The sequence below is a fragment of the Paraburkholderia gardini genome (assembly GCF_907164575.1).
Classification (GTDB): domain Bacteria; phylum Pseudomonadota; class Gammaproteobacteria; order Burkholderiales; family Burkholderiaceae; genus Paraburkholderia; species Paraburkholderia gardini.
On sequence record NZ_CAJQYY010000010.1, the window covers coordinates 114,726 to 172,396 of the forward strand.

A 57,671-nucleotide genomic window follows, 5' to 3' on the forward strand; every position below is an offset into this window, starting at 1 on the left:
CTGCTGAGCCGGCTTCGGGCGCAAGCCAGTAAGCTGTAGCAAAGGGTTCGCCTCTGGGTGAATGCCGTATCAGGAGGCCCACCCGGCTTCCCGGTGCGGTAAAGCAAAACGCCACGGATTCACATCCGTGGCGTTTTGCTTTGGGGACCTGCTTTTGCAGTCCGATGTTGTGTACACGTTAAAAAGCAAAAGCCGCATTACCTGAACGCGCGCTTTCTCTCATGCGTCAAGCATCAGTCAGAAGGCGAAACCGCTTCCGAGAAAAACTCACGCACCACTTCGATTTCCCGTGTGCGTTTGAACGGCGGCAGGCTTTGCCAGATACGCCGGCCATACGGTTTGTCGACGAGACGCGTGTCGCAGATCATCAGCACGCCGCGATCCGTTTCCGCGCGGATCAGACGCCCCGCACCCTGCTTCAGCGTGATGACCGCCTGTGGCAACTGGTGGACCGCAAACGGGCTCAATCCTTTCTTCGTCAGCGCATCGAGCCGCGCCGACAGCACCGGATCGTCCGGCGGCGCGAACGGCAGCTTGTCGATCACCACGAGCGACAGCGCGTCGCCCCGCACGTCCACCCCTTCCCAGAAGCTCTGGCTGCCGACGAGAATCGCATTGCCATACGTGCGAAAACGCTCCAGCAATTCAGTGCGGCTCGCGTCGCCCTGCACGAGCAACGGATAATTCCAGCCACGCGATTCGATCGTGTCACGCAGCTTCGTCGCGATGCGATCGACCGCACGTAACGTCGTGCAGAGCATGAACACACCACCGCCCGACGCCTCGATGGCCGGCAACGCCGCGTCGAAAACCGCATCGGTGAAAGCCGGAGAAGAAGGCTGCGGCAGATTGCGCGGCACGTACAGCAAACCTTGCGTGGCGTAGTCGAACGGGCTCGACAGCGTCATCGAACGACGCGCGTTCAGCCCCATCTGCGCGGCGTAGTGCGTGAAGTCGCCGCGAACCGATAACGTCGCCGACGTGAAGATCCACGCGCGCGGCACACCAGCGCGCTGCTTCGCGAAAATCGGCGCGACCGACAACGGCGTTTCGTGCAGCTGAACCGTGTGCGAGAACACTTCGATCCAGCGTACTTTCTCGTCCGGATCGGTTGCGTCTTTCGGCCTGGCTTCGCTGGCCGGCTCGCGCCCGGCATCGGCCGTCGGCGTCGTCCAGCCGGCGAGAATGCCTTGCAGTTCGCGCGCGCGACGCAGACAGGCGCCGATCGATTCGGCCCGTTCCGCATGACCCGCGAGCGCGGTCGCGAGCGCGTCGAGTTCGGTCTCCAGCGTTTCGAGCGCGGCAAAAAGCGGATGATCGTCAGGCAACTGGCCGATCGACATGCGTACCGAGTCTTCCCTGAACGCGAGGCGCACGTCGCGCGCCGCGCGTTCGAGCGCGCCGCCGAGCTTCACCCATTCGACGGCGTCGCGCGCATGTCCGAGGCCTTCGGCAACCGAGTCGCGGGCGAGCTCGAGGAACTGCGCGGTCGACAACGTCTCACCGAAGAACAGCGTCGCGGTTTCAGGCAACTGATGCGCTTCGTCGAAGACGATCGTGTTTGCTGTCGGCAGCAGTTCGGCCATGCCAGTATCGCGCAACATGATGTCGGCGAAAAACAGATGATGGTTCACGACGACGATATCGGCCTGCTGCGCCTCGCGACGCGCCTGCATCACGAAACAGTCCTTGTAGTGCGGACACTCCTGACCGAGACAGTTTTCGCGCGTCGAGGTCACCATCGACCACACCTGCGCCGTTTCCGGCACGCTCGCGAGCTCGGCCTTGTCGCCGGTACGCGTGATCTTCGCGAACCGGATGATGTCCTGCAGATACGACGTTTCCTGACGCGACGGCAGACGGCCGCTGTCGGCGGTTCGCTGCAGATAGTAGTGGCAGAGATAGTTCACGCGGCCCTTCAGCATCGCGACCGACACCGGCACCGCGAGCGCGTCGCGCACGGTCGGAATGTCGCGCTGGAACAGCTGGTCCTGCAAATGCTTCGTGCCGGTCGATACGATGACCTTGCCGCCCCACAGCATCGCCGGCACGAGGTACGCATAGGTCTTGCCGGTACCCGTGCCCGCCTCGACGATCAGCGTGTTCTCGCCGCTGTCGGACGCGCTCGCGGCATCCTGCGATTGCGCGCCGTCCGCGCCCGCCGCTGCGCCAGCCGTACCGCCTGTCGACGCCGCACCCTGCAGACGCCGCGCGGGACGCTGCTGCGCCTCGAACATCGCCGGCTCGGGGAGCGCCTTGCCGGAGGCTTCCATCACGGCCGCGACGGCGCGCGCCATTTCGATCTGCGAAGTGCGCGAACGATAGCCATCGATCTGCCGCGCGAGCAGCCCGTCGGCGGCGAAAATGTCGTCGAGCTGGGTGACGCGCTTCGGGTTCAGCGTGACCGCGAGCGCACCCGTTGCGGTGCGTTTATCGCCCGGCGCGACGGCGTCGTCGCCTGACGGCTGACGGGAAGATGGAACAGACGGTGAATTCAAGGCAAGCGATTCCTGCAAAGTCCGGTGCGCGCGGGGCGACCCGGCGCCTGCCAGGTCACGCACTCAGGCGCGCGCGTCCGGTTCGAGCTGCAACTGCAGCAAGATGATGGTGTCCTTGACCTTGAGCTTGCGCTTTTTCAGGCGCTGTATCTCGAGGTCGTCGATGCCGGGGTCGTCTGACACCTTGTCGATCAGGCGATCAAGACCACTGTGTTCCGATTCCAGTTGCAGAATGCGGTCGCGAAGCGTATTCGCGTTAATGACGTGCTGATGATCGCGCATGCTCGCCTTCTCCTCCAAAGTGGCGAGGGCTGCCTCGTGCAGCCGTTCTCGCCTGAGGTTGCTGTCCGGCCCAAAAAAGCGTTACTGATTCTGTTGCTGCTGTTGTTGTTGCAACTGCTGCTGCTTCAACTCGTCCTGCTGTTGCTGCTGGGCTTTTTGCTGCGCTTTCTCGGCGGCCTGCTTCTGGCGTGCCTCGACATCGGCCTTGTGCTGCGCGGCGTCGATCTGCTTCTGGTCGTAGCGCTGCGTCTTTTCAACCCGCTCCTGCGCCTTCTGGGCGCCCTGCTGTCGCGCCTCGTCGAGCTTGCGCTGATAGTCGGACTGCTTCGAATCGTAAGCCTTCTGGTTCGCCGCCGCATCCGAAGCGCTAACGCTGCGTTGCGCCTGATCGATTGCGTGCTGTTGCTGCTTCGCCTGGAACGCCTTCTCGTTCGCGGCACGTTGCGGCGCCTCGGCGTTACGCTGCGCCTGATCCAGTTCGTGCTGGCGCTGCTTGTCCTCGAACGCCTGGGCGTTACGGGCGTCGTCCGCGGCGCGCTGCGGGGCTTCCGCTTCGTCGCGGGCGCGGTTGATCGCGGCCTCTTCGTCACGCTTGCGTGCGCGCTCGACGCGCTGTTCATCGTCAAGCGCGAGCTGCTGCTTGCGGATGTCCGCCGCGACTTCGCGCATCGCGTCGCGCGCCTTGCCGATACAGTGATTCACGAAGAACGTGCTATAGCAGTTGTGCTGCGCGACTGCATACTTGTAGTTGTTCTCTTCGGTGCGCGTGTTGAGCGCTTTCTGGCGCACGTCGAAATCGTTGCTGCTGGCGTCTGGCGATCCAGCCTGCGTGCCCGGGACAGCAGACGCGGCATCCATGGCAGCAGGCGATGCAGGCGCGTTCTGTGCCTGCGCCGGCACGGCGAAAGCCAGCAACACTGCTGCGACGCACATACCGAGTGCTCCCGCCGACAGGGCCGTTAAACGAGCGGCCAGCATTGAACCCGGACGCGCCTTCACGGACAAACCGGAAAACGGACCGACCGGCGCGAAAACGCGCGGGTCACGAGGCACAGCGAACGGGAAACAGGAGATCGGCAACGTCGTAGATAGGCAACGGAACATGCCCGAAATTCTAACATCCCGCGCCTGAGCGCTCCGGCATTTATGGCAAAATGCCCCGCGTCAGCAACCGGTCGCCGTGGGTTCGCCCGACGCGGCATCTCAGGCGGCCCTGATCGAAACCCGCAGGAACACGCATACCTTATGACGGAAACCGTAGCACTCAAGATCGTACAGCGCATCGCCACCGAACTCGCCGTCCAGCCGCGCCAGGTCGCGGCCGCGGTGCAACTCCTCGATGAAGGATCGACTGTTCCGTTTATCGCTCGTTACCGGAAGGAAGTGACCGGCAATCTCGACGATACGCAGCTGCGTAACCTCGAAGAGCGACTCCTGTACCTGCGCGAGCTCGAAGAGCGACGCGCGACCATCATCGCCAGCATCGACGAACAGGGCAAGCTCACCGACGAGCTGCGCACCGCGCTCGAAGCCGCCGACAGCAAGCAGGTTCTTGAAGACCTGTACCTCCCCTACAAGCCGAAACGCCGCACGCGCGCGCAGATCGCCCGCGAAGCCGGCCTCCAGCCGCTCGCCGACGCGCTCCTCGCCGACCCCACGCTCGATCCGCAAACCGAAGCAGCGGCTTATGTCGATGCCGAAAAGGGCGTCGCGGACGTAAAGGCCGCGCTCGACGGCGCGCGCGACATTCTCTCCGAACAATTCGGCGAAACCGCGGAAGTGCTCGGCAAGCTGCGCGATTACCTGTTCAACCAGGGCGTGGTGTCGTCGAAGGTCGCCGAGGGCAAGGAGAGCGCGGAAGAAGAAAAATTCCGCGACTACTACGACTATTCTGAAACGATCCGCACGGTGCCGTCGCATCGCGCGCTCGCGCTCTTCCGCGGCCGCAACGCGGGCGTGCTGATGATCAAGCTCGGTCTCGGCGAGGAACTCGACGCGCAGGTGCCGCATCCGGGCGAAGCGATGATCGCGCGCCATTTCGGCATCGCGAACCAGAACCGCGGCGCCGACAAGTGGCTTTCCGACGTGTGCCGCTGGTGCTGGCGCGTCAAGGTGCAGCCGCACATCGAAAACGAGCTGCTGACGAACCTGCGCGACGAAGCCGAGCACGAAGCCATTCGCGTATTCGCCCGCAACCTGAAGGATCTGCTGCTGGCCGCACCGGCGGGACCGAAGGCTGTGATCGGCCTCGATCCGGGTCTGCGCACCGGCGTGAAGGTCGCGGTGGTCGATCGTACCGGCAAGGTGCTCGCCACCGACACGATCTACCCGCACGAACCGCGTCGCGACTGGGACGGCTCGCTCGCGAAACTCGCGCGCATCTGCGCGCAGACGCAGGCCGAGCTGATCAGCATTGGCAACGGCACGGCGTCGCGTGAAACGGACAAGCTCGCGAGCGAACTGATCTCCCGTCATCCGGAATTCAATCTGCAGAAGATCGTCGTATCCGAAGCCGGCGCATCCGTGTATTCGGCGTCCGAACTCGCGGCGAAGGAATTCCCCGGGATGGACGTGTCGCTGCGTGGCGCGGTATCGATCGCGCGACGTCTGCAGGACCCGCTCGCCGAACTCGTGAAGATCGAGCCGAAGGCGATCGGCGTCGGCCAGTATCAGCACGACGTGAACCAGCGCGAACTCGCGCGCTCGCTCGACGCCGTGGTCGAGGATTGCGTGAACGCGGTGGGCGTCGATGCGAATACGGCATCGGTTGCGCTGCTCGCGCGCGTGTCGGGATTGAACGCGACGCTTGCGCGCAATATCGTCGACTATCGCGATGCGAACGGTCCGTTCCCGTCGCGCGAACATCTGCGCCGCGTGCCGCGCCTCGGCGACAAGACGTTCGAGCAGGCCGCCGGCTTCCTGCGCATCAACGGTGGCGAGAATCCGCTCGACCGCTCTTCCGTTCACCCGGAAGCGTATCCGCTCGTCGAACGCATGCTCGCGAAAATCAGCAAGCACGTCGGCGACGTGCTGGGCAACCGCGAGGCGCTCTCGGGCCTGTCGCCGACGGAATTCGTCGACGACCGTTTTGGTCTGCCGACCGTGCGCGATATTCTCTCCGAACTCGAAAAGCCGGGCCGTGATCCGCGCCCCGAGTTCAAAACGGCCACGTTCCGCGAAGGCGTCGAGAAGGTTTCCGATCTCGTGCCGGGCATGGTGCTCGAAGGTGTCGTGACGAACGTCGCGGCATTTGGCGCGTTCATCGATATCGGTGTGCATCAGGACGGCCTCGTGCACGTGTCGGCGATGTCGACGAAGTTCATCAAGGACCCGCACGAGGTCGTCAAGGCCGGTCAGGTCGTGAAGGTGAAGGTGCAGGAAGTCGACGTGAAGCGTCAGCGCATCTCGCTCACGATGCGTCTCGACGACGACTTCGCGGCCAGCTCCGTGCCACGAAGCGGCGCCCAGCAGGACCGCGGCACAGGCCGTCCGGGCGGCGGTGGAGCGGGCGGTGGGCGCGGGCAGCAGCAACGCTCGCGCGACGCGGAGCCCGCTGGCGCCATGGCTGCTGCGTTCGCCAGGCTGAAGCGTTAAGCCCGACGGGCAGGTGTGCGGCGCTGACGCGGGTCACTCGTGGCTCGCGTCATTTCAACCGCACCTGCATCAGACACAAAAAAGCCCACATCCGCGTGGGCTTTTTCTCGTTCACCGTGCGGCCAACGCCGCGCGACGTTCAGATCTCGATCTTCGTTCCCAGTTCGACAACGCGATTCGCCGGAATGCTGAAGAAGTCGGTCGGTTTCGCGGCGTTCTGATGCATCCACGCGAACACGCGTTCGCGCCATACCGACATGCCAGGCAACTGCGTCGGCACAACCGTTTCACGGGCGAGGAAGAACGACGTGTCCATCAATTCAAACGTCATGTCATGCGTCCGGCCGACATCGAGCAGCACGGTCTTCACGTCCGGCGTTTCGTTGAAGCCGTAGGCTGCCTTGACAAGATACAGCCCGCCTTCAAGATCCTTCACGGTCACACGCTCTTCGTCGTTCACATACGGAATGTCACGCGTGACGAACGTCAGGAAAATCGTGCGTTCGTGCAGCACCTTGTTGTGCTTCAGGTTGTGTAGCAGGCTCACCGGCACGAGCGTATCGCTGCCCGTCAGGTAGATCGCGGTACCCGATACGCGATGCGGCGGATGCGCAAGCAGCCCCTGCAGGAACGGCATCAGCGGAATACCGTCGGCGGCCGTGCGTTCCTTGACGATCATGCGGCCCTTGAACCACGTCATCAACAGGAAGAACAGCAGCGCGCCGATGCCGAGCGGCAGCCAGCCGCCCTCCTCGACCTTCAGCAGATTCGCGCCGAAGAACCCGAGATCGACCGTCATGAAGGCCGCGATGATGAGCGCGACCAGCAACTTGTTCCAGTTCCACACCTTCACCATCACGACGCACGCGAGCACGGTCGTGATCACCATCGTCGCGGTCACGGCAATACCGTATGCCGCCGCGAGGTTGTCCGAACTCTTGAAGCTGATCACGATGCACAGGATGATGAAGAGCAGCATCCAGTTCACGACCGGCACGTAGATCTGCCCGATCGCCAGTTCCGACGTGTGCAGGATCTTCATGCGCGGCACGTAACCGAGCTGGATCGCCTGGCTCGTCAGCGAGTAGGCGCCCGAAATCACCGCCTGCGATGCGATCACCGTCGCGACCGTCGACAGGATCACGAGCGGCAGAAGCGCCCAGTCGGGTGCGAGCAGGAAGAACGGATTCTCGATTGCTTTCGGGTCGTGCATCAGCAGCGCACCCTGCCCGAAGTAGTTCAGCACGAGCGAAGGCATCACGAGCGCATACCAGGCCACCCGGATCGGCTTCGCGCCGAAGTGGCCCATGTCGGCATAGAGCGCTTCGGCACCGGTCAGCACCAGCACGACCGAGCCGAGCACGACATACGCCTGCAGCACGTGCGCCGACATGAACGAAAACGCGTAGTACGGATTGAGCGCGGCAATGACGCCCGGCGACTGTACGATGTGCGTCAGGCCGAGCGCGGCGATCGTCAGGAACCACAGCACCATGATCGGGCCGAACAGGCGCCCGACGAGCGCGGTGCCGTGCCGCTGGATCCAGAACAGCAGAATCAGGATGACGATGGTGAGCGGCATCACAAGATGCGACAGTTTCGGCGCCGCGATCTGCAACCCTTCGACCGCGGACATCACCGAAATGGCCGGCGTGATCACCGCGTCGCCGTAGAACATGCACGCGCCGAAAATGCCGAGCATCATCAGCATGCCGGCCGCCTTGCCCGATTGATCGAAGGATCTTAACGAGAGCGCCATCAGGGCCAGCACACCGCCCTCGCCGTTATTGTCGGCGCGCATCACGAACAGCACGTATTTGACGCCGACGACGATCACGATCGCCCAGAACAGCAGTGAGATGACGCCAAGAATGGATGCGTCGGTGAGCGGAATCCCGTGCGACGGGGAGAACGCCTCCTTAAGCGAATACAACGGGCTCGTGCCGATGTCGCCGAAGACCACACCGATCGCAGCGATAGCGAGAGAAGGCAGAGGCTGCCTGCGCCCGTGGTTGGTATTTGTCATAAACGCGGAAAATCCGTTCCTGATCGGAAAAGCGAGCGCTATTCTAAACTGGCCGTCGTAACCGACCGGCCGGCATGTTGCGGATACACCACGAGGACCGTCCGCGCAGTGTAGCATCGCCCTAAAGGCGCGTCTGTCCTCGCTGAAACACTTTCCGGCGCGTGCCGTGAACGACCGGCTGCGCCATCGGAGCGCCCCGAGCAACCGCAGCCCCTGGCCGCTCGTTCAGTGGGCGCGTCAAAAAAAACGGAGCCCTCGCAGGCTCCGTTTCTATGCGACACACCATGTCGTGATCGCCTGCACTGTCATCACGCCTTCAACACGGTGTCCTGTGCGGTTCCGCGCTTGATCCACGCGCCGAGATTATGCGGACGAACCGTGTCCCATTCCTCAAACGGCTGATGGATCCACGGATTCGTAGGCAGATACTGCACGTGATAATCGGGTGTCACCTTCGAACAGCCCTTGTACCACAGCACGGCCGAACGCACCGCCGTGATGGCCGGATAACGCTCCTTCAGATGCTGCTGCACGCGCGCCAGCGTCACACCGGAATCGACCAGATCGTCGACGAGCAGCACATTGCCCGACAGTTCGCCGCGCGTCATCGTGATGTACTGCGCGATGTCGAGTTCGCCCTGCTCGGTACCGGCTGCCTCGCGATACGAACTCGTGGCGAGAATGGCCAGCGGCAGGTCGTAAATACGCGACAGCTGGTCGCCGACGCGCAGACCGCCGCGCGCGAGGCACAGGATCTTGTCGAACTTCCAGCCGGACTCATGTACGGCGAGCGCCAGCAATTCGATCAGACGGTGATACTCGTCCCAGCCGACCCAAAGATTCTTTTCATCGTTGCGAGGATCTTTCATCGCAATCATGGGCACACCCTGCGTCATGACTTAAGCCTTGAACGGATGACGAAGAAGAATGGTTTCGTCGCGATCCGGACCGGTGGAAACCATGTCGATCGGCACGCCGGCCACTTCCTGCACACGCGTGAGGTACGCGCGTGCCTTTGCGGGCAGCCTGTTCCAGTCGGTGATGCCGATGGTGCTTTCCTTCCAGCCGTCAAACGTCTCGTACACCGGTTCACAACGGGCGACTTCCGACGCACCGCGCGGCAGGATATCGGCGTCCTTGCCGTCGAGCTTGTAGCCGACGCACAGCTTGACTTCGTCGACACCGTCGAGGACATCGAGCTTCGTGATGCACAGGCCCGACACGCCGTTGATCTGGATCGAGCGACGCAGTGCGGCGGCATCGAGCCAGCCCGTACGGCGCGGACGACCCGTGACCGAACCGAATTCCTTGCCGACCGTGGCGAGCGTGAGGCCGATCTGCTCCTGACGGTTCGCGTTATCGGCGTCGTACAGTTCGCTCGGGAACGGGCCCGAACCGACGCGCGTGCAATACGCCTTCGTGATGCCGAGGATGTAGTTCAGCTTTTGCGGACCGACGCCCGCGCCCGACGTGGCCGCACCGGCCACGCAGTTGCTCGACGTGACAAACGGATAGGTACCGTGATCGATGTCGAGCAGCGTGCCTTGCGCACCTTCGAACAGCAGGTTGTGGCCGGCGTGATTTTCGTCGTAGAGACGCCGGGACACGTCGGTGACCATCGGCTTCAGACGGTCTGCATAGCCCAGCATCATGTCGAGCGTCTGCTGGAAGTCGACTGCCGGCGCGCCGAGGTACTGCGTCAGCACGAAGTTGTGGAAGTCGAGGTTTTCGCGCAGGCGTTCAGCGAACGCTTCCGGCTCGAACAGATCCTGCACGCGCAAGCCCCGGCGTGCGACCTTGTCTTCGTAGGCCGGGCCGATACCGCGCCCCGTTGTACCGATCTTGCCCGCGCCGCGATGCGCTTCGCGCGCCTGGTCGATGGCGATGTGATACGGGAGGATCAGGGTGGTGGCTTCGGAAATGAACAGACGCTTTTGAACATCCACGCCTGCGGCTTCGAGTTCGCCGATTTCCTTGAACAGCGCTTCCGGCGACAACACGACGCCATTACCGATGTAGCACGCAACGCCGGGATGCATGATGCCCGACGGAATCAGACGCAAGATGGTTTTCTTGCCGCCGATGATGAGCGTGTGGCCGGCATTGTGACCGCCCTGGAAGCGCACGACGCCCTGGGCGTGGTCCGTCAGCCAGTCGACGATCTTGCCCTTGCCCTCATCACCCCACTGGGTTCCCACGACGACGACGTTGCGCCCGGGGTTCACATTCACTGCGCTGGCAGACATGTTGTTTCGTAAGCTGGTTAAAAACGTATTCTACCGATATTCGCGGAAGGTTCCGGATTTTTTCCGTTTCCACTCAACGGCATGGCCGTTATTCCGGGTATTTTGAAGTAGACGCGGCGGCTCGCCGCGCCCGGCTTTTCCGGCGCTCAGGAGCGTACTTCCACGACCCACGCGCCGTTGCGTTCGACCAGTACGCGGTCACATGCGAATTCATCGAGATCGTGATCGTGGCCCGGCAATGCCTGGATCACCACTTCACCGGCGTCGCGCAGTGCGGCGACACTCGCACGCAGCGCGTCGTCGTGTTGCCACGGCGCGAGGATCGCGCTGCTGCGCGCCTCGACCGGCGAAATCCGCGCCACTTCACGCAGATCGAGCGAGAAGCCGGTTGCGGGCCGCGCCCGACCGTACGCTTCGCCGACCTTGTCGTAACGTCCGCCGCGCGCCACCGCGTTCGGTACGCCGTCGACGTACGCCGAGAACATCACGCCGCTGTGGTACGCATAGCCGCGCAGGTCGGCCAGATCGATCATCACTTCGGCGCCGTCCACCTGCGCCGCGAGGAACGCGAGGTCATCGAGCGCACGCGCGATTTCCGGTGTGGCCGGCAGGCACGCGCGGGCTTCGGTGAGCACCGAGGCGTCGCCGTAGAGCGTCGGCAGGACGCGTAGCGCATCGCGTGTCGCGGGCGTCAGGTCCGCGCTCAGTTCGTCCAGACGCGGCACGTCCTTGCCGGCGAGCGCGTCGTAGAGCGCTTCGCCCAGCGCGACGGCTTTCGGTTCATTCGCGATCAGCGCGGAGAGCACACCCGCATGGCACAGGTCGAGCCGCACTTTGGCGAGACCCGCAAGGCGCAGCGCGTCGAGCATCAGTTGCTGGATTTCGAGGTCGGCTTCGAGGCCTGCATGCCCGTAGATTTCGGCGCCGATCTGGATCTGTTCACGCGTTGCGTGGAGGCCGCGCGGACGCGTATGTAGCACATTGCCCGCATAACACAGGCGCGTCACGCCCTGACGGTTCAGCAGGTGGGCATCGATACGCGCGACCTGCGGCGTGATGTCCGCGCGCAGGCCGAGCGTGCGGCCCGACATCTGGTCGACGAGCTTGAACGTGCGCAGGTTCAGGTCGCCGCCGCCGCTCGTCAGCAGCGACTCGAGATATTCGAGCATCGGCGGCATGACCATTTCGTAGCCATAGGCGCGGAAACGGTCCAGCAAACGGCGACGCAACTCTTCGATCTTGCGGGCCTCCGACGGCAGCACGTCGGCAATATTCTCGGGAAGTAACCAGGTCGACATCGATACAGTCCTACGACGTTGAACACGGACGCGCGGGCGCGCCGGTATATGACGGGTGAATGGCGAAAAATACGTCCGGTCCGGCGTGAGCGCCGCGGCGGGCGGGTCATGGCGCGGGGTTTCGTTCCCTGCTCGCGTTCGCGCCGCGCCCGGCAGGCGAACCGGCTTCGCTCACGATGCGCTCATGTCGCGATCAGCAGCAAAACCAGCCCGAGCACCATCACGATCAGGCCACCGATGCGCACCTGATGCACGGGCCGCTCCGCAATTCTACGAAACGTGTCACGCCAGGCGCTCGGGAACACAAAGGGGAACATCCCCTCGATGATCAGCATCAGGGCGATCGCGAGCAATAACGAGCCGGCTATATCCATTCGAATGACGGCGCCGCGCTGCACAAGGCGCGCAACGCTCCGATAATCAATGTTTGCGGGCGGGCGCAGCAGCGGCGGCGTCCGGCGACGTGCCGCCTGTCGGGCTGCGCATGAAGCGGAAGAACTCGCTGCCTGAATCGACCACGATCACGTCGTTCGGCTTGAAGCTGTTCCGGTACGCCTGCATGCTCTGGTAAAACTCATAGAACTGCGGGTCGCGGCCAAAGGCTTCAGCAGCGATCGACGCCGCGTTGCCATCACCCTCGCCCTTGATCTTCTGCGCATCCCGGTAAGCGTCCGCGACGATGCTCTGTTGCTGCAAGCCCGCATCCGCCCGGATCTTGTCGGCTTCGGTCGCACCCTGCGCGCGCACATCGCTCGCGGCCTGCTCGCGCGCCGCAGCCATGCGCTTGTAGACGGAGTCGGTCATGGCTGCCGGGAAATCGATACGCGTCAGTTGCACGTCGATCACCTCGATGCCAAGCGGCGCCGTGGCCTTCTGCATCGCCACACGCGCCTCGCTTGCGATGTCCTGCTGTTTTGCCAGCGCATCGGCGAGCGTAATCTTTGCGAAGACGTCGCCGAGCGCGTCGCGCGACATCGTCGCGAGACGTTCAGGCAACGCCTGCGCATCACCCTTCGTATCCGCGAAGAGCTTCAGCGGATCGGTCACGCGATAGTGGATCACGGGGTTCACGAGGATATCGATCCTGTCGGACGTGACGTAGCGATCAGCGTCCGGCGCATCGACGGACTGGATGCGCGTATCGACGAGCGTCGCGGTCTGCAGCGGCGGCGGCAATTTCACATGCAGGCCCGGGCCGACGAGCGTGGGCGTCGTGTCGCCTCGGCCCGACACGACAGCCATATGACGCTGGTCGACCACATAGACCATCGACGACGCGGCAAACAGCACGATCACAACAGCAATGACGAGCGCAATGATTCGGTTCATGTTCGCGCTCCTTATTGCAGTTCTTCGTCGCGACCGCGACTACGGAACGAATCGCGCGAACGGAATGCGTCGCTGGCAGCGGCCGCCTGGCTTGCGCCACTGGCCGGTACAGCCGCCGCGCCCGAGGCAGGCTGCGACGCGGTTGTAGCCGCGGCGGTGCTCGCACCCTGCGGCGTTGCCGCGGGCACACCCGAACCCGCCTGCGCGCCGCTCGCGGTGTCGACAGCCCGTTGACGGGTCTGTTCGACGAGCTTGTCGAGCGGCAGGTACAGCACGTTGTTCGAAGACTTGCTGTCGACAAACACCTTCGTCGTATTCGAATAGATGTGCTGCATGGTTTCCAGGTACATGCGCTCGCGGATCACGGCGGGCGCCTTCGAGTATTGGGCATAGACCTGGCTGAAGCGTTCGGCATCGCCTTGCGCCTGAGCCACGACGCGGTCGCTGTACGCATGTGCATCGTCGATCATGCGGGCGGCATCGGCCTGCGCACGCGGCAACAGTCCGTTCGCATAAGCCTGTGCGTCGGCCCTCGCACGCTCGCTATCCTGCCGTGCCTTCGCGGCATCGTCGAAGGCGGACTGGACCTGCTCGGGCGGCGTCACACCCTGAATCGTCACACCGGTGACGGCAAGACCCGTGTGGAATTCGTCGAGCGAACGCTGGATCGAATCGACGAGTTGCAGACGGATTGCTTCGCGGTCCTGATCGAGGACGCTGTCCGTACCGCGGGCACCCACGATTTCACGTATCGCGGCCTGCGCGGTCTGCGTCACGGTCTGATCGGGATCCACGCTGCGGAACAGGTAATCGGTCGGTTTGCGGATCTGGTATTGCACCGAGAAATGCACGTCGACGATATCGCCGTCGTGCGTCAGCATCGATGCGTCTTTCACATTGGGCGTGCGCACGACGTTATTACGGCCGATTTCGACCGAGCGCACCTGCCCGACATTGACCATCTGGTGCGATTCGAACGGATACGGCAGACGCCAGTGGATGCCCTGACCTGCCGTCAAACGGTATTGACCGAACTGCGACACAACGGCGACCTGGCCATCCTGCACGACGAACACGCCGCTACCCAGCCAGATCGCGATGAACACGCCGATGACAATGCCCACGCCAATGCGCGTGCCGCGGCCATTGTCGGGCCGGCGCTCGCCATTGCCTGAGCCGTTGCCCTTGCGGCCGAACACGCGCGACAGGCGCCGGTTGAAATCACGCCACATCTCGTCGAGATCAGGCGGGCTTTCGCCATTCTTGCCGTTTTGCGGACGCTTGGGATCGTTCGGACGCTGCTTGTCGCCATTGCCTTCGCCCCGGCCCCAGCGCGGATCGTTCATCGAGAAAATGGCGCGCACGCGCAACCATGTACTCCGCTCGTTGTAATCGTTCACCTGTGTTCGTTCACCAGAGTAGACAGCCGGTCAATGCAATTGGAACGGGTCAGTGCCCGAGTTCTGGGACCTTGCGGTCGTCGGTTGGTGCCGCCGGCCGGTCTTCTTCCGGCAATGGAGGCACTCGGTCGGAAAGATACTCGGCGGTCGCGATTTCGGCGATAGCGGCGCGCAGTGTGTCCAGCCCCTGCCCCGTGCGCGCGCTCAAAAAGACGCGCGAAATATTACCATACTCATCCCGCTCAACCGTGTCGCCGCGGGCCGCCAGCTCAGGCACGGCGTCGATCTTGTTGAAGACCAGCACCTGCCGGATCGCGTCCGCGCCGATTTCGTGCAGCACGATGTTCACCTGGTCGATCTGGTCGAGCCGCACGGCGCTCGATGCATCGACGACATGCAGCAGCAGATCGGCGTGAACGGTTTCCTCGAGCGTTGCGCGGAAAGCGGCCACCAGCTGGTGAGGCAGCTCGCGGATAAAACCCACCGTATCGGACACCACCACCTGGCCGACTTCGTCACCGAGATACACCCGGCGCGACGTGGTATCGAGTGTGGCGAACAGCTGGTCGGCCGCGTAGGCCTGCGCCTTGGTCAGTGCGTTGAAGAGCGTGGACTTGCCCGCGTTCGTATAGCCCACGAGCGACACCGACATCGTGCGATTGCGCTCGCGCTGCCGACGCTGCGTGCCATGCTGGCGGCGCAGTTTCTCGAGCCGCGACTTGAGCGCCTTGATGCGCTCGCCGATCAGGCGACGGTCGGTTTCGAGCTGCGTTTCACCCGGACCGCGCAGGCCGATACCGCCCTTCTGGCGTTCGAGATGGGTCCATGCGCGGATCAGCCGCGTGGCGAGATACTGCAGCTGCGCGAGCTCGACCTGCAGCTTGCCTTCGTGGCTGCGGGCGCGTTGCGCGAAGATGTCGAGAATCAGGCTCGTCCGGTCGATCACGCGTCTGTTAAGCGCCTGCTCCAGATTGCGCTGCTGCGCGGGGGCCAGTGCGTGATTGAAGATGACGATTTCGATGTCGTTCGCCTCACACGCAAGACGCAGTTCCTCGGCCTTGCCGCTGCCGACGAACATCTTCGCGTCAGGAGCGGACCGGCGTCCGGTGAGGGTGACTACAGGATTCGCACCCGCGCTTTGCGCGAGCAGACTGAGTTCTTCGAGACTGGCTTCGAAATCGATCTTTCCGAAGTCGATACCGACAAGCGCTGCGTTGGTCAAATTGGAGGGTATCAAAATGAAGCGGCCGGGAGAGATCGCCGACAGGCGATGCCATGCCGGCCGCGACGAGGGATTAGGACTGTTCAGAATCCGGGTGGAAATTCACCGGACGGGCCGGCACGACTGTCGAGATTGCGTGCTTGTAGACCATCTGGGTAACCGTATTTCGGAGCAACACGACGTACTGGTCGAACGATTCGATGTTCCCTTGAAGCTTGATGCCGTTGACCAGATAGATCGAGACCGGCACGTGCTCTTTGCGCAGTGCGTTCAAAAACGGGTCTTGTAACAATTGCCCTTTGTTGCTCATAGCAAACTCCGTATTTTTTTGCAGGTTGACTAAATTGACGGTGAAGAAAAAGAAATTCGCCGTCAACCGCTACACTATAGCCGATTTTTGTTTTTGCGCGAGTAGCCTGACCATCCGGCCAAACCCAGCACACACGCGGGTTTCAGCGTTTCAGCCTTTGTCCGCGTAAGGGTTCGTCGACGAACGGAACTCTATGCGCAATGGAGTCCCGGTCAGCCCAAAAGTTTCCCGGAAGCGGTTTTCGAGGTAGCGCTTATAGGTTTCGGTAATCGCGTCGAGCGCGTTGCCATGAATCACGATGATCGGCGGGTTTTGTCCACCCTGGTGCGCGTAGCGCAACTTCGGACGCACCGGTCCACGACGTCGCGGCTGCTGGAACTCGACCGCATCGATCAGCGCGCGGGTCAGCTTCGGCGTCGGCAGCTTTGCCATGGCGGCGGCGTACGCATCGTCGACCGATCGCATCAGCTGGCCGATACCCGTTTTTTCCGCCGCCGAAATAAAGTGAAATTTGGCGAAGTCGAGAAATTTTAGCTTGCGCTCCAGATCCGCTTTCGTGCGCTCGCGCACGTGCGAATCGAGACCATCCCATTTGTTCACGCCGACCACCAGCGCGCGCCCCTGCTCGACGACGAAACCGGCGATGTGCGCGTCCTGCTCCGAAATATCCTGGCGCGCGTCGAGCAGCAGGATCACGACGTTCGCGTCCGAGATCGACTGCAACGTCTTCACCACCGAGAATTTCTCGATCGCCTCGAACACCTTGCCGCGCCGACGCAGACCTGCCGTGTCGATCAGCGTGTAGTTTTTGCCCTGGCGCTCGAAGTCGACGTAGATCGAATCGCGTGTGGTGCCGGGCATGTCGAACGCGATCACGCGATCTTCGCCGACCAGCGTATTGATGAGCGTCGACTTGCCCACATTCGGGCGTCCGACGATCGCGATCTTGATGCCGCGCGCGTCCTTGTCTTCGTCTTCCTCTTCCGGATGGCCCGCGTACGCGACGCCGAGCGCCTCGTTGATCATTTCCGTCACGCCGTCGCCGTGCGCCGCGGAAATCGCGCGCGGGTCGCCGAGACCGAGTTCGTAGAAGTCGGCGGCCACCGCGCTGTACTTCATGCCTTCAGCCTTGTTGACGACGAGGAAAACCGGCCGGCCGGTCTTGCGCAGGTAGTCGGAGATCGATTTGTCCTGCGGCGCGAGGCCATTGCGGCCGTCGACGATAAACACGACGACGTCCGACTCCTCCACCGCCTGGCGCGTCTGGCGCGCCATTTCGTGCAGGATGCCGTCTTTCGCGACCGGCTCGAAACCGCCCGTATCGACGACCAGATAGGGCCGTTCGCCCGTCCGTCCTTCGCCATAGTGACGGTCACGCGTCAACCCCGGCAAATCGGCGACGAGCGCATCACGCGAACGCGTGAGACGGTTGAACAGCGTGGATTTCCCCACATTGGGGCGCCCAACGAGGGCAATAACGGGTTTCATCAGATGTTGTTCACAGTGAAACGCAAGGTCGAGAGACTCGACGGGCCGTGCGGCGATGCCACATGACTGCCTGTTGGCTGCGTTTGACAAAAATTATCACGAAATCGGTCACACCCGGGATGCGAACCATCGCTGCATCTCCCGGCCGACGAGGAACTGGCTGGCTGGCGCGACCTTCATACGATGCGCAGAAACTGCGTGCGACATGCGTGAGGCGTTGAGCGTCTGCAGATCCAGCGTTGCGGACGGCGCTTGAACCGGGCGTCGCATTTCGCGACCGGCGCGCACCCACCACGCCACCCAGGTACCACTTTTTACCGGGCCGCCGGACCAGCCGGGCTGGCAGCCTGTATCTCCATTTCCCACATGGGCGCGGCGCAGCTGATGCTACGCCAGAAATACGTGCGGCCGGCAAAGCCGGCCAGCACGTCGATCGGATCGAACGAAGCTGTGCGCGCGATCAGCGCGGACGGAAACCGTACAGGTCGCCGTCATGCGTCTGCACGACGAGCGTGTCGCCAGCGAGGACCGGGGCAGCGGTAATTGCGCTGCCATCGGTCTTCATGCGGGCAACGAACGAACCGTCGTCACGCGACAGGAAATGAACGTAGCCTTCGAAATCGCCCACCACGGCTGCGTGCCCCAGCAGGAACGGCACGCCGACGTCGCGGCTCTTCAGCTTGTCGTTGGTCCACAGCGGACGGCCCGTCGCGGCGTCGAATGCATGCATGACCGCCCAGTCGTCACCGGCGACCACAACCGTGTCATCTTCCGCGAGACCGCTCGTGCTCGAGAATTTACGCTCCCACACGGCGCGGCCCGAATTCGCATCGAAACAGCCAATCTGCCCCTGGAACGTCACCGCGCAGGTTTGCGCGCCCACGAGCGCCGGCGCACCGGTCACGTCGTTAATACGCTCGACTTCCGTCACACCCTTCGGATACGAGACCGGCGTCTGCCAGAACGCGTCGCCCGTGTGCAGGTTGATCGCAGCGAACGCACCACCCGGGAAGCCGGCCAGCACGGCCTGATCGCCCGCGAACGTCATACCCGACGACACACGCAGGTTGAGCGGCACCGCGCGATTGCGGTAATTCCATTTCTGCTCGCCTGTCTGCGCGTTGAAGGCCGTGATCTGGCCATCTACCGTGCGAACCACAACGAGACCATTGCCAACGAGCGGCGGCGAAATGATTTCGCCGGGTGCCGTGCCCTTCCACAACAGCTTGCCGTCCGGGCCGAGCACGAAGACGCCGCCCTTCAGCGCACCGACGGCGGTCAGGTTGCCATCACTGCCCACACCCGCGGAAAGATCGTCGTCGACCTTCGTACGCCAGATGTCCTTGCCGGTTTGCGCGTCGATCTTCGCGACCGAGCCGTTTTCACCCGCCGCATACACCGCATTGCCGACGGCAACCGGCGCGAACAGGTAGCGACCGGCCTTGCCGACGCTCGACTTCCACGTCTGCTGCACGTCGAGCACGGGTTTGAACTCAGTGAGCGGCGTCGGCACGCGGCGCTCGTCTTTCGTGGATGAGCAAGCCGCCATCGTAAGAACGGTCATCGCACAGGCAACGGGCACAGCGTAACGTTTCAGCAGATTCATCGGTGGACGAAGCATTAATTGAGAATTTATCAAATGGAGCCAGTTGATCACGCGGCGCGCCGGTCAGCCGCCGAGTGCATCCAGCTTGAACTGGATCAACTGACGCGTCGACGTGTCGTTCTTCGACAGCGTGTCGAGCGCGAGCTTGTAGGCTGCGCGCGCATCGTCGCGCTTGCCCTGGGCCGCGAGCAGATCGCCGCGACCGTCCGCCACGACGCCCTTGAATGCGTCGGACTGCGGCTCGGCCAGCAACGCGAGCCCTGCATCATAGGCCTTCTCGTCGAGCAGCAGCGAAGCGAGGCGCAATTTCGCGATCTGCTTGAACTCGTCGTCCTTCGCGTGATCGACGGCCCACTGCAACTGGGCCTTCGCTGCCGGCTCGTCGCCAGCGGTATAGAACGCCTTCGCCGCGCCGAGTGCGGTCATCTGCGCGTAGGCGGTGCCGCTGAACTTGTCTTCCATGTCGGCCGTGACACGGGTGATCTTCGCCTTGTCGCCCGAAGCGAGCGACTGCTGGACCTGGTCGTACAGTACAGCCGCTTCAGCCGCCTGACGACGCTGCCAGAAATTCCAGCCGTTCCACGCCGCCGCGGCGACGAGTACGACCAGCACGATCCACGTGGTTGCATTACCCCACTGCGCCCACCATGCCTTTACGCTTTCAATCGATTCTTGTTCGTCGTGGTAACTCATCGCGAGGCGATTCCTTCTTCCTTGATACTTTGTCTTTGTCGTACTTCACGCTGTGTTCAGCGCACCGCGCGATCAGTCGTCGCCGTCATCGCCTTCGTCGGCGGATGCAACCATCGCATTGATTAGAAATTCGGTCAAGTCTTCAGCCGGCACGTTCTGCTGTTCGCTTTTTGCGCCTTCCGGGCCGGTATTGCGCAGCGGTTTCACGCCGACCGTGCCGTTCGCGATCTCGTCTTCACCCAGGATCACCGCGAAGGCCGCGCCGCTTGCATCAGCACGTTTCATCTGCGACTTGAAGCTGGCCGACTGGCCATCCGGGCTGCAATGCAGGATCACGTCGAGACCCGTATCGCGCAACCGCTCGCCGATGATAAACGCCTGCTCGCGCGCCGCGTCGCCCTGATGCACGAGGTACACGTCGCAGCCTTCGTCTTCGGGTACGAGCTTCTCTTCCTTCAGCAATTCGAGAATGCGCTCGATGCCCATTGCCCAGCCGCACGCAGCCGTCGGCTTGCCGCCCAGCTGCTCGATCAGCGGGTCGTAGCGACCGCCGGCAGCCACGGTGCCCTGTGCGCCAAGCTTGTCGGTCACCCACTCGAACACGGTCAGATTGTAGTAATCGAGACCGCGCACAAGACGCGGATTGATCTTGAACGGGATGTTGTTCGCTTTCAGGATGCGCTGAAGCCCTTCGAAATGCGCACGCGATTCATCGCCGAGAAAATCGATCAGCTTCGGCGCGTTCTGCGCGATGTCCTGCAGCGCCGGATTTTTCGTGTCGAGCACACGCAGCGGGTTCGTGTAGAGACGACGCTTCGCCTCTTCGTCGAGCACGTCCATGTGCTTCTCGAGATACGCGATGAGTTCGACGCGATGTGCGGCACGCTCTTCGGCGAGACCCAGCGAGTTGATTTCGAGCTTGATGCCTATCAACCCGAGATCGTCCCAGAGACGCTGGCACATCATGATGATTTCCGCGTCCGTATCCGGACCGGCGAAACCGAGTGCCTCGACGCCGACCTGATGGAACTGGCGATAACGCCCGCGCTGGGGACGCTCGTGACGGAACATCGGGCCGATGTACCACAGGCGCTTCGGGCCGTCGTACAACATGTTGTGCTCGATCGACGCACGCACGACTGCTGCCGTGTTTTCCGGACGCATCGTCAGGTTTTCGCCGTTCAACGCGTCGGTGAAACTGTACATCTCTTTTTCAACGATGTCGGTGACTTCACCGATACCGCGCGTGAACAGCTGCGTGTGCTCGATGATCGGCGTACGGATATTCTGGTATCCGTACGAACGCAACATCGACTTCACGGTCGATTCAAAAAATTCCCACAGCCCGGCATCCTGCGGAAGGATGTCGTTCATGCCCTTCACGCCTGCGAGTTTCTCGAGCTTTTTCTTCTGTTCAGTCATCTGTGTTCTATCTGACGATCCTGGTTGAGCGGTCTAGTTGGCGACTTCGGCACGGCCGTAAGTACGCTCGACGTAGTCGCTCACGATTTGCTGGAATTCTTCCGCGATGCGCTCGCCGCGCAGCGTCTTGACCTTTTCGCCGTCGATGAACACCGGTGCCGCGGGGTTCTCGCCCGAACCCGGCAGGCTGATGCCAATGTTCGCCTGCTTTGACTCGCCCGGACCGTTCACGATGCAGCCCATCACGGCAACGTGCATCTTCTCGACACCCGGATACGTATCGCGCCACACGGGCATCTGCGTGCGCAAATATGTCTGGATCTGCGATGCGAGTTCCTGGAACAGCGTGCTGGTGGTACGGCCGCAACCCGGGCACGCGATCACCATCGGCGTGAACGAACGCAAGCCCATCGTCTGCAGGATTTCCTGGCCGACGATCACTTCACCTGTACGCGACGCACCCGGTTCCGGCGTCAATGAAATGCGGATCGTGTCGCCGATGCCCTGCTGGAGCAGCACGGACAGTGCGGCCGTCGAAGCGACGATGCCCTTCGAGCCCATGCCGGCTTCCGTCAGACCGAGGTGCAGCGCGAATTCGCAACGTCGCGCGAGCTCGCGATACACGGCGACCAGATCCTGCACGCCGCTGACCTTGCACGACAGAATGATCTTGTTACGGCTCAGACCGAGCTCGACCGCGCGTTCCGCCGAGCCGATCGCGGACTGGATCAGCGCTTCGTACATGACGCTCTGTGCTTCCCACGGCGTGGAACGCGCCGCGTTTTCGTCCATCATCTTCGCGAGCAGGTCCTGATCGAGGCTGCCCCAGTTGACGCCGATACGCACCGGCTTGTCGTACTGGATCGCGGCTTCGATCATCTGCGCGAACTGCGTGTCACGCTTCGCGCCATGACCGACGTTGCCCGGATTGATCCGGTACTTGGACAGCGCCTCGGCGCATGCCGGATAGTCACGCAACAGCAGGTGGCCGTTGTAGTGAAAATCGCCGATGAGCGGCACTGTCACGCCCATCCGGTCGAGCTGCTCACGCACTGCCGGGACGGCTGCGGCCGCTTCCGGCGTGTTCACCGTGATACGCACGAGTTCGGAACCCGCCTGCGCGAGCTCCTTGATCTGGATGGCTGTGCCGATCGCATCCGCGGTGTCGGTGTTGGTCATCGACTGCACGCGCACCGGCGAATCGCCGCCGATCGTGACGATCTGGCCGCCCCAGCGCACGTCTACAGCATGCGAGGAACGGCGCGGCGCGTGACCACCAAAAACCGGATCGGTTGAAACAATCTTGCTGCTGGAAGGGGATTGAGCTTCGGAGTGCATCGAAAGACCCATTTACACCGCAGGCGCCGCGCGCAAAACGCGCCGCCAGAATTGAAAAAGCGTCGCGACGAACCTGCCCCGACGCGTACCCTGTTTCAAGGCAACGCGAAGCGAGCCACGTTGCCTTTTGCTGACGCGTACTTGCCCGGATCGACCGCCTGGCCATCGAGCGACATCGAATCCAGCCCTGCCTTGTTGCCGACCGTAACCTTGAACGGCGGCTCGCCCGCAATTTCCTTCGACTCACCGGCGCGGACGAGGCCCGAGAAGACTTCCTTGCCGTCCTTCTGCCGCACGCTGAACCAGCTGTCCTGTGTCACCTTGATACCGACCGTCGCCTGGCCTTCCGCTGGCACTGCCGCTTCCGCCGCGGACGCCTGCTGCGGCGCACTCGCAGCCGGCTTCAGCGCCTGGGCTACTACCGCCGGAGCGCCCGGGGCCGCCGGCGAAACACCTGTTGCAAGCGGCGCCGGCATCGGCGTCGCCTGAGATGCGCTATCGTCGGTTGCAACCTGGGCGCCGGATGCGGGCGCCGCTTCTTCATCCGCCATCGTTGCCGAAGCAGCAGCCTGATCCTGCGCGACGGCGCCAGACGCGCCGGTCGCACTGCCCGCAGCATCATTCGCGCCAGCCTTCAGCCGCGCGAGCCACGCCGACGAGTCGCCGCCATTCGTGTGCCACATCGCGAGCGCAATGACTGCAACGATCACCGCGGCCACGCCCCACAGCCACGAGCGCGATTTCGGGGCGTTGTTGCCGAGCGAAAGCGATACGCGGCCGCGCGGCAGATCGCGGCCCGACGAAGCTGGCATCGACAGATCCGGTTCCGGCACGCCCTTGACGCGACGCAACGCCTGACTGAACGGCGCGGGATCGGTGCCGAGCATTTTCGCGTAGCTGCGCACCACGCCGAGTGCGAACGTCGTGTCCGGCAGGTGGCTGACATCGCCGCTTTCGAGCGCGCGCAGCTTGGCCGGCGATACCTTGAGGCGCGAGGAGACGTCCTCGATCGACCAGCCTTTTGACTCGCGCAGCTGGGTCAGCCGCGCCCCGATTGCCGCAAGCGATTCCAGCGCGGGCTGCGCCACCGCCGGTGCGACGGCCGGTGCTGGACGGCCTGCGTTCGTCTCATTGTCATGCGGCTGCGGGTGCTGCGGCTCACTCATCCCAAATCCTTTCGCGTCGATTCTTTTTCACTCTTACGATCCGTCCCCATCTTTCAGGCATCGGTTCAGATTCGCAGACCGTTTATAACAAAATGTGCGGCGTTCTGCGCCGCTTCCGATCGATTTTGCAAACTTTCTTTTCAGTTCGTCCGGCGTCTCGAAGTCACAAGGACCCTGTCATGCTCAAATCGCTCGAACTTCGATGATTTTCGCCGCCTTCCCGGTGCGTTCAGCAAGACGGGTGCGATCCTTGATCGCACCTGCCAGCTGGCCGCAGGCAGCATCGATATCGTCACCACGAGTCTTGCGCACTGTAGTGACGACACCTGCATCCATCAGCACCTGCGCAAACCGCTTGATCTGCTCCTGTTTCGAGCGCAGGAGCCCTGATTCCGGAAACGGATTGAACGGAATCAGGTTGAACTTGCACGGCACGTCACGCGTGACGGCCAGCAGTTCGCGTGCGTGCTGTTCGGTGTCGTTCACACCATCGAGCATGCAGTATTCAAATGTAATGAAATCGCGCGGCGCAACCTTCAGATAACGCTGACAGGCCGCCATCAACTCACGCAACGGATACTTTCTGTTCAACGGCACCAGCTCGTCGCGCAGCGCGTCGTTCGGTGCGTGCAGCGAAACCGCGAGTGCCACGGGCAGATCCGCGCCGAGGCGGTCCATCATAGGCACCACACCCGACGTGGACAATGTGACGCGGCGGCGCGACAGGCCATAGGCGTTGTCGTCGAGCATCAGGCGCATGGCCGGCACGACGGCATCGTAATTGAGCAGCGGCTCGCCCATGCCCATCATCACGACATTCGTGACGACACGCTCGCCCTTGCCCTCACCGCCCACCGCCCGTCCACCGGCCGAGCCGAGCGACGCACGCAGCGCAAATTCAGCCATGCGCAGCTGGCCGATGATTTCGCCGGTGGTGAGATTGCGGGAAAAACCCTGCTTGCCGGTGGAACAGAAACGGCAGTTGACCGCACATCCCGCCTGCGACGATACGCAGAGCGTGCCGCGCGTCTCTTCCGGGATGAAGACCGTTTCAACTGCGTTGCCGTTACCGACATCGATCAGCCACTTGCGCGTGCCGTCGGTGGAAATATGATCGCTTGTGATGTCGGGCATCGAAATCGCGGCGCGCCCCTTCAGCTTTTCGCGGAGGGACTTTGCGAGATCGGTCATGCCATCGAAATCCGCGGCGTTGTACTGGTGAATCCAGCGCTGCAACTGTTTGGCGCGAAACGGCTTTTCGCCGAGGCTGTCGCAATATGCGACGAGCCCCTGTGCGTCGAGATCGAGAAGGTTGACGGTTGAACTGCTCGCCATATCGAATCCTGCCATATCAGTGCAAACCTGCGTTCATGCAACAAGCCACATGAACGCCTGTACCGTTCGCGCCCGCTCCTGCTGCTCCTACCTTACTACCTGGACAGCCGCTTACGCGGATTAACGCGAGTAAACGTTGACTGCCGGGAAGAAGAATGCGATTTCGACGGCGGCTGTTTCGGCTGCGTCCGAACCGTGGACTGCGTTCGCGTCGATGCTGTCCGCGAAATCAGCGCGGATCGTGCCCTTTTCGGCCTTCTTCGGGTCCGTCGCGCCCATCAGGTCGCGATGCTTCAGAATGGCGTTCTCGCCTTCCAGAACCTGAACAACCACCGGACCCGAGATCATGAAGTCGACGAGGTCCTTGAAGAACGGACGTGCCGCATGCACAGCGTAGAACTTCTCGGCGTCAGCGCGCGACAGATGAACCATGCGCGAAGCGATGATCTTGAGGCCAGCGTTTTCGAAACGGCTGTAGATCTGACCGATCACATTCTTTGCCACTGCGTCCGGCTTGATAATCGACAGGGTGCGTTCGAGCGCCATAAAAACTCCAGAAAATTAAGAGGTTACAGATTCAAATGAATCCGCTATTGTAGCATGTTCCGTTATATGATTGCGATTGAACCCTTACAGCACCGTAAGGCTCTAATAATGTGTCCGGCACCTCACTATTTTCCGTCCGGCCAGGTATTGAAACTTGCCGGTCCCGGGGTAATCTTGAGGTTGTACGGGCCAGCGGCGGGCGCGGTCACGGCCAGCCGGGCTGTACAACCACTGCGCAACACTGCGTCTGACGCAAGGAGAAACCATGAATTCGCCCTACAATTTCGGCCGCACCGGTACGATCAGCACGGTCGAAACCCGCAACCGCGTACTCCGGAACACCTACTGGCTGCTCGCGCTGTCGATGATTCCGACGGTCCTCGGCGCGTGGGTGGGTGTCGCGACCGGTTTTTCGCTGTTTGCCGCCACCAGTCCGGCCATGAGCCTGCTGGCATTCTTCGCCATCGCCTTTGGCTTCATGTTCGCGATCGAAAAGACCAAGAACAGCAGCGCCGGCGTCTTTGTTCTGCTTGGCTTCACGTTCTTCATGGGCCTGATGCTGTCGCGGCTCCTGAGCTTCATCCTCGGGTTCTCGAACGGTCCGTCGCTGATCATGCTCGCGTTTGGTGGCACCGGTGTGATCTTCGCCACAATGGCGACGGTGGCTACCGTCAGCAAGCGCGACTTTTCGGGTCTCGGCAAATGGCTCTTCGTGGGCGTGATCGTGCTGCTGCTCGCAATGGTTGCGAACATGTTTCTGCACCTGCCTGCGCTGATGCTCACGGTCTCCGTGCTCGCGATCGCGATTTTCTCGGCTTACATGCTGTTTGACGTTCAGCGCGTCGTGAATGGCGGCGAGACGAACTACATCTCGGCCACGCTCGCGATCTATCTGGACCTCTACAACGTCTTCGTCAACCTGCTTGCGCTGCTTGGCATCTTCGGCGGCAACCGGAACTAGGTCCGGCCGGAAGCCCGGCCGGCGGTGGCAGGTTGATTACGCATCCCTGCCACGGCAACCAGCGTCGTTTTGCAGTAAAGCCGTAGCTGGCCGCCCGACGTAAAACAAAAACGCCCATGACGGATGTCATGGGCGTTTTTGTTTCTGCGCGTCCTGCCAACCTCCAGCGACACGCACGAAGCTCAAAGGCTCAGCCAGTCGAAACCATCATCCTGCGAGGCGACGATCACGTCCATCGTCGCGGTGTCGAGCACCGCAGCCATCGCGGCCCGGGCCAGTTCCGGCGAATTGTTCTGCTGGCTCAAATGTGCGGCAACAAGATGCCGTAACTTCGTCCGGTCGAGGGAAGCCAGGATTTCGGCCGCGGCATCGTTGTTCAGGTGCCCATGATCGCCACCGATGCGCGCTTTCAGCGACTGCGGATAGCGGCTCGCCGCCAGCATCCGCGCATCATGATTGCATTCCAGCACGAGTGCGTCGCAGCCGCTCAGCACGGCGCTGATGTGCGGCGTCGAAGTGCCGACGTCGGTCAACACGCCAAGCCGGCTTGCGCCATCGGAGAAAACGAACTGCAACGGTTCGCGCGCGTCGTGGGGCACCGTATACGGCAACGCACTGAGATCGCCGATTGCAACGGCTTCGTCGCCCCACAACACGTGCAGGTCGACGTCGGCTTCGTCGGCGCCGACCGCGCGGGCCGTGCCCCAGCTCATGTACAACGGAATCGATCCCTTACGGGCCAGCGTCAGCGCACTGCCAATGTGATCGCCATGTTCGTGTGTGATCAGGATCGCATCGAGGCTGTCGATGCCGAAGCCGCGGCATGCGAGGCGCCGTTCGACTTCTTTCGCTGAAAAGCCGCAGTCGAGCAGCACACGCGTGGTCGTCGTTCCGCATTGGGCTTCGACGAGCAGCGCGTTACCCTCGCTGCCGCTTCCCAGACTGGCGAACCGCACGGTTCCGCCTAGTTCAGCTGTGCATGCAGCAGCGACACGATGTGCTGCGCGTCCGACGACGTATCCACCTGGCCGTTTGAGTTGAGCACTGCGACCTGCGTCAGCGCATCTCCCTTCGAGCGCACGTTCACGAGGAATTCCTGAGCGGGCTTCTTCGTGCTGCTGCCGCTATAGAACAGTTTGCCGAAGAGACCTTCCTTCTTCAGTTCCTGCATCGAATCGGCGTAGCGGACGTAATAAATGCCCTTCTCGCGGTCGCGGTTGTCGACGGTGAAATTCGTGCGATCGAGCGCGAGACCCACCCGCAGCCATGCGCGATCGAACGATTCCGGCAGATCGAGCGTTACGCTGCCAGCGATCTCGTCGACCTTCACCGGCGCCGTCGACGAACGTGCGTCCGTCAGCAGTTGTTTCGCCTGTGCATCGGTCAGACCGAACTTCTCCATCAGCTTCGCGAGGAACAGCGCTTCGAGCGCCGGGTTACGCGGACGCTCTTCCCAGCGCGACGACGTCTTGTCCTGGCCCGTCAGCATTTCTTCCATCTGGCTGTGCGTGATCGAGATGTCCGTCGTGTCGGCACCGCCGCGAGAAACCAGCGTGCGGAAACGGTCGCGCGTGCCCGACGAGTACGCGAAATCGACCACCTTGCCGATCGTGCGACGGAACCAGTCGTCCGGAATGTTCGCGCGGTTCTCAGCCCAGTCGGTCGACATGATGCCGGTGGCGGGTGCGTCGGTGGTCAGCGAGAAGCCGTTTTCCTGCCAGAACTCCTGCAGTTGCGGCCAGAGCTGGTCGGGCGAGCGGCCATCGACCACGAGCCAGCGGCGGTCGCCATCGCGCTCGATGTGCATGCCGAGCGGATCCTGTGCATTCGGTACGCCTTCCGTCCGGTTGCCTGCTGGCGTTACCGCGCGTTCCGGCGCGCCGCCCAGCGCAGCATCGACCGGCGGCGCCACGTAGCGCTGGTCGACCTGGGCGGTCGACAGATCGCTCGGCACGGCGAGCGGCGGCGCGCTGCCTGCGACCTTGTAGTTCACCTTGTCGGACGAAAACCAGTCGTTCAGCGTGTCGCAGCCGGCGAGCGTAACAAGGGCAAGCGCCAGCGCCGCCATGCGGGTTGCGTGGAGGGAAAGTGCGGAACGTTTCATGAAGTCCTTCGTGATGCTGGAACGCGTTGCCTGGTTCAGTGCCGGGAACGTGGGCGATTTCGACGTCGGTTAATGGAATGGCCGGTGACGCTGGATGGGTATCAGCCCAGCAGACCTGACTCGCGCAGCGCGGCACGCACGATATCGTGGTAGCGCGCGTCGAGCGGCGTCAACGGCAAACGGATGCCGCCCTGAACGCGGCCGAGTTGCTGCAGCGCCCACTTCGCTGGAATCGGATTCGATTCGATGAAGAGGTTCTTGTGCAGCGAAAGCAGTTTCAGATGGATTTCACGCGCGGTTTTCGCGTCGGCGGCGAGCGCGGCGCGGCAGAGTTCAGCCATCAGACGCGGTGCCACGTTGGCCGTCACGGAAATGTTGCCGTGGCCGCCAAGCAGCATCAATCCGATCGCAGTCGGATCGTCGCCGCTGTAAATGCCGAAATGCGCCGGCGCTGCCTTGATCAGATGCGCCGCGCGATCGATGCTGCCGGTCGCTTCCTTCACGCCCACGATGCCCGGCACCTGGGCGAGGCGCAGGATCGTCTCGTTCGACATGTCCGCCACCGTGCGACCCGGCACGTTGTACAGGATCACCGGCAGATCGACGGTTTCCGCGATTTTCGAGAAGTGGCGATAGATCCCTTCCTGCGTCGGCTTGTTGTAATACGGCACGACCTGCAGCGTGGCATCGGCCCCGACTTTCTTCGCCTGCTCGGTCAGTTCGATCGCTTCGGTGGTCGAATTGCCGCCCGAGCCTGCAATCACGGGAATGCGTCCGGCAACGTGCTCGACCGCGGTCTTGACCATCAGCACGTGCTCTTCGACCGACAGCGTGGCCGACTCGCCGCTCGTACCGACGACGACGAGACCGTTCGTGCCCTCTTCGATATGCCAGTCGATCAGTTTGCGAAACGCGGGCAGATCGAGGCTGCCGTCTTCGAGCATCGGGGTGATGATTGCGGGAATGCTGCCGCGAATCTGAATGCCGTCTTGATTGCCGTTAGTCATGAAATGCCATGAATTAGATCAGTAAACCGCGATTGTAGCGGATTAGCCAGCCAGATCGTAACGCGGCGGGGGTGGAGCCTCTCCCCCGTCGACGGACCGATCCGCCTCCTGAATCGCGCAGATCCGCTGGACGTAAGCGGGACGCGGCTGCGCGAGAAAACCATCCTGATAAGCGATCACCCGCAGACGCCCGCGAACGGCATCGAGCAACTCGCCCGGTGCCAGCAGAAACGCCGACCGCGAAGGCTTGCCGACCGTCTCGTTGCCCTGCGCGAACGTCTCGTAAATCAGCACCCCTGCCGGCGCGAGCGCATCCAGAAGCCGCGGAAAGAGCGGCCGGTGCAGGTAGTTCGTGACGACGACCGCGGCGAACCTCGATCCCGCAGGAAGCGGCCACGGGCCGTCTTCGATGTCGGCGGCGAGCGTGCTCACCTGTGGCACGTCGTGCAGCGTCGCGAGCGCGTCCGCGTCGCGGTCGAGTGCGGTGACCGGATGGCCCCGCGCGGCAAACCAGCGCGCGTGCCGCCCGGCGCCCGACGCGACGTCGAGCACCGCGCCGCCGGGCGTCACGAGATGCGTCCAGCGACGCACCCAGCGTGACGGTTCGGCCAGCGTGGCATGCCGGGAAAGCACCGGGGAGCCGTGGTCGTCCATATACAAATCGCTATCGACTATCAGTTGTACGACAGGCCCATGGCCTCGCGCACATCGCGCATGGTCTCGGTCGCGAAACGGCGCGCCTTGTCGCAGCCATCGGCGACGATTGCACGCAACAGCGACGGATCGTCCATGTACTTCTGCGCGCGCTCGAGCATCGGCTGCTGTTCACGCAGGATGCCTTCGATCACCGGCTGCTTGCATTCGAGACAGCCGATGCCAGCCGAACGGCAGCCCTTCTGCACCCATGCGTGCGTCGTTTCGTCGGTGTAGACCTGATGCAGCTGCCATACCGGGCACTTGTCCGGGTCGCCCGGATCGGTGCGGCGCACGCGCGCGGGGTCGGTCGGCATGGTACGGACTTTCTTCGTGATCGTCTCGGCGTCTTCACGCAGACCGATCGTGTTGCCGTACGACTTCGACATTTTCTGTCCATCGAGACCCGGCATGCGCGACGCTTCGGTCAGCATGGCCTGCGGTTCGGTGAGAATGATCTTGCGCGACCCTTCGAGGTAACCGAAAAGACGCTCGCGATCGTTCATCGACAGGCTCTGCGATTCCTGCAGCATCGCACGCGCCTGTTCGAGCGCTTCGTCGTCGCCTTCCTGCTGATACGCGACGCGCAGCTGGTGATACAGCTTCGCGCGCTTGCCGCCGAGTTTCTTCGCGGCTTCGTTGGCCTTTTCCTCGAAGCCCGGCTCGCGACCGTACAGATAGTTGAAGCGGCGCGCGATTTCGCGCGTCATTTCGACGTGCGGCACCTGGTCTTCGCCGACCGGCACGAGCGAGCCGCGATACAGCAGGATGTCGGCCGCCATCAGAACCGGATACCCGAGAAAGCCGTAGGTGGACAGATCCTTGTCCTTCAGCTTCTCCATCTGCTCCTTGTAGGTCGGCACGCGTTCGAGCCAGCCAAGCGGCGTGCTCATGCCGAGCAGCAGCGCGAGTTCGGCGTGCTCGGGCACCTTGCTCTGGATGAAGAGCGTGGCCTGCGCCGGATCGATGCCTGACGCGAGCCAGTCGATCAGCACTTCCCAGACGTTCTTTTCAATGACCTCGGGCGTTTCGTAGTGCGTGGTCAACGCGTGCCAGTCGACGACGCAGAAGAAGCACGGGTATTCGGACTGCAGCCGCACCCAGTTTTTCAGTACGCCGTGATAGTGGCCGAGGTGCAGCGATCCGGTGGGCCGCATGCCGGAGAAGATACGGTCTGGGAACATGGTTATATTAGAGAAGCGAAACGAGTGGAGTCAGGATAGCCGTCACAGCGTCGTAACCGAGATTGACGAGCGGTCGCAGCCAGAATGTCGTCAGGGTACCCGTCATCACGAGCGCCATCACAATGAAAAAACCATACGGCTCGATACGCGAGAGCGCAATCGACTGACGCGCCGGCAGCAGCGCGGTCAGCACGCGACCGCCGTCGAGCGGCGGCAGCGGGAACAGGTTCAGCACGCCGAGCACGAGATTGATGCCGACGCCCGCGCCCGCCATGCGCGTGAAAAACGGTTCCTGGATGTTCATGGCGGCGAGCGACACGCCGATCACGCCCCATATCAGCGCCTGCACGAAGTTGCACATCGGCCCGGCGAGCGCCACCCACAGGCTGCCCCAGCGCGGATTACGCAGATTGCCGAACGCGACCGGCACGGGTTTCGCGTAGCCGAACACGAACGCACCGCTCGTCACGAAGTACAGCAACAGCGGAATCGCGATGGTGCCGAGCGGATCGATGTGGCGCATCGGATTGAAGGAAACACGGCCGAGCACGTACGCCGTGTTGTCGCCGAGCAGGCGCGCAACGTAGCCATGTGCGGCCTCGTGCAGCGTGATGGCGAAAATCACCGGCAACGCGTACACGACAATGGTCTGTATCAGGGAGGAATCCATAGCTCGCTATTGTATCAATGCGGGGAGCCGCGACCGGCGGCTTTCGTTACCGGTCAGGCGGGCTGTTCCAGGCCGAACGGCTGAAGGCTGCCGCGGCCTGGACGAACGAGTACGGGCTCAGCGCCGGTCAGATCGATCACCGTCGACGGCTCGCACACACACGCGCCGCCGTCGATCACCAGCTCGATCTGCTTTTCGAGGCGCGCGCGAATCTCCTCGGGATCGTTCAGCGGCTGGGTTTCGCCCGGCATGATCAGCGTCGAACCGAGCAACGGCTGGCCGAGTTCTTCGAGAATCGCGAGCGTGATGGCGTGATCGGGCACACGCAGACCGATCGTCTTGCGCGACGGATGCGACAGACGGCGCGGCACCTCTTTGGTCGCCTGCAGCACGAAAACATACGGGCCCGGCGTCACCGACCTGATCAGCCGGTATTGCCGGTTATCGACCATCGCGAAGTTGGCGAGCTCCGACAGGTCGCGCACCAGCAGCGACAAAAGCTGCTTCTCGTCGAGACCGCGGATGCGGCGGATGCGCTCGACGGCATCCTTGTCGTCGAGACGGCACGCGAGTGCGTAGCTCGAATCGGTCGGCAACGCGACGACGCCGCCGTCGTTGATGATCTGCACGGCCTGCTTGACGAGGCGCAGCTGCGGATTGTCGGGATGAAGCCGAAAGAATTGAGACATGGTGAATGATCAGGATGACTGGATGTCGCGCTTTCAGCCCGCGACAGGCTGCGCGCACCGCGCGACGCCACAACAGCACGTCACAGCCAGCGTTCCCAGACGGGGGTGAGATCGGAAGGAAGCGGCGGCAGACTGCCGAGATCGACGCGGCCTTCGCCGGCCGCATGAAAATCCGAACCGCGCGACGCCTCGAAACCAAAACGGCGCGCGACGTCGGCGTATTCGCGATACTGGTCCGGCGTGTGACTGCCGGTGACGACTTCGATCGCCTTGCCGCCGAGATCGATGAATTCGCCAAAGAGCGCGTCGAATTCGACCGGCGTGTACGCGTACCGCCCCGGATGGGCAATCACAGCCTCGCCGCCGGCGGTCTTGATCCACTGCACGGCATCGGACAATTTCGACCAGCGATGCGACACGTAACCTGGCTTGCCGTCGCCCAGATAGCGCGTGAACACGTCCTGCGTGGATTCCGCGTAGCCGCTTTCCACCATGTATCGCGCGAAGTGGGTGCGCGAGATCATGTCCGGATTCGAGACGTAGCGAAGCGCGCCCGCGTACGCGTCCGGGATGCCGAGCGTGGCAAGCTGTTCCCCGATGGCTTCGGCACGCGCCGCGCGGCCGTTACGCGTGCGCGCGAGGCCTTCCACGAGCGCCGTGTTTTGCGGATCGACGTTCAAACCGACGATATGGACTGTCCGCGACGCCCAGGTGACCGATATTTCGACGCCGCTCAGATAACGCATGCCAAGCGCCGTCGCGGCCGCACGCGCTTCCGCCTGACCGCCTACTTCATCGTGGTCGGTCAGCGCCCACAGCGTCACGCCGCCCGCGTGCGCGCGGCGCGCGACCTCGGCCGGCGCGAACTGGCCGTCGGAAACCGTGGAATGGCAGTGCAGATCGGCGTTCATCGTTGCCCTGTAAAGATTCAGCAACCATTTTACTGCAATGCGGTAGTTCGCCGCACCAATCCTCCGGCGGCCGACGTTATGCGCAAAAATTTATGCGCAAAATCCCTCGATCAGCGCGGCGACCTGCTCCGGCTGATCGTGATGCACCATGTGACCGGCATCGTCGATGATCTTCTCGCGCCAGTCCGGAAACGCCCGGAAACGCGCCTTGAACTCGCCGAGCGGGGTTTCGCCGGCAATCGCCGCGAGCGTCGGCGAGCCCGCCGCTTCGACGTGCAGCACCTTCGCCCGCACGTTGCGCCAGACGGCCATCACTTCGTCGAGGCGATACTGCAGCGGGCCGCGCATCTTGTGCGCCGGGTCGGCGAGCAGCGTGAAACGGCCGTCCTCCCCCTGTTTCGACCAGTGTCGTGCGAGAAAACTCGCCCGCTGCGGATCGAGACGCGCGTTCGTGCGGATCAGCCGCGCAGCGACCTCATCGAGCGAAGCGTAGCTTTTCAGCGTGGGCGGCTCTTTCAGCTCATCGAGCCACGTTTTCAGCCGGCGCGGCCATTGCTCCGCGCGCGACGCGCCAAGCCCGAAGCCTTCGAGATCCACCACGCGGCGCACACGCTCCGGCCGGGCGCCGGCATACAGACAGACGACGTTCGCGCCCATGCTGTGCCCGATCAGATTGACCTCGCCGGATGGCGCGTAATGGTCCAGCAGCGCGTCGAGATCCGACACGTATTCCTGAAACCAGTAGTTTCCGCCGCCGTGCGACGCCACTGGCCAGTCCGACAGGCCGAAGCCGCGCGCATCCGGCGCGATCACCTGCCACTCGCCGCCCAGCGCATCGACGACGAACTGGAACGACGCGGCAACGTCCATCCAGCCATGCAGCATGAAAAGCGCGGGCGCGTCCGGGTTGCCCCAACGTCGCACATGCAGGCGCACGCCGCGCACCGGGACGAATTCGGACCGGGAGGTATTCATGGACGATTTCCAGAAAAGAATGATCGTTCGATTATAACGAGATAGTGAGTGGGCGCGGCAATCTGGCAGTACATGGAGGCGACGACAAAAGCGGGCTTCAGGACGATGGCAGCAGGTCAATTTGACGCTTTTCATCACCGTGGACAGATAAAGCCGACGCCCAATCGTGCAGTCAATCGCACTTCAGCCTGCCGGTGCACGGAGACAGGCGGTTATCTCGTCGAAGTCGATGCAGTCGATGTGACATCCGGCTCACGAGTGCCTTCTGGTTTCGTCTGATCCGCGGCGGGCGCCGCCTGGCCGGCGTCCAGCCCGGCCAGCGCCGCGAGTTCGGCTTCGTCAAAACCGGCGTCGCGCCGCGCTTCGAAGTTGAACGGCCCGCGCAACCGGGGCGCGTGATATTGCGTGGCGAGACGCGCGTATGTTGCGTGCGGATCAAGCGCCTCCCGATCGCACAGATACCGGAACCAGCGGTTGCCGATCAGGACATGGCCGATTTCATCGCGCAGGATCACGTCGAGAATGGCGGCCGATTCATGGTCGCCCGCCTGCTGGAGGCGCGCGCGAATCGGCGGCGACGCGTCCAGCCCGCGTGCCTCCAGCGTGCGCGGCACCAGCGCCATACGGGCAAGCACGTCACCGCGGGTTCGCTCGCACATGTCCCACAGGCCGTCGTGCGCGGGAAAGTCGCCGTAGACGTGACCAGAATCTGCCAGCCGCGCCGTCAGCAACGAGAAATGATGCGCTTCTTCCGACGCCACTTTCAACCAGTCGAGATAAAACGCGGCCGGCATCGCGGCAAAGCGCCAGACCGCATCGAGCGCGAGGTTGATCGCATTGAACTCGATATGCGCGAGCGCATGCAGCAACACCGCACGCCCTTGCGGCGACTGCATGCTGCGCCGCCCGAGTCCGCGCGGGTCCACCAGTTCGGGCCGCTCCGGGCGGCCGGGCAAACCAGCCGGTTCATCGAGCGACCGCTCGGGCCTGCATGGCAGAAGACCTTCGCAGGCGCGTGCATGGAGATCACGCGTCGCCACGGCCTTCGTTACCGGATCGCGCTCGCGCAGTACGCCGAGCGCTTCGCTGCGCATGCAGGCGTCCAGTGGCAGCGACGGTGTTGACGACAAAGAAGAAACGGCTGGATTCATGGGCAACGAACGCTACATAAAACGCGGAAAAATACACGGGTGCATGGCAGCGCACGGCAAAACGCCTGACGGGAACCGGACGCGGCGAGGCGCGTCCTGTGCGCAACCGTTTACAATACGCGATTCGACCATGAAGCGCGCCCGCCGCGCTGCCGTCGCGCTCCGCGTCTGGGCGTGACGCCCGACGCAGAGGAAACACTGTGGCAATCTACAAACTTGGCGATGCGGCACCGACCATCCACGAAAGCGTGTTCGTCGCCGATACGGCGACCATCATCGGCAAGGTCGCCATCGACGAAAACGCAAGCGTCTGGTTCGGCGCCACGATCCGCGGCGACAACGACCGGATTGAGATCGGCGCAGGCAGCAACATTCAGGAAAACGCGGTGCTCCACACCGATCCGGGTTTTCCGATGACGATCGAAAACAACGTCACGATCGGCCACCAGGTGATGCTGCACGGCTGCACGATCAAGGAAGGCGCGTTGATCGGCATTCAGGCGGTGGTCTTGAATGGCGCGGTCATCGGCCGCAACTGTCTGGTTGGCGCCGGCGCCGTCGTGACCGAGGGCAAGGTATTTCCCGATAATTCGCTGATTCTGGGCGCGCCGGCGAAAGTCGTACGCGAACTGACGGAAGCGGACATCGCGAACCTGCGACGCGCCGCGCAAAGCTACGTGGAACGCAGGGATTATTTCAAGGCGCAGCTCGTACGCGTCGGCTGACAGCCGGAGCGCGCGGCGCGCAGGCGCATTGTCAGAACGAGCGCCATTCGACCGAGGAAGAGTTGTGAACGACCAGTTGCAAAAATTCATGTTCAGCGCGGCACCGGTACGCGGCGAGATCGTTTCGCTGCGAAACACGTGGCGGGAAGTGTTGACGCGTCGCGATTACCCGGCGCCGGTGCGCAACGTGCTCGGCGAAATGATGGCGGCGTGCGCGCTGCTGTCGGCGAACCTGAAATTCGACGGCACGCTCGTCATGCAGATTTTCGGCGACGGCCCGGTCAAGATGCTGGTTGTGCAATGCAGCTCGGATCTGTCGATGCGCGCCACGGCCAAGTTTTCCGGCGACGTCGCAAGCACGATCAGCGACGACACATCGCTCACTGAACTGCTGAACGCCAACGGCAACGGCCGCTGCGTGATCACGCTCGACCCGCGCGAAAAGCAGCCTGGCCAGCAGCCGTACCAGAGCATCGTGCCGCTCAACGGCGTGGACGGCCCGTTGAACTCGATGGCCGAAGTGCTCGAACATTACATGCACCACTCCGAACAGCTCGATACGCGCCTGTGGCTCGCGGCGGATTCGGAGCGTGCCGTCGGCATGCTGTTGCAGAAACTGCCGGGCGACGGCGGCATCGTGCCGCATCCAGGCGAACTCGATGCGGATACGTGGGAGCGTGTCTGCACGCTCGGCGGCACGCTGTCGAACGACGAACTACTGAAGGAAGAGCCGGAAACGGTGTTTCGCCGCCTTTTCTGGCAGGAAAACGTCCAGCACTTCGCACCGACGCCGGCGCGCTTCGAATGCAGCTGCTCGCGCGGCAAGGTCGGCGCGATGCTGAAAATGCTCGGTCGCGAGGAAGTCGACAGCGTGCTCGAAGAACGCGGACACGTCGAAATTCACTGCGAATTCTGCAACCAGCGGTACGAGTTCGACCCGGTCGACGTGGCGCAACTTTTCCTCGTGAGCGGGCTCTCAGAAGGAGTGACGCCTGCGGCAGGTCAGCGCCATTGAACGCTACGTCGCGGGTTGTTTGAGCTGGCGCCCTTTGTCGTTTGCCCTTCGCCCGTTGCGCTCGATACCGGCGGCGTGCGCTGAATGTCCGGCATTGCGTCGAACAGGTATCGAACATTGGCGACTCCCCTCCCACGCGAGCGGGTCAGAGCGTCTCGCTGGTGGAAACTGACATGAAAACCTCATTGCATCATTCCATACCGGTTCTTCTGGCGCTGTCCGTCGTGGCAGGCAGTGCTGCGTTGACGGGCTGCGTCATGGACCCGCCCGGCCCTTCGCCGATATACAGCCGTCTGCCGGCCGACCAGTCCGGCATCGCGGCGAAAGCGCAACCATTGACGCCTGAAGAGCGCGCACGTTACGACGCAATCGACCGGCAGGTGCTCGCGGAGCAAAACCAGGCGATGGCCGCGGAAGCCGCCGCTCAGGCGTGGTCGCGGTATTACACGCCACCGGTCAGTGTTTATGGCAGCTATTACGGCGGTGGCTGGGGATCGGGCTGGGGCACAGGTGCCGGTGTTGGTTTCGGCACGGGCTGGGGCTGGTGATGTTTGCCTGACTGTGACTGATGCACTTTTGCACGCGGATCACGGCTCACGAGTAAAAAAGCCGCCCATCGGGCGGCTTGGGCGGCTTTCTCCAGGTTCAATGCCCTGGCAACATTTTTGCCGATCCATCTTCAATGGTGTTGCCTGTGGCAAGGATGTCCAGGCGCACCTAACCCGCACCCTTGCGCTTTTGATCCTGCTTTGAATCCTTCTTCGTGCCATGCTTTTTTTCCGGCTTCGCGCGCGGCTCCGGATTCGGCACCACGTGCAACGGCGCGGCGGACACCTCACCGCGCGTCGACGTCGTGACCGACGACGGGTTCGACGTCGGCAACGGTGCGTTCGGCGAGACGAACTGAACGAACACTTCGCCGTCCTTCACCATACCCATTTCGTAACGTGCGCGCTCCTCGACAGCTGCCGTGCCGGTCTGCAAATCGTGCACTTCGCCATCGATGCGCTCGTTGCGCAACTTCGCGTCGGCGTTCTTCTTTTGCTGGAGCGCAAGCTGCTCCTGCAGGTCGTGCACGCGTAACCAGCCACCATGCCCCCACCAGAGCGGGTACTGGATCAGCGCCAGCAGGACGATCAAAACGACAGTGACAAGCCGCATGAAGAGAGCACAAATAATACGCGCCGCCCTGCGCTATACGCAGGGCGGCGGGTCGATCCAGAAACGAAGTATGACCGGTTCAAAGGTCGAATTCGCGCTCAATGCAGAATCGGCGCGCGGTTAGCGCAGATTGTAGAACGCCGACTTGCCAGGATAGCTGGCGATATCGCCGAGATCTTCTTCGATACGCAGCAGCTGGTTGTACTTCGAGATGCGATCCGAGCGCGACAGCGAACCCGTCTTGATCTGGCCGGCGTTCAGGCCGACCGCGATATCGGCGATCGTCGAGTCTTCGGTTTCACCCGAACGGTGCGAAATCACCGCCGTGTAACCAGCGCGCTTCGCCATTTCGATCGCGGCGAACGTTTCCGTCAGCGTGCCAATCTGGTTGATCTTGATCAGGATCGAGTTCGCGATGCCCTTCTCGATACCTTCCTTCAGGATGCGCGTGTTCGTCACGAACAGATCGTCGCCGACCAGCTGGATTTTCTTGCCGAGTTTTTCCGTCAGCGTCTTCCAGCCGTCCCAGTCGCTTTCGTGCATGCCGTCTTCGATCGAGACGATCGGGAACTTGTCGGCGAGCGTCGCGAGGTAATCGGCGAATTCCGTCGACGACAGTTGCAGGCCTTCGCCGGCCAGCTGGTACTTGCCGTCGTGATAGAACTCGCTCGCTGCGCAGTCGAGCGCGAGAAGCACGTCTTCGCCCGCGCGATAACCCGCCTTTTCAATGGCCTGCAGGATCGTCGACAGGCATTCGTCGTTGCTGCCGAAGTTCGGCGCGAAGCCGCCTTCGTCGCCCACGGCCGTGCTCATGCCGCGATCGCTCAGGATCTTCTTGAGCGCATGGAATACTTCGGCGCCGCAACGCAGGGCTTCGCGAAACGTCGGCTGGCTCACCGGCACGATCATGAATTCCTGGATGTCCAGGCTGTTGTTGGCGTGCGCGCCGCCGTTGACGATGTTCATCATCGGCACCGGCAGTTGCATCGCGCCCGAGCCGCCGAAGTAGCGGTAAAGCGGCAGGCCGGCTTCTTCAGCGGCAGCCTTCGCGACGGCCATCGAAACGGCCAGCATCGCGTTCGCACCGAGGCGCGATTTGTTATCCGTACCGTCGAGTTCGAGCAGCGTCTTGTCGAGGAACGCCTGTTCCGACGCGTCAAGACCCATGATCGCCTCGGAGATTTCGGTGTTGATGTGCTCGACTGCCTTGAGCACGCCCTTGCCGCCGTAACGGCCGGTTTCGCCGTCGCGCAGCTCGATGGCCTCGCGCGAACCCGTCGATGCACCCGACGGCACAGCCGCACGGCCCATCGTGCCCGATTCGAGCAACACGTCGCATTCGACGGTGGGGTTGCCTCGCGAATCGAGAATCTCGCGACCGATGATATCTACGATAGCACTCATGGTTTCCTCAAGAAATGACGTTGGATTCTTACGGTGAAACTGCATCCGTTGCACAGTAGCGCCGCTTGCGCCCGGATGCTTTCGACGACCATCACGCGGAGTGTCCGCAACGCGCCGGCTGACACGCTGCGAACGCCGGCATCAGTTGAAATCGCTTTCGAGGAACGGCGCACGCTTGACGGCCTGATCGAGCGTGAGCAACGTCTCGAGCAGATCGGCCATGCGATGCAGCGGTACGGCGTTCGGACCGTCCGACTTCGCTTCTGCCGGATTCGGATGCGTTTCCATGAAGAGACCGGCCACGCCCGTCGCCACGGCGGCACGCGCGAGCACCGGCACGAATTCGCGTTGACCGCCCGAGCTCGTGCCCTGCCCGCCCGGCAACTGCACCGAGTGCGTGGCGTCGAACACGACCGGCGCACCGGTTTCGCGCATGATCGCGAGCGAACGCATGTCGGACACGAGGTTGTTATAGCCAAACGATACGCCGCGTTCGCAGGCCATGAAGCGGTCTTCCGACAGGCCCGCTTCGCGTGCGGCTTCACGTGCCTTGTCGATCACGTTTTTCATGTCGTGCGGCGCGAGAAACTGGCCTTTCTTGATGTTGACCGGCTTGCCCGAGCGCGCGCACGCGTGGATGAAATCGGTCTGACGGCACAGGAACGCCGGCGTCTGCAGCACGTCCACGACCGATGCGACCTGCTCGATCTCGTGTTCGCTGTGGACGTCGGTCAGTACCGGCAGGCCGAGCTGCTTCTTCACTTCCGACAGGATGCGCAGGCCTTCGTCCATGCCCAGACCGCGAAACGACTTGCCGCTGCTGCGATTGGCCTTGTCGTACGACGATTTGTAGATGAACGGAATCTTCAGCTTCGCGCAGATTTCCTTCAGGCGGCCGGCGGTGTCGATCGTCATCTGTTCGGATTCGACGACACAAGTGCCCGCGATCAGGAAAAACGGCTTGTCGAGGCCGATTTCGAAGTCGCCCAGTTTCATGCTTTCTCCTCGACGCCCGCCAGATGATGCACGAGCGCGGCTTCGACAAACGACTTGAAGAGCGGATGACCGTCACGCGGCGTGGACGTGAATTCCGGGTGGAACTGGACGCCGACGAACCACGGATGCATGTCGCGCGGCAGTTCCATCATTTCCGGCAGATCCTCGCTCGGGGTACGGGCGCTGATGACAAGACCACCGGCTTCGAGCTGGGGCACGAAGCGGTTATTGACTTCATAACGGTGACGGTGACGTTCGTTCACGTCCTTGCCGTAGATCTCCGCTGCCATCGTGCCCGGCTTGATCGGGCAACGTTGCGAACCGAGACGCATCGTGCCGCCGAGATCCGACTCTTCGTCGCGCTTCTCGACCTTGCCGTCGCGGTCGTACCACTCGGTGATCAGCGCGACCACGCGGTTCTCCGTCGTCTGGTCGAATTCGGTGCTGTTCGCACCCTTCAGACCGACCACGTCGCGGGCGAATTCGATCACGGCCAGCTGCATGCCGAGGCAGATGCCGAGGTACGGCACTTTCGCTTCGCGTGCGTAGCGGATCGCCTTGATCTTGCCTTCCGTACCACGGCGGCCGAAGCCGCCCGGCACCAGCACCGCGTCGAGATGCTTGAGGCTCTCGACACCGTCGGCTTCGACTTCTTCCGAATCGATGTACTCGATGTTGACTTTGGTCGACGTGTGGATCGACGCATGGCGCAGCGCTTCGATCAGCGACTTGTACGATTCCGTCAGATCGACGTACTTGCCGACCATGCCGATCGTGACTTCGTGCTTCGGATGTTCGAGCTTTTCGACGAGATCCGACCACATCGACAGATCGGCCGGCTTCGGCGTGAGCTTCAGCTCGTCGCAGACGATCTCGTCCATGCCCTGGTCGTGCAGCATCTGCGGAATCTTGTAGATGCTGTCGGCGTCCCACACGGAGATCACCGCGTCTTCCGGCACGTTCGAGAACATCGAAATCTTCGCGCGTTCGTCGTCCGGGATGGGGCGGTCGGCACGGCACAGCAGCACGTGCGGCGAGATGCCGATTTCGCGCAGCTTCTGCACGCTGTGCTGCGTGGGCTTGGTTTTCAGCTCACCCGCCGTGGCCACCCAGGGCACCAGCGTCAGATGCACGAAGCACGCGCTGTTGCGGCCGAGGCGCAGGCTCATCTGGCGCGCGGCTTCGAGGAACGGCAGCGATTCGATGTCGCCCACGGTGCCGCCCACTTCGACGATCGCGACGTCCGGCTCGCCGCACGTCGCGGAAGCCGCGCCGCGTTCGACGAACGCCTGGATTTCATTCGTGATGTGCGGAATGACCTGCACGGTCTTGCCGAGATAGTCGCCGCGGCGTTCCTTGCGGATCACCGATTCGTAGATCTGGCCGGTCGTGAAGTTATTGGCCTTGCGCATCTTCGTGCTGATGAAGCGCTCATAGTGGCCGAGGTCGAGGTCCGTCTCCGCTCCGTCTTCCGTCACGAACACTTCGCCGTGCTGAAACGGGCTCATCGTGCCGGGGTCGACGTTGATGTAGGGATCGAGCTTGAGGAGGGTGACTTTGAGACCGCGCGATTCGAGGATCGCGGCGAGGGAAGCGGCGGCAATACCCTTGCCGAGGGAAGAAACTACGCCGCCGGTGACGAAAACATATTTGGTCATCGCTGGATGCTCGCGGGAAAAACGGATTATACCGTAAAGCAGGGCCTCAACCCAGCAATATGCGCCGACGCAGCACCGATCCCGTACCGTTTTCCGTTGCGCCCCGTCATCGCCCACCCCGCTCTCACAGGTTGGGATGCAGGGCGCCCGAACGCCGCCGTCAGCGTGACGCGACGCTCACACGCTGCGCGCCAGTTCGCGCAGCATCCGCTGCAGTGCGCGGGCGGTTTCGAGCGGCTTTTCCATCGGGTAAAGATGGCTGCCCTCGATCCATTCGAGATGCTCGCCGGTCGCCCGGCGGGTGGCATCGAGACCGACCTGGCGGATCTCCCTCGAACGTGTACCCGCGATGAAACCGGCCGGCACCGGCGCGCCGCGCGCGAGCCGCGCGCCGAGCGTATGCGGCAGGGTCCGGTAGATCAGATATTCGGTGCGACGATCGAACGCGAGCGTGCGGCCGCCATCGACGGCAGTCTGCGGAATGCCGAAGTCGACGTAATCGGAGAGCATGCGCTCGTCCCAGCGCGCGAACGCGGGCTTCGAATAAAAGTGCCGCCACGCTTCGTCGCGGCTGGCCCAGTGCGTGCGGCGCGTGCGCGTCGCGGCGGCGGGCGAGAGTTTCTCGTCGAGTCCCGTCCATTGCGACACGCGCAGCATGCTGCTGCGCCACCCCGCGATCACCGGCGAATCGAGCATCACGACGCCTTTCACCCATTGCGGCTTTTTCAGCGCGGCCATCATCGACAGATAACCGCCGAGCGAATGGCCGACCAGCCACACCGGCCGCTCATAGCACCGGCCGATGTCGGCGAGCAGTTCCTCGACGAGATGCGGCCAGTCCTGCGTCACCGGAAAGCGCGCGTCATGGCCGATGCGCTCGATAAAGCGCAGTTCGTAGTCGTCCGCGAGTTCGGCGAAGATCGTACGGTACGTCGATGCGGGAAACCCGTTTGCGTGCGAGAAGTGGATGATGTCTTTCAAGCGCCGTCGTCTCCTGTTTTTGCTTTTGCCGGAAAGCGCCGCGGTTTGCCGCCGTCGCTGCCCCGTGTTGATAGTGCCGCCCGTGCCGCGCGTTTGCAGCGTTCCGGGAAAGAGCCGCCGGTCATCGATCCATCCAGTACCGCCGGTGCGTCTCGCGATACCGTTCGAGCGACAGCGCCGGCCCCGCGGTTTCGATGCGCACCGCGCCGTCGGTATCGCTGCGCGTCAGCTCGATGTGGCGCGCCAGATACCGCGAAAAGACGCCCGGATGCGGGTGGTGAAAACGGTTGCGATAGCCTACCTGAAATATCGCGACAAGCGGGTCGACAGAATCGAGGAACGGCTCGGTCGACGACGTCTTGCTGCCATGATGCGGCACGACCAGCACCTCGGCGCGCAGCGCTTCGGGATCGCGTTGAAGCAGGGCGCGCTCGACGGGCGCCTCGATATCGGCGGCAAGTAAAGCGGTGAACGACGGATGCGGCTCGCGCACCTGCCCGGCGAAATCGTTGCCGCCGACATCCGCGCCAGCGCCCGTCGCGCTCACGCGCAGGACGCAGCAATGCGCATTCGGCTTGCCCTGCAACGGCCCCGCATCCGGCCAGAGCACGGCGAAATCGACGCCGTCCCAGCGCCAGTGCTGGCCCGCCGCGCAGGGCACGACGTCGGCGTGGGTCTCGCGGGCGGCCGTCCACAGCGCATTGGCCGGCGCCAGCGCGGCCAGCATCTGGCGCACCTCGATGCCGGCCAGTACCGCTGGCGCTCCGCCGGAGTGGTCCGAATCTGCGTGACTGATCATCAGCGTATCGAGCGCGTTCACGCCGTTCGCATACAGGTACGGCACGACGATCCGCTCGCCCGCGTGCGTCGACTCCGGCCCGGGCCCGGCGTCGAAGAGCAATGTGTGATGCGCGGTTTCGATCAGGACCGACGAACCCTGCCCGATATCGAGCGCGGTGAGCCGGAACGTGCCGGAAGGAGGACCCGATGGCGGCGGCAACAGCAACGGCAGCCATGTCAACGGCGCGGCCCAGCGCAACGGCCAGCCGCGCGGCGCGAGACACCATGCGACGCCGACCGCCGCCGCGGCCAGTGCCCACGCGCCCGGCTGCGGGAGCCGCAGCAGCGCCCAGGGGAGACCGGCCATCGTCTGCATCCCGCCGACGAGCACATCGAGCAATGCATGCGCGCCGCGAAACGCCCACGCATCGAACGGTTCCGGCAACGCGACGCCCGCGAGCACGGCCGGCGTCACGAACAGGCTGACCCATGGAATGGCAAACGCATTGGCCACGGGCCCGACGAGCGGAATCTGCGCGAACCAGTAAACCGTGAGCGGCGCGAGCGCGATCGTGACGGCGAACTGCACGTGCGCGCCGCTCAGAAGTCGTTCCCTGAGACTCGACAATCGTCGCAGGCAACCGCTACGAGACCGCGCAAAACGCGTTGCATCCGGCTCAGGATCGCGCCGTTCGTGGTCGTGCATGCGCAGCCGTCCGGACGTCGCGAACAGGATCGCCGCGACCGCGCAGAACGAGAGCCAGAAACCGGCGGACACCACAGCCCACGGATCGAGCAGCAGCACGAGCCCGAGCGCCCAGGCCAGCACGAGCGAAGGGGCGAGGCTGCGCCCGCTGATCGTGCCCAGCGCGACCACCGCCAGCATCCAGAGCGCCCGTTGCGCCGGCACGTTGAATCCCGCCAGCGCTGCGTGGCACGCCGCGAACAGCGCGCCCGCGGCAAGCGAGACTTTCTGCGCCGGTATCCATAGCGGCCAGTCGCGCCCGATGAAGCACGAGCGTCGCCACAGTCCGCCAGCGAACCATGCCGCCAGTCCCGCGACGAAGCCGATATGCAGTCCCGATATCGCAACCAGGTGACTCGTGCCGGTGTTGCGCATCAGAAGCCAGTCGGCGGCACTGACGGCATCCTGCGCACCGATCGCGAGTGCGATAACGATGCCGCGATGCGGCGCCTCCGCTAGCACCGCGTCGATTCGCGCGCGCACCGCGGCGCGCCAGCGGTCGATCGCCACGCCCGCGCCGCCGGCCAAGCCTGTCAGTCGCTCAGCGGTCATCGGGGCGGCGACATAACCCGTCGCGCGGACGTCCCGCGCCAGCCGCGACGCTTCGGCATCCCGAACGCCGAAGTTCGCGTTGCCGTGCGCACGCTTCAGACGCACCGTCAACCGCCAGCGCGCGCCTGCTTCAAGCGCGGGCAGCGGCGTGCGTTCCGCGATCCATGACAGTTCGATCGTATGTGGGAAGTGCGCGATATTCGCGTCGTTCGATTCGACGGCGAGGAGAAAACGTGCGCCATGCGCATCCGTGACCGGCAGTCCCTTGATGTATCCCTGCACGACGATATTGCGGCCCTCCCACTCGACGGGAAGCGCACGGGCGAGCCGCATCTCGGCGCGCCACGCTGCATAGCCGAACCCGGCGCATGCAGCCAGCAGCCACACTCCGCACCACACGATCACCGGTTGCAAACGTAGCGATCCGCCATGCGAAAGCATGCGCACGATGCACGCAGCCGCACTGCCCGCCAGCAGCACAAGCAGCAACCACGCGCGCCAGTCCGGCAATACCGCCTGTTGCTGCAGCCACACCACACCTAACGCGAATCCACACCACACTGCCCGCATGCGCCCTCCCCGACTGACGCCGGACGCATGCGGCAGACGCACTCGCGCCGGGCATGATCCGCCCGGCGGGAACCATCGGCGTTAATTATGCAGAGGAAAGCGCGAGCCGCGGCAGCGCGGCGTGAGCGTTAGCCGTTGTGCCAAGTGCGAGCTCAGCTTCGCTGATGCCGCGCTGTTCGGCCAGGCTTCTTCCGATACGCGGAATCTGGTCCGGCGTGTTGCGTTCCCTGTACAGCCAGGAGGGAGATATATCGGGCGCATCGGTTTCGACAACGATCGCATCGAGCGGCAGTTGCTGCGCGAGCCGACGGATCTGCAACGCACGTTCGAACGTCACGTTGCCGCCAAAGCCCAGATGCATGCCGTGATCGATAAACGCCTGCGCCTGCTGGAAGCTGCCATTGAACGCATGCGCGATGCCGCGATGCACCGCATGCCGCCGCAGCCCCTTCAGCACCTGGTCCTGCGATTTGCGCACGTGGCAAATCACCGGCAGGTCGAATTCGCGTGCGAGCTTCAGCTGACCGTTATAGAAAAACTGCTGGCGCGCGTCGTCGAGGCCCGGCACGAAATAATCCAGACCGATTTCACCGAGGCCGACGAACAGCGGATCGTCGAGACTCGCTTCGATTTCCATCCGCAGCGCGTCGAGATCGGATTCCCGCGCACCCGGCGTGAAGAGCGGATGGATGCCAAGCGCGTACGCGCCACCTTCGACGCGATGTGCGAGTTCACGCACCCTCGCGAAGTTCTCGCGTGCGACGCCCGGAATCACGATGCGCGACACGCCCGCCCGATGCGCCGCCGAAGCGACCGCCTCGCGGTCCGCGTCGAACTCCGACGCGTCGAGATGGCAGTGCGTGTCGATCCACATGCGCGTGCCCCGATGTTTGACTCAATGATCCAGCGGTTCAGTGGCTCCGCGGCAATTGCCCCGGCGTCAGACAGGAACCGACGGCTCTTCGTACAGCACGCCGTCGCGCAGACGCATCGTCCGGTCGCAGCGGGCAGCAAGATCGGGATCGTGCGTGACGATCACGAAACTCGTATCCATCGTCTGCGACAGTTCGAGCATCAGGTTGAACACGGTGTCCGCGGTGCCGCCGTCGAGATTGCCGGTCGGCTCGTCGGCCAGCACGCACGCCGGTTTCGTGACGAGCGCACGCGCGATCGCGACACGCTGGCGCTCGCCGCCCGACAGCTCTCCCGGCCGATGCTTCGCCCGATGCGCCATGCCGACGCGCTCCAGCACCGCAAACGCTTCGTGCCGCGCGGCTTCGGTCGTCATCCGACGGATGCGCAGCGGCATCGCGACGTTATCGAGCGCGGAAAACTCCGGCAGCAGATGGTGAAACTGATAGACGAAACCCAGCGCGCGATTGCGCAGATCGTTGCGTTCGCGCTCGGACAGCTTCGTGAACGGCTTGCCCATCACGGAGACCTGACCGGCCGTCGGATCGTCGAGGCCGCCGAGCACGTGCAAGAGCGTGCTCTTGCCCGAACCGGACGCGCCGACGATCGCAAGCTTCTCGCCGCGGCGCACCGAAAGCTGCGTGTTGTTCAGCACCTGAACGTTGAGGCCGCCCTGCACGAAGGCCTTCGAAATGCCGGACGCTTCCAGCACGTAGGGATACGGCGCGCTTTCGCCGGACATATCGGACATTACCTGGGAGACGGGACGATCATTCATAACGCAGCGCCTCCGCCGGGCGGACCTTCGCGCCGCGCCAGCTCGGATAGAGCGTCGCCAGCGCCGACAGCCCGAACGCGATCAGGCCGATGCGGATCACATCGCCGGGCACCAGTTCGGACGGCAGCTCGCTGATGAAATACACCGACGGCGGCAGGAACTGCACGCCGAACGCATGCTCGATCATCGGCACGAGCCACGGAATGCTCCACGCGATCAGGCAGCCGAGCGCGACGCCCGTCGCCGTGCCGATGAAGCCGATCGTCACGCCCTGCACGACGAAGATCTTCATGATCGAGCCGGGCTGCGCGCCGAGCGTGCGCAGAATCGCGATGTCGGCCTGCTTGTTGGTCACCGTCATCACCAGCGACGACACCAGATTGAACGCCGCCACCGCGATGATCAGCGTGAGGATGATGAACATCATGCGTTTTTCGATCTGCACGGCGGAGAACCAGGTCTTGTTCTGCTGCGTCCAGTCGCGGATATACAGGTCGCCGGAGAGCGTGCGCGCGAGTTCATGCGCCACCTGTGGCGCGCGCTGCATGTCTTTCAGACGCAGGCGCACGCCCGTCGGCGCGGGCAGCCGGAACAGCACCTGCGCATCGCGGATGTTGATGAGCGCGAGCGTGCTGTCGTATTCGTAGTGCCCTGACTCGAACACGCCGACGACCGTGAACTGCTTCAGCCGCGGCAGCATGCCGGCCGGCGTGATGGTGCCTTCGGGCGCGACGAGCGTGATCTTGTCGCCGGCGCGCACGCCGAGATTGGTCGCGAGATCCGCGCCCAGCACGATGCCGAAGTCGCCCGGCACCAGGTCGGTCAGCTTGCCGGAGCGCATTTCCTTGCCGATGTCCGACACTTCCGGCTCGAGCGTCGGCTCCACACCGCGCAGCGCGACGCCGCTCACGGCGTCCTGGCGCGTCAGCAGCGCCTGCGCATCGACATAGGGCGCGGCGCCGATCACTTCCTTGTTGAGCCGCGCTTCTTTCGCGGTCAGTTGCCAGTCGGGCATCGAGCCGGTCGGCGAAAAGATTTCAACGTGCGCGAGCACCGACAGCATGCGGTCGCGCACTTCCTTCTGGAAGCCGTTCATGACCGACAGCACGACGATCAGCGCCGCGACGCCGAGCGCGATGCCCGACATCGATACGAGTGCGATGAACGAAATGAAGCCGTTACCGGTCGTGCGCTTGCCGGCGCGTGTGTAGCGCCAGCCAATCTGCCATTCGTAGGGGAATTTCAAGCGAATCCTTATCTGTGTTGCCTTGACTTCTTTTCAGCGTGTGCTGGCAAAACGGCTGTTTGCTGACAATACGGCCGCTGACGACGCTTCGATGCGGCCCGATGTCGTGAACATTGGGTCCCGGCCGCCACCGTTTGGTTCCGCCATGTGTTCCGCGCCGGCTGTTTTTCGCCATGCTGGCCGGTCCAGGTGCTCATCGCCGCCACTCATTAGCTGATTAACCGCGAAGTTTGCCATACTCCGCAGCAACGCCGCGAAGGCAAGTCCGGAACGGACCGGGAAGAAGACGTTTGTAGCGTCACCATCCATAATAAAAAGGCCTGCCAGAATGGCAGGCCTTCGATACTTCCAGGTATTGTCGTTCCCTCAGGGCCGATCAGCCATGTGCCAGCATCTCCAGGGCAGCACGAGCCAGAAAACCGCTCCGGGTTTCGTGTTGCGCCTCGACGTAAGCATCGATCTTGTGCAAAACAAAGCGCGGAAGACTCACGTTGATTCGTTCGGGCTTTGAATCAAGCCGGGACAGGTCAACATCAACCAGTGCCCAGATCGCTCCAGCATACTCAGGCTTTCCAGCCAGATCCTCCACGGTCGAACAGGTGAAGCCGACGTCCTCACCCAGTTCGACCAGGGTCGAAACATGACCGATGATTGCCTCTTTTGCGTTTCTGATCGCGTCATCGATGGTATCGCCCCAGCAGTGGACGCCCGGAATATCCGGAATGGTCACGCCGTAGACGCTCCCATCATCCTTATGGACAGCAATGGGAAAATCCATTTTTGATCCTCTCCACAAATTGCAAATGCATCCAGGCCGGTGAAAAATCGCCCGCCATCACAGGCCGGCGGCCTTCAGGATGCTCTTCACGGTGTCAGTCGGAAGATCCTTCCCCGGGTGCGGGGACCGTCACAAGACCCTTCTTTCCGGCGTGTTTAAAGTGATGATGGCTACCTGTGACGCGTACTTCATACCATCCATCTTTTTCGAGCATCCGGATCAGCTTCGATGAATTCATCCGGCCTCCGCATGCCTGTGTGTAAATATACACACCCTACCAGATTGCATCAATAAATTTGTGTATTTGTGTGTATTTCAGGGGCGCTACCGTATGTTGCACAACCCCGCTACAGAGCACGGGACTTTCGCCATACAATGCCGGGCATCATGCACGCCACCCGCCTCCAGCTCCTCCTGCCCTTCGCGCTGCCCTCGGCCGCCGACGCCGCCACCGCGCTGTACAAGCTTGCCATTCCCGCGCTGGAGAGGCTCGTCGCCCGCGCGACGCTCGTCGAGCGCGTGATCGGCGAGGATTTCCAGCGCACCCTCCCGCATGAACGATGGGTCGCGCGGCAGTTCGGCGCCGTGTCGCCCACGCAGCCGGCCGCCGACGAGGCGCCGCTCGCGCCTTACATGCTGCGCGCCGACGGCGGCGAGCCTGGCGAGGCGACGTGGGCCTGCATCGAGCCGGTGCATGTGCGGATCGCGCACGACCACCTGGTGCTGATCGATCCCCAGGCGCTCGACCTCCAGGACGACGAAGCCGCCACGCTGCTCGCCGTCGCGCGGCCGCTGATCGAGGAACTGGGCGTGCGCATCGAGGCACCGAAGCCGTCGCGCTGGTATCTGTCGAGCGACGGTTTCGGCTCGCTCGCGGGCGCTTCGCCGCTGCGCGCGAGTGGCCGCAACATCGAAATCTGGCTGCCGCACGAGGCGCATACGGGCGAGCGCTCACGAGCGTGGATGAAGCTGCAGAACGAAGTGCAGATGGCGTGGTTCGAGCATCCGGTCAACGAGGCGCGCGAAGCGCGCGGTCTGCCGGCGGTGAACTCAATCTGGTTCCATGCACAGGGCGTGGCGCAACCGGTGACAAGTCCGTTCACGCGTGTCATGTCGAACGCCGCCGCGACGCGCGGTCTGGCGCTGTCCGCGGGCGTGAAAGCCGATGCCCCGCCGGCCTCGTACGCGGCGTTTGCCGCGGCCTCGCCCGAAGGCGACATGCTGGTCGAAATCGATCCGTTTTCCGCGCCGTACATCGAGCAGGACTGGGCACGCTGGAACCACGCGTTCGCCGCGCTCGAAGCCGACTGGCTCGCACCGGCGCTCGATGCGCTGCAATCGGGCGAACTCGGCGAACTCGGGTTGACGCTGTGCGGCGACACCGGCTCGGTGACGCTTGCGGTGACCCGCGGCGATCTGCGCAAATTCTGGCGCAGGCGCGTGTTCGCCTCGCTCGTCATCGAATGATTGACCGACCTTCTTCCGGCCTGACTGCATGACCCGAATCGTTACGCGCGCCTGTTCCCCCGCCGATGCCGAAGCGCTGATCCGCCACGGTCTGCACCCTGTTCTCGCACGCCTCTACGCGTCGCGCGGCGTGTGCATGCCCGACGAGATCGAAACCGGCCTCGCGCGGCTCGTGCCGCCCGTCGCGCTGAAAGGTTGCGAAGACGCCGCCGCCCTGCTCGCGGATTCGATCGAAGGCAAACGCCGCATGCTCGTCGTCGCCGACTACGACTGCGATGGCGCGACCGCCTGCGCCGTCGCCGTGCGCGGCCTGCGGATGTTCGGCGCGCAGATCGACTATCTGGTACCGAACCGTTTCGAATATGGCTACGGCCTGACGCCAGAGATCGTCGCGCTCGCCGCAGGGCGCAAGCCCGATCTGCTGATCACGGTCGACAACGGCATCGCGAGCGTCGATGGCGTGGAAGCCGCGAATGCGCTCGGCATCGAGGTGCTCGTCACCGACCACCATCTGCCCGGCGACGCGCTACCGGCCGCGCGCGCCATCGTCAATCCGAACCAGCCGGGCTGCACGTTCCCGAGCAAATGCATCGCGGGCGTCGGCGTGATGTTCTACGTGCTGCTCGCGCTGCGCGCCGAACTGCGGCGTCGCGGCGCGTTCGGCGATGCGCGTCCCGAGCCGCGTCTCGACGGCCTGCTCGATCTCGTCGCGCTCGGCACGGTCGCCGATGTCGTGAAGCTCGACGGCAACAATCGCGTGCTCGTCGCGCAGGGTCTGCAGCGCATCCGCAAAGGCCGCATGCAACCGGGCATCGCGGCGCTCTTTCGCGCCGCCGCGCGCGACGCGCGTGCCGCGTCCGGCTTCGATCTCGGCTTTGCGCTCGGCCCGCGCCTGAATGCGGCGGGCCGGCTTTCGGACATGTCGCTTGGCATCGAGTGCCTGACCACCGACGACGTCGGCCGGGCGTGGGAACTCGCGCAGCAACTCGACACGATGAATCGCGAACGGCGCGAAATCGAAGCCGGCATGCAGCAGCAGGCGCTCGCCGATCTGTCCGCGATCGATCCAGCCGGTTCGACCACGATCACACTCTTCAACGAGACGTGGCATCAGGGCGTGATCGGCATCGTCGCGGGCCGGCTGAAGGAAAAATTCCACCGGCCGTCGTTCACGTTCGCGCTCGCAGACGACAGCGGCAAGACGGTCAAAGGCTCGGGGCGTTCGATTCCAGGTTTTCATCTGCGCGACGCCCTGGATCTGATCTCGAAGCGCGAGCCTGAGCTCATCAGCAAGTTCGGCGGGCACGCGATGGCCGCGGGCCTCACGATCGCCACTGCCGACGTGCCGCGCTTCACCGTCGCGTTCGAAGCCGTCGGCCGCGAGTGGCTGAACGAAAACGCGCTCGCGCGCGTGGTCGAAACCGACGGCGATCTGGAAGACGCGTACTTCACGCCCCAATTCGTCGAGATGATCGACGGCGCGGTCTGGGGTCAGGGATTCCCGGCGCCGGTTTTCTCCGGCGAATTCGACGTGGCTTCGCAGGCGCTCGTGAAGGACAAGCATCTGAAGCTGCAGCTTCTGCGCGGCCGGCAGCGCTTCAACGCGATCTGGTTCAACCATACCGACACGCTGCCCGCCCGCACGACGCTCGCCTATCGCCTCGCGAGCGACACGTGGAACGGCGTATCGCGCGTCCAGCTGATTGTGGAACACGCGGTCAGCTAGAGACCAGGCGGTTTTCGACGCCCTGACGTCGAAAACCGGAAAAGCGGCCGGATCCACGCAAAAAACGCCCGAAAACCCGTGCCGGGTCGCGTATCGGCGCCCGGCGAGGGGCGCCGATCGGCTATAATTTCCCCTTTTTACGAAGCCACACAAGATCGACATGGAAGCGGAACGTCTCAACGCGATCGAAGCCTCTCTGGCAGACCTGCGCCACCGCGCGGGCGAGCTACGGGGGTATCTTTGACTACGACGACAAGTCACGTCGCCTGATCGAAGTCAACCGGGAACTCGAAGATCCCGACGTCTGGAACGACTCGAAGCACGCCCAGGCGCTCGGCCGGGAAAAGAAGCTGCTCGATGACGTCGTCGGCAAACTGACGTCGCTCGACGCCGACCTGCGCGACACGCAGGATCTCTTCGACATGGCACGCGAGGAAGACGACGAAGAAACGCTCGTCTCCTGTGAAACCGACGCGAGCTCGATCGAACAGCGCGTCGCCGACATGGAATTTCGCCGGATGTTCTCGAACCCGGCCGATCCGAACAACGCATTCCTCGACATTCAGGCAGGCGCCGGCGGCACGGAAGCGTGCGACTGGGCCGCGATGCTGCTGCGCCAGTACCTGCGCTACTGCGAGCGCAAGGGCTTCAAGACCGAAGTGCTCGAAGAATCCGAAGGCGACGTCGCCGGCATCAAGAACGCGACGATCAAGATCGAAGGCGAATACGCGTACGGCTTCCTGCGCACTGAAACCGGCGTGCACCGTCTCGTGCGCAAGTCGCCGTTCGATTCGTCGGGCGGACGTCACACGTCGTTCACGTCGGTGTTCGTGTACCCGGAAGTCGACGATTCGATCGAAGTCGACATCAATCCGGCCGATCTGCGGATCGACACGTACCGCGCGTCCGGCGCGGGCGGTCAGCACATCAACAAGACCGACTCCGCGGTGCGGATCACGCACATGCCGTCGGGTATCGTCGTGCAGTGCCAGAACGACCGCTCGCAGCACCGCAATCGCGCCGAAGCCATGGCGATGCTGAAATCGCGTCTGTACGAAGCGGAAATCCGCAAGCGCCAGGCCGAGCAGGACAAGCTCGAAGCAGGCAAGACCGATGTGGGCTGGGGGCATCAGATCCGTTCGTACGTGCTGGACAACAGCCGTATCAAGGATCTGCGCACCAACGTCGAAATCAGCAATACCAAGAGCGTGCTCGACGGCGACCTCGACCCGTTCATCAGCGCGAGCCTGAAACAGGGCGTGTAAGCATCGACGGCGCGGCAACACCTGCGCGCCGCGTCGTTTCCGGCGACGGCGGATTCGTCGCCACGATTAGTCGCCGTACCTGTTTGCGTGCCTGCTGCTGGCGCGTCCGACGTCCCTGCAGTCACACCGTCAGCTTCATCCGACCACCCCGAATACGAACCATCATGACCGAACCGACCCAGACGACGAACGCCGTTCCTGAGATCGACGACAACCAGATCATCGCCGAGCGCCGCGAAAAGCTGCGCGCGCTGCGCGAACAGGGCATCGCCTATCCGAACGACTTCCGTCCGACGCATCACGCCGCCGCCTTGCAAGCGGAATACATCGACACCGACAAGGAAGCGCTCGAAGCGAATCCGCTTCAGGTCGCCCTCGCCGGCCGCATGATGCTCAAACGAGTAATGGGCAAGGCGAGCTTCGCGACGGTGCAGGACGGCTCGGGCCAGATCCAGTTCTTCATCACGCCCGCCGACGTCGGCGAGCAAACGTACGACGCGTTCAAGAAGTGGGACCTGGGCGATATCGTCGCCACACGCGGCGTGCTGTTCCGCACGAACAAGGGCGAGCTGTCGGTGCGCTGCACGGAACTGCGTCTGCTGTCGAAGGCGCTGCGCCCGCTGCCGGACAAGTTCCACGGTCTCGCCGACCAGGAAATGCGTTACCGCCAGCGTTACGTCGACCTGATCGTCACGCCGGAAGCGCGCCAGACGTTCGTCGCGCGCACGAAGGCGGTGTCGTCGATCCGCCGTTTCATGTCGGACGCGAACTTCATGGAAGTCGAAACGCCGATGCTGCATCCGATTCCGGGTGGCGCGGCGGCCAAGCCGTTCATCACGCATCACAACGCGCTCGACATGCAGATGTTCATGCGTATCGCGCCCGAGTTGTACCTGAAGCGACTGGTCGTCGGCGGCTTCGAGCGCGTGTTCGAGATCAACCGCAATTTCCGGAACGAAGGCGTTTCGCCGCGTCACAACCCGGAATTCACGATGATGGAGTTCTACGCCGCGTACACCGATTACACGTGGCTGATGGATTTCACCGAACAGCTGATCCGCCAGACCGCCATCGATTCGCCCGGCACCGCGACCATCACGTATCAGGGCCGCGAACTCGACCTCGCGAAGCCGTTCCATCGTCTGACGATCACGCAGGCCATCCAGAAGTTCGCGCCGCAATACACCGACGCGCAACTCGCGGACAGCGCGTTCCTGCGCCCGGAACTGAAGAAATTCGGCGTCGATGCTTCGCAGCCGCAATTCCTGAACGCGGGCGTCGGCGCGCTGCAACTCGCACTTTTCGAGGAAACGGCGGAGTCGCAGCTATGGGAGCCGACGTTCATCATCGATTACCCGATCGAAGTGTCGCCGCTCGCGCGCGCGTCGGACAAGATCGAAGGCATTACCGAGCGCTTCGAACTGTTCATCACGGGCCGCGAAATCGCCAACGGCTTCTCGGAGCTGAACGATCCTGAAGATCAGGCCGCGCGCTTCAAGAAACAGGTCGAACAGAAAGACGCCGGCGACGAAGAAGCCATGTTCTACGATGCGGACTACATCCGCGCGCTGGAATACGGCATGCCGCCGACCGGCGGCTGCGGCATCGGCATCGACCGCCTTGTGATGCTGCTCACCGACAGCCCGAGCATCCGCGACGTCATTCTCTTCCCGCATCTGCGTCGCGAAGACTGACAGGCTTTGTCGCATTGATGCGTCCGGTGCAATGCCGGGCGCATCCGATGGTTTGTAACTATCGGTAAAAGCTGCGCGCCCCCTGCGTGACGCTATCCGCAGCCAATTCCGGCCGCTTCCTTGTGGAAGACCGACACCACCGCTCTCCCGTCAGGCGCGGTCACGTCGCGTCAGACTGGGCCCCCATGCACATGGTTACAACTTGAAACCCCGGCGCGTTTGAGTTGTCGGACACTCTGGTTCAACAAAACTGTCGACTCTGCCCAGACGGAGGTCACACATGGACAATCCCAACACGCAATCCACGCAAAAAAAACGCCTTCACCCGCTGGTCGCGACCGCGGCAGGCGCTGTCATCGTGGCCGCCCTCGCCGCCACCGCCGCCGTGACGGGCGTGTTCCCGAAAGCCGGTGGCAACGTCGCGGAGAACGACCAGACGCAGGCCGCGCAGGTCGGCAGCCAGCCGCCCGTGGTCGATTCCGCTCAACCCGCGAATCCGGCCAACTACGCACAGCAACAACAGCCCGCCCAGCAACAGCAGACTCAGGCGCAGCAGCCGACCCCGCAGGCGCCTCCCGCACCCGCCCCGACCCAGCAGCCCCAGTACGCACAGCAACCCGCCCAGCAGGCGCCTGCGCAGCCGGCGTATTGCCCGAGCTGCGGCACGGTCGAGACGATCTCAGCAGTCAAGACCGAGGGTCATGGCACGGGTATCGGCGCAGTGGGTGGCGCGGTGGCCGGTGGCGTCGTGGGTAACCAGTTCGGCAGCGGCACCGGCCGGACTGCGATGACGGTACTCGGCGCACTCGGCGGTGGTTTCGCCGGCAATTCGGTCGAAAAGCATATCCGCAGCACCACCAGCTATTCGGTGCGCGTGCATATGGAAAACGGCAAGACCCGCTACTTCACTTATCACGACGCCCCGCCGTTCCAGCAGGGCCAGCGCGTGCGGATCGAAAACGGCACACTCGTCGCGGGTTAAACCCGCTCTTTTCTGGCGCGGCTGGCCTCCGGTGGCGCCAGACGCAAAAAAGGCGATTCCATTCTGTGGAATCGCCTTTTTTTACAGAAACA

General features: G+C 63.3%; 51 protein-coding genes and 1 pseudogene (1 of these 52 only partly in view). 11 read left to right on the plus strand and 41 right to left on the minus strand.

Annotated elements, in window-relative coordinates; translation table 11 throughout:
- Positions 1 to 32: the 3' end of a hypothetical protein gene (locus tag LPA34_RS27070; RefSeq protein WP_407672465.1), read on the plus strand. Its footprint begins 244 nt before the window's first position; 32 of the gene's 276 nt are visible here — the last part of the coding sequence; the start codon falls outside the window, past its left edge; the stop codon is at positions 30 to 32.
- A gap of 201 nt (positions 33 to 233) precedes the next feature.
- Here the strand turns inward: LPA34_RS27070 and LPA34_RS10510 are convergent, their stop codons facing one another.
- The 3 genes from LPA34_RS10510 to LPA34_RS10520 all read right to left on the minus strand — a co-directional run bounded on the left by LPA34_RS10510 (position 234) and on the right by LPA34_RS10520 (position 3,713).
- Complete coding sequence (locus LPA34_RS10510; protein WP_228977713.1) at positions 234 to 2,498, minus strand: ATP-dependent DNA helicase; 2,265 nt, start codon at positions 2,496 to 2,498, stop codon at positions 234 to 236.
- Positions 2,499 to 2,561: 63 nt separating this feature from the next.
- Positions 2,562 to 2,780: a DUF465 domain-containing protein gene (locus LPA34_RS10515; protein ID WP_228977715.1), complete on the minus strand. Its 219-nt coding sequence runs from the start codon at positions 2,778 to 2,780 to the stop codon at positions 2,562 to 2,564.
- 81 nt (positions 2,781 to 2,861) lie between these two features.
- On the minus strand, positions 2,862 to 3,713 hold the full coding sequence (locus LPA34_RS10520) for a colicin transporter (RefSeq protein ID WP_458796457.1): 852 nt from the start codon (positions 3,711 to 3,713) through the stop codon (positions 2,862 to 2,864).
- A gap of 312 nt (positions 3,714 to 4,025) precedes the next feature.
- On the opposite strand from LPA34_RS10520, the gene LPA34_RS10525 reads away from it, so the two are divergent.
- Positions 4,026 to 6,374 carry a Tex family protein gene (locus LPA34_RS10525; protein ID WP_228977717.1) on the plus strand — a complete coding sequence of 783 codons (2,349 nt, stop codon included), beginning with the start codon at positions 4,026 to 4,028 and terminating at the stop codon, positions 6,372 to 6,374.
- Between the two features lie 139 nt (positions 6,375 to 6,513).
- Here LPA34_RS10525 and LPA34_RS10530 read toward each other — a convergent pair whose 3' ends face one another.
- The 17 genes from LPA34_RS10530 to ndk all read right to left on the minus strand — a co-directional run bounded on the left by LPA34_RS10530 (position 6,514) and on the right by ndk (position 25,799).
- Positions 6,514 to 8,400 (minus strand): potassium transporter Kup, encoded by a 1,887-nt coding sequence (locus LPA34_RS10530; protein ID WP_228977718.1) that lies wholly within the window; start codon positions 8,398 to 8,400, stop codon positions 6,514 to 6,516.
- A gap of 308 nt (positions 8,401 to 8,708) precedes the next feature.
- Positions 8,709 to 9,296 carry a phosphoribosyltransferase gene (locus tag LPA34_RS10535; RefSeq protein ID WP_228977720.1) on the minus strand — a complete coding sequence of 196 codons (588 nt, stop codon included), beginning with the start codon at positions 9,294 to 9,296 and terminating at the stop codon, positions 8,709 to 8,711.
- Between the two features lie 3 nt (positions 9,297 to 9,299).
- Entirely contained in the window at positions 9,300 to 10,646 is a 1,347-nt protein-coding gene (locus LPA34_RS10540; protein WP_228977721.1) for an adenylosuccinate synthase, read from the minus strand.
- Between the two features lie 146 nt (positions 10,647 to 10,792).
- Complete coding sequence (locus LPA34_RS10545; RefSeq protein WP_228977722.1) at positions 10,793 to 11,944, minus strand: ATP phosphoribosyltransferase regulatory subunit; 1,152 nt, start codon at positions 11,942 to 11,944, stop codon at positions 10,793 to 10,795.
- Positions 11,945 to 12,126: 182 nt separating this feature from the next.
- Positions 12,127 to 12,318, minus strand: coding sequence for a DUF2065 domain-containing protein (locus LPA34_RS10550; protein ID WP_228977878.1), 192 nt, complete (start codon positions 12,316 to 12,318; stop codon positions 12,127 to 12,129).
- 46 nt (positions 12,319 to 12,364) lie between these two features.
- Complete coding sequence (gene hflC / locus LPA34_RS10555) at positions 12,365 to 13,273, minus strand: protease modulator HflC (protein ID WP_228977724.1); 909 nt, start codon at positions 13,271 to 13,273, stop codon at positions 12,365 to 12,367.
- A gap of 11 nt (positions 13,274 to 13,284) precedes the next feature.
- Positions 13,285 to 14,673: an FtsH protease activity modulator HflK gene (gene hflK, locus LPA34_RS10560; RefSeq protein ID WP_228977727.1), complete on the minus strand. Its 1,389-nt coding sequence runs from the start codon at positions 14,671 to 14,673 to the stop codon at positions 13,285 to 13,287.
- Between the two features lie 49 nt (positions 14,674 to 14,722).
- Positions 14,723 to 15,910 carry a GTPase HflX gene (gene hflX / locus LPA34_RS10565; protein WP_228977728.1) on the minus strand — a complete coding sequence of 396 codons (1,188 nt, stop codon included), beginning with the start codon at positions 15,908 to 15,910 and terminating at the stop codon, positions 14,723 to 14,725.
- Between the two features lie 58 nt (positions 15,911 to 15,968).
- Complete coding sequence (gene hfq / locus LPA34_RS10570) at positions 15,969 to 16,205, minus strand: RNA chaperone Hfq (protein WP_006051315.1); 237 nt, start codon at positions 16,203 to 16,205, stop codon at positions 15,969 to 15,971.
- A 150-nt stretch (positions 16,206 to 16,355) separates the two neighbouring features.
- Positions 16,356 to 17,693: a ribosome biogenesis GTPase Der gene (gene der / locus LPA34_RS10575; RefSeq protein WP_090530456.1), complete on the minus strand. Its 1,338-nt coding sequence runs from the start codon at positions 17,691 to 17,693 to the stop codon at positions 16,356 to 16,358.
- Positions 17,694 to 18,153: 460 nt separating this feature from the next.
- Positions 18,154 to 19,299, minus strand: a complete 1,146-nt coding sequence (bamB, locus tag LPA34_RS10580; protein WP_228977730.1) for an outer membrane protein assembly factor BamB — start codon at positions 19,297 to 19,299, stop codon at positions 18,154 to 18,156.
- Between the two features lie 63 nt (positions 19,300 to 19,362).
- Positions 19,363 to 19,992, minus strand: a complete 630-nt coding sequence (locus LPA34_RS10585) for a tetratricopeptide repeat protein (RefSeq protein WP_228977732.1) — start codon at positions 19,990 to 19,992, stop codon at positions 19,363 to 19,365.
- Positions 19,993 to 20,064: 72 nt separating this feature from the next.
- The gene (hisS, locus tag LPA34_RS10590; protein ID WP_228977734.1) at positions 20,065 to 21,414 is read right to left on the minus strand and encodes a histidine--tRNA ligase; all 1,350 of its coding nucleotides are present in this window, start codon (positions 21,412 to 21,414) and stop codon (positions 20,065 to 20,067) included.
- Positions 21,415 to 21,447: 33 nt separating this feature from the next.
- Entirely contained in the window at positions 21,448 to 22,764 is a 1,317-nt protein-coding gene (ispG, locus tag LPA34_RS10595; protein ID WP_228977735.1) for a flavodoxin-dependent (E)-4-hydroxy-3-methylbut-2-enyl-diphosphate synthase, read from the minus strand.
- Between the two features lie 83 nt (positions 22,765 to 22,847).
- A complete protein-coding gene (locus tag LPA34_RS10600) occupies positions 22,848 to 23,918 on the minus strand; it encodes a helix-turn-helix domain-containing protein (RefSeq protein ID WP_228977738.1) in 1,071 nt (356 codons plus the stop codon).
- A 183-nt stretch (positions 23,919 to 24,101) separates the two neighbouring features.
- Positions 24,102 to 25,253: a 23S rRNA (adenine(2503)-C(2))-methyltransferase RlmN gene (gene rlmN / locus LPA34_RS10605; protein ID WP_228977740.1), complete on the minus strand. Its 1,152-nt coding sequence runs from the start codon at positions 25,251 to 25,253 to the stop codon at positions 24,102 to 24,104.
- 120 nt (positions 25,254 to 25,373) lie between these two features.
- Complete coding sequence (ndk, locus tag LPA34_RS10610) at positions 25,374 to 25,799, minus strand: nucleoside-diphosphate kinase (protein ID WP_228877242.1); 426 nt, start codon at positions 25,797 to 25,799, stop codon at positions 25,374 to 25,376.
- A 265-nt stretch (positions 25,800 to 26,064) separates the two neighbouring features.
- Here ndk and LPA34_RS10615 point away from each other — a divergent pair, with 265 nt between their 5' ends.
- The gene (locus LPA34_RS10615) at positions 26,065 to 26,760 is read left to right on the plus strand and encodes a Bax inhibitor-1/YccA family protein (RefSeq protein WP_228977742.1); all 696 of its coding nucleotides are present in this window, start codon (positions 26,065 to 26,067) and stop codon (positions 26,758 to 26,760) included.
- Positions 26,761 to 26,942: 182 nt separating this feature from the next.
- Here LPA34_RS10615 and LPA34_RS10620 read toward each other — a convergent pair whose 3' ends face one another.
- The 10 genes from LPA34_RS10620 to LPA34_RS10665 form a co-directional block, all read right to left on the minus strand.
- Positions 26,943 to 27,716 (minus strand): MBL fold metallo-hydrolase, encoded by a 774-nt coding sequence (locus LPA34_RS10620; protein WP_228977744.1) that lies wholly within the window; start codon positions 27,714 to 27,716, stop codon positions 26,943 to 26,945.
- An 8-nt stretch (positions 27,717 to 27,724) separates the two neighbouring features.
- The gene (gene bamC / locus LPA34_RS10625) at positions 27,725 to 28,864 is read right to left on the minus strand and encodes an outer membrane protein assembly factor BamC (protein ID WP_228977746.1); all 1,140 of its coding nucleotides are present in this window, start codon (positions 28,862 to 28,864) and stop codon (positions 27,725 to 27,727) included.
- Between the two features lie 101 nt (positions 28,865 to 28,965).
- Positions 28,966 to 29,871, minus strand: a complete 906-nt coding sequence (gene dapA, locus LPA34_RS10630) for a 4-hydroxy-tetrahydrodipicolinate synthase (RefSeq protein WP_228977749.1) — start codon at positions 29,869 to 29,871, stop codon at positions 28,966 to 28,968.
- Between the two features lie 42 nt (positions 29,872 to 29,913).
- Positions 29,914 to 30,525 carry a class I SAM-dependent methyltransferase gene (locus LPA34_RS10635; protein WP_228977751.1) on the minus strand — a complete coding sequence of 204 codons (612 nt, stop codon included), beginning with the start codon at positions 30,523 to 30,525 and terminating at the stop codon, positions 29,914 to 29,916.
- Positions 30,526 to 30,545: 20 nt separating this feature from the next.
- Complete coding sequence (locus LPA34_RS10640) at positions 30,546 to 31,748, minus strand: tryptophan--tRNA ligase (protein ID WP_228977754.1); 1,203 nt, start codon at positions 31,746 to 31,748, stop codon at positions 30,546 to 30,548.
- A gap of 7 nt (positions 31,749 to 31,755) precedes the next feature.
- On the minus strand, positions 31,756 to 32,418 hold the full coding sequence (locus tag LPA34_RS10645; RefSeq protein WP_228977755.1) for a site-2 protease family protein: 663 nt from the start codon (positions 32,416 to 32,418) through the stop codon (positions 31,756 to 31,758).
- 53 nt (positions 32,419 to 32,471) lie between these two features.
- A complete protein-coding gene (locus tag LPA34_RS10650) occupies positions 32,472 to 33,107 on the minus strand; it encodes an L-threonylcarbamoyladenylate synthase (protein ID WP_228977758.1) in 636 nt (211 codons plus the stop codon).
- An 80-nt stretch (positions 33,108 to 33,187) separates the two neighbouring features.
- Positions 33,188 to 34,018 carry a 3',5'-nucleoside bisphosphate phosphatase gene (locus LPA34_RS10655; protein WP_228977760.1) on the minus strand — a complete coding sequence of 277 codons (831 nt, stop codon included), beginning with the start codon at positions 34,016 to 34,018 and terminating at the stop codon, positions 33,188 to 33,190.
- Between the two features lie 90 nt (positions 34,019 to 34,108).
- A complete protein-coding gene (locus LPA34_RS10660; protein WP_228977762.1) occupies positions 34,109 to 34,993 on the minus strand; it encodes an alpha/beta fold hydrolase in 885 nt (294 codons plus the stop codon).
- A 212-nt stretch (positions 34,994 to 35,205) separates the two neighbouring features.
- The gene (locus LPA34_RS10665) at positions 35,206 to 36,144 is read right to left on the minus strand and encodes a ferritin-like domain-containing protein (RefSeq protein ID WP_228977763.1); all 939 of its coding nucleotides are present in this window, start codon (positions 36,142 to 36,144) and stop codon (positions 35,206 to 35,208) included.
- A gap of 200 nt (positions 36,145 to 36,344) precedes the next feature.
- On the opposite strand from LPA34_RS10665, the gene LPA34_RS10670 reads away from it, so the two are divergent.
- From LPA34_RS10670 to LPA34_RS10680, 3 genes are all read left to right on the plus strand, one after another.
- Complete coding sequence (locus LPA34_RS10670; protein ID WP_228977765.1) at positions 36,345 to 36,869, plus strand: gamma carbonic anhydrase family protein; 525 nt, start codon at positions 36,345 to 36,347, stop codon at positions 36,867 to 36,869.
- A gap of 64 nt (positions 36,870 to 36,933) precedes the next feature.
- Entirely contained in the window at positions 36,934 to 37,884 is a 951-nt protein-coding gene (gene hslO / locus LPA34_RS10675) for an Hsp33 family molecular chaperone HslO (RefSeq protein ID WP_228977772.1), read from the plus strand.
- A 173-nt stretch (positions 37,885 to 38,057) separates the two neighbouring features.
- Complete coding sequence (locus tag LPA34_RS10680) at positions 38,058 to 38,432, plus strand: hypothetical protein (protein ID WP_228977776.1); 375 nt, start codon at positions 38,058 to 38,060, stop codon at positions 38,430 to 38,432.
- Positions 38,433 to 38,601: 169 nt separating this feature from the next.
- Here LPA34_RS10680 and ftsB read toward each other — a convergent pair whose 3' ends face one another.
- From ftsB to LPA34_RS10735, 11 genes and pseudogenes are all read right to left on the minus strand, one after another.
- Complete coding sequence (gene ftsB / locus LPA34_RS10685) at positions 38,602 to 39,045, minus strand: cell division protein FtsB (RefSeq protein WP_228977777.1); 444 nt, start codon at positions 39,043 to 39,045, stop codon at positions 38,602 to 38,604.
- 120 nt (positions 39,046 to 39,165) lie between these two features.
- Complete coding sequence (gene eno, locus LPA34_RS10690; RefSeq protein ID WP_228977779.1) at positions 39,166 to 40,449, minus strand: phosphopyruvate hydratase; 1,284 nt, start codon at positions 40,447 to 40,449, stop codon at positions 39,166 to 39,168.
- Positions 40,450 to 40,590: 141 nt separating this feature from the next.
- Positions 40,591 to 41,445: a 3-deoxy-8-phosphooctulonate synthase gene (kdsA, locus tag LPA34_RS10695; RefSeq protein ID WP_228977781.1), complete on the minus strand. Its 855-nt coding sequence runs from the start codon at positions 41,443 to 41,445 to the stop codon at positions 40,591 to 40,593.
- Positions 41,442 to 43,103 carry a CTP synthase gene (locus tag LPA34_RS10700; protein ID WP_228977785.1) on the minus strand — a complete coding sequence of 554 codons (1,662 nt, stop codon included), beginning with the start codon at positions 43,101 to 43,103 and terminating at the stop codon, positions 41,442 to 41,444. The genes kdsA and LPA34_RS10700 overlap by 4 nt, the downstream gene beginning before the upstream one ends.
- A gap of 177 nt (positions 43,104 to 43,280) precedes the next feature.
- Positions 43,281 to 44,084: an alpha/beta fold hydrolase gene (locus LPA34_RS10705; protein WP_228977787.1), complete on the minus strand. Its 804-nt coding sequence runs from the start codon at positions 44,082 to 44,084 to the stop codon at positions 43,281 to 43,283.
- Between the two features lie 121 nt (positions 44,085 to 44,205).
- Positions 44,206 to 46,731 carry a DNA internalization-related competence protein ComEC/Rec2 gene (locus tag LPA34_RS10710; RefSeq protein WP_228977788.1) on the minus strand — a complete coding sequence of 842 codons (2,526 nt, stop codon included), beginning with the start codon at positions 46,729 to 46,731 and terminating at the stop codon, positions 44,206 to 44,208.
- Positions 46,732 to 46,816: 85 nt separating this feature from the next.
- Positions 46,817 to 47,605 (minus strand): TatD family hydrolase, encoded by a 789-nt coding sequence (locus tag LPA34_RS10715; protein WP_228977791.1) that lies wholly within the window; start codon positions 47,603 to 47,605, stop codon positions 46,817 to 46,819.
- A gap of 66 nt (positions 47,606 to 47,671) precedes the next feature.
- Positions 47,672 to 48,421 (minus strand): lipoprotein-releasing ABC transporter ATP-binding protein LolD, encoded by a 750-nt coding sequence (lolD, locus tag LPA34_RS10720; protein ID WP_228977794.1) that lies wholly within the window; start codon positions 48,419 to 48,421, stop codon positions 47,672 to 47,674.
- Positions 48,414 to 49,667, minus strand: a complete 1,254-nt coding sequence (locus LPA34_RS10725) for a lipoprotein-releasing ABC transporter permease subunit (protein ID WP_228977797.1) — start codon at positions 49,665 to 49,667, stop codon at positions 48,414 to 48,416. Before LPA34_RS10725 ends, lolD begins: the two co-directional genes overlap by 8 nt.
- 376 nt (positions 49,668 to 50,043) lie before the next feature.
- Positions 50,044 to 50,445: a type II toxin-antitoxin system HicB family antitoxin gene (locus tag LPA34_RS10730; RefSeq protein WP_228977800.1), complete on the minus strand. Its 402-nt coding sequence runs from the start codon at positions 50,443 to 50,445 to the stop codon at positions 50,044 to 50,046.
- A 57-nt stretch (positions 50,446 to 50,502) separates the two neighbouring features.
- Positions 50,503 to 50,683, minus strand: a pseudogene (locus LPA34_RS10735) (type II toxin-antitoxin system HicA family toxin).
- 137 nt (positions 50,684 to 50,820) lie between these two features.
- On the opposite strand from LPA34_RS10735, the gene LPA34_RS10740 reads away from it, so the two are divergent.
- The 5 genes from LPA34_RS10740 (at position 50,821) to LPA34_RS10760 (ending at position 57,579) form a co-directional block, all read left to right on the plus strand.
- On the plus strand, positions 50,821 to 51,912 hold the full coding sequence (locus LPA34_RS10740) for a regulator (RefSeq protein WP_228977802.1): 1,092 nt from the start codon (positions 50,821 to 50,823) through the stop codon (positions 51,910 to 51,912).
- Between the two features lie 28 nt (positions 51,913 to 51,940).
- The gene (recJ, locus tag LPA34_RS10745; RefSeq protein ID WP_228977805.1) at positions 51,941 to 53,638 is read left to right on the plus strand and encodes a single-stranded-DNA-specific exonuclease RecJ; all 1,698 of its coding nucleotides are present in this window, start codon (positions 51,941 to 51,943) and stop codon (positions 53,636 to 53,638) included.
- 160 nt (positions 53,639 to 53,798) lie between these two features.
- Positions 53,799 to 54,903, plus strand: a protein-coding gene (prfB, locus tag LPA34_RS10750; protein WP_228977809.1) for a peptide chain release factor 2 whose coding sequence is annotated in 2 segments (ribosomal slippage) — positions 53,799 to 53,879 and positions 53,881 to 54,903 — 1,104 coding nt in all. Because the reading frame shifts where the segments join, the coding sequence is not laid out codon by codon here.
- A gap of 164 nt (positions 54,904 to 55,067) precedes the next feature.
- Complete coding sequence (gene lysS / locus LPA34_RS10755; RefSeq protein ID WP_228977811.1) at positions 55,068 to 56,597, plus strand: lysine--tRNA ligase; 1,530 nt, start codon at positions 55,068 to 55,070, stop codon at positions 56,595 to 56,597.
- 280 nt (positions 56,598 to 56,877) lie between these two features.
- A complete protein-coding gene (locus LPA34_RS10760) occupies positions 56,878 to 57,579 on the plus strand; it encodes a glycine zipper 2TM domain-containing protein (RefSeq protein ID WP_228977813.1) in 702 nt (233 codons plus the stop codon).
- Positions 57,580 to 57,671: the final 92 nt, after the last annotated feature.

What these genes read in the sequence shown, in the direction of transcription:
- LPA34_RS10525 (WP_228977717.1), top strand. Translation starts at nt 4,026, where the DNA reads ATGACGGAAACCGTAGCACTCAAGATCGTACAGCGCATCGCCACCGAA.
- LPA34_RS10535 (WP_228977720.1), bottom strand. Translation starts at nt 9,296, where the DNA reads ATGACGCAGGGTGTGCCCATGATTGCGATGAAAGATCCTCGCAACGAT.
- LPA34_RS10640 (WP_228977754.1), bottom strand. Translation starts at nt 31,748, where the DNA reads ATGTTCCCAGACCGTATCTTCTCCGGCATGCGGCCCACCGGATCGCTG.
- recJ (WP_228977805.1), top strand. Translation starts at nt 51,941, where the DNA reads ATGACCCGAATCGTTACGCGCGCCTGTTCCCCCGCCGATGCCGAAGCG.
- LPA34_RS10740 (WP_228977802.1), top strand. Translation starts at nt 50,821, where the DNA reads ATGCCGGGCATCATGCACGCCACCCGCCTCCAGCTCCTCCTGCCCTTC.
- LPA34_RS10520 (WP_458796457.1), bottom strand. Translation starts at nt 3,713, where the DNA reads ATGTGCGTCGCAGCAGTGTTGCTGGCTTTCGCCGTGCCGGCGCAGGCA.
- LPA34_RS10585 (WP_228977732.1), bottom strand. Translation starts at nt 19,992, where the DNA reads ATGAGTTACCACGACGAACAAGAATCGATTGAAAGCGTAAAGGCATGG.
- LPA34_RS10680 (WP_228977776.1), top strand. Translation starts at nt 38,058, where the DNA reads ATGAAAACCTCATTGCATCATTCCATACCGGTTCTTCTGGCGCTGTCC.
- LPA34_RS10715 (WP_228977791.1), bottom strand. Translation starts at nt 47,605, where the DNA reads ATGTGGATCGACACGCACTGCCATCTCGACGCGTCGGAGTTCGACGCG.
- LPA34_RS10545 (WP_228977722.1), bottom strand. Translation starts at nt 11,944, where the DNA reads ATGTCGACCTGGTTACTTCCCGAGAATATTGCCGACGTGCTGCCGTCG.
- hflC (WP_228977724.1), bottom strand. Translation starts at nt 13,273, where the DNA reads ATGAACCGAATCATTGCGCTCGTCATTGCTGTTGTGATCGTGCTGTTT.
- lysS (WP_228977811.1), top strand. Translation starts at nt 55,068, where the DNA reads ATGACCGAACCGACCCAGACGACGAACGCCGTTCCTGAGATCGACGAC.
- LPA34_RS10515 (WP_228977715.1), bottom strand. Translation starts at nt 2,780, where the DNA reads ATGCGCGATCATCAGCACGTCATTAACGCGAATACGCTTCGCGACCGC.
- LPA34_RS10655 (WP_228977760.1), bottom strand. Translation starts at nt 34,018, where the DNA reads ATGAACGCCGATCTGCACTGCCATTCCACGGTTTCCGACGGCCAGTTC.
- eno (WP_228977779.1), bottom strand. Translation starts at nt 40,449, where the DNA reads ATGAGTGCTATCGTAGATATCATCGGTCGCGAGATTCTCGATTCGCGA.
- LPA34_RS10550 (WP_228977878.1), bottom strand. Translation starts at nt 12,318, where the DNA reads ATGGATATAGCCGGCTCGTTATTGCTCGCGATCGCCCTGATGCTGATC.
- ftsB (WP_228977777.1), bottom strand. Translation starts at nt 39,045, where the DNA reads ATGCGGCTTGTCACTGTCGTTTTGATCGTCCTGCTGGCGCTGATCCAG.
- kdsA (WP_228977781.1), bottom strand. Translation starts at nt 41,445, where the DNA reads ATGAAACTGGGCGACTTCGAAATCGGCCTCGACAAGCCGTTTTTCCTG.
- LPA34_RS10710 (WP_228977788.1), bottom strand. Translation starts at nt 46,731, where the DNA reads ATGCGGGCAGTGTGGTGTGGATTCGCGTTAGGTGTGGTGTGGCTGCAG.
- ndk (WP_228877242.1), bottom strand. Translation starts at nt 25,799, where the DNA reads ATGGCGCTCGAACGCACCCTGTCGATTATCAAGCCGGACGCAGTGGCA.
- LPA34_RS10700 (WP_228977785.1), bottom strand. Translation starts at nt 43,103, where the DNA reads ATGACCAAATATGTTTTCGTCACCGGCGGCGTAGTTTCTTCCCTCGGC.
- LPA34_RS10635 (WP_228977751.1), bottom strand. Translation starts at nt 30,525, where the DNA reads ATGGACGACCACGGCTCCCCGGTGCTTTCCCGGCATGCCACGCTGGCC.
- lolD (WP_228977794.1), bottom strand. Translation starts at nt 48,421, where the DNA reads ATGAATGATCGTCCCGTCTCCCAGGTAATGTCCGATATGTCCGGCGAA.
- bamC (WP_228977746.1), bottom strand. Translation starts at nt 28,864, where the DNA reads ATGAAACGTTCCGCACTTTCCCTCCACGCAACCCGCATGGCGGCGCTG.
- LPA34_RS10665 (WP_228977763.1), bottom strand. Translation starts at nt 36,144, where the DNA reads ATGAATCCAGCCGTTTCTTCTTTGTCGTCAACACCGTCGCTGCCACTG.
- LPA34_RS10650 (WP_228977758.1), bottom strand. Translation starts at nt 33,107, where the DNA reads ATGTCTCAATTCTTTCGGCTTCATCCCGACAATCCGCAGCTGCGCCTC.
- dapA (WP_228977749.1), bottom strand. Translation starts at nt 29,871, where the DNA reads ATGACTAACGGCAATCAAGACGGCATTCAGATTCGCGGCAGCATTCCC.
- bamB (WP_228977730.1), bottom strand. Translation starts at nt 19,299, where the DNA reads ATGAATCTGCTGAAACGTTACGCTGTGCCCGTTGCCTGTGCGATGACC.
- LPA34_RS10660 (WP_228977762.1), bottom strand. Translation starts at nt 34,993, where the DNA reads ATGAATACCTCCCGGTCCGAATTCGTCCCGGTGCGCGGCGTGCGCCTG.
- hisS (WP_228977734.1), bottom strand. Translation starts at nt 21,414, where the DNA reads ATGACTGAACAGAAGAAAAAGCTCGAGAAACTCGCAGGCGTGAAGGGC.
- LPA34_RS10730 (WP_228977800.1), bottom strand. Translation starts at nt 50,445, where the DNA reads ATGGATTTTCCCATTGCTGTCCATAAGGATGATGGGAGCGTCTACGGC.
- LPA34_RS10600 (WP_228977738.1), bottom strand. Translation starts at nt 23,918, where the DNA reads ATGAGTGAGCCGCAGCACCCGCAGCCGCATGACAATGAGACGAACGCA.
- LPA34_RS10645 (WP_228977755.1), bottom strand. Translation starts at nt 32,418, where the DNA reads ATGGATTCCTCCCTGATACAGACCATTGTCGTGTACGCGTTGCCGGTG.
- rlmN (WP_228977740.1), bottom strand. Translation starts at nt 25,253, where the DNA reads ATGGCGAGCAGTTCAACCGTCAACCTTCTCGATCTCGACGCACAGGGG.
- LPA34_RS10540 (WP_228977721.1), bottom strand. Translation starts at nt 10,646, where the DNA reads ATGTCTGCCAGCGCAGTGAATGTGAACCCCGGGCGCAACGTCGTCGTC.
- der (WP_090530456.1), bottom strand. Translation starts at nt 17,693, where the DNA reads ATGAAACCCGTTATTGCCCTCGTTGGGCGCCCCAATGTGGGGAAATCC.
- LPA34_RS10615 (WP_228977742.1), top strand. Translation starts at nt 26,065, where the DNA reads ATGAATTCGCCCTACAATTTCGGCCGCACCGGTACGATCAGCACGGTC.
- LPA34_RS10760 (WP_228977813.1), top strand. Translation starts at nt 56,878, where the DNA reads ATGGACAATCCCAACACGCAATCCACGCAAAAAAAACGCCTTCACCCG.
- ispG (WP_228977735.1), bottom strand. Translation starts at nt 22,764, where the DNA reads ATGGGTCTTTCGATGCACTCCGAAGCTCAATCCCCTTCCAGCAGCAAG.
- LPA34_RS10530 (WP_228977718.1), bottom strand. Translation starts at nt 8,400, where the DNA reads ATGACAAATACCAACCACGGGCGCAGGCAGCCTCTGCCTTCTCTCGCT.
- hfq (WP_006051315.1), bottom strand. Translation starts at nt 16,205, where the DNA reads ATGAGCAACAAAGGGCAATTGTTACAAGACCCGTTTTTGAACGCACTG.